This is a genomic window from Anaplasma capra (genome assembly GCF_025628805.1).
GTDB classification, from domain to species: Bacteria; Pseudomonadota; Alphaproteobacteria; order Rickettsiales; family Anaplasmataceae; genus Anaplasma; species Anaplasma capra.
The window spans coordinates 86798-144468 of sequence record NZ_JAOTBG010000001.1 but is presented as its reverse complement, the minus strand read 5'-3'; the positions used below and the strand labels follow the sequence as shown (position 1 = coordinate 144468).

General features: G+C 48.0%; 40 protein-coding genes, 2 tRNA genes and 1 other RNA gene (2 of these 43 running past the window's edge). 37 read left to right on the top strand and 6 right to left on the bottom strand.

Features of this window, described 5'->3' with window-relative positions:
• Together OC187_RS00530 and OC187_RS00525 are read left to right on the top strand one after the other, a co-directional pair.
• A protein-coding gene (locus OC187_RS00530) for a replicative DNA helicase (protein ID WP_262997985.1) crosses the window boundary here: on the top strand, nucleotides 1-58 show its 3' portion. Its footprint begins 1391 nt before the window's first position; 58 of the gene's 1449 nt are visible here — the last part of the coding sequence; its start codon lies beyond the left edge, outside the window; the stop codon is at nucleotides 56-58.
• A gap of 126 nt (nucleotides 59-184) precedes the next feature.
• Nucleotides 185-1264, top strand: coding sequence for an FAD-dependent oxidoreductase (locus OC187_RS00525; protein WP_262997891.1), 1080 nt, complete (start codon nucleotides 185-187; stop codon nucleotides 1262-1264).
• A gap of 38 nt (nucleotides 1265-1302) precedes the next feature.
• Here the strand turns inward: OC187_RS00525 and OC187_RS00520 are convergent, their stop codons facing one another.
• Entirely contained in the window at nucleotides 1303-2235 is a 933-nt protein-coding gene (locus OC187_RS00520; RefSeq protein ID WP_263008483.1) for an FKBP-type peptidyl-prolyl cis-trans isomerase, read from the bottom strand.
• Nucleotides 2232-3092, bottom strand: coding sequence for a polyprenyl synthetase family protein (locus OC187_RS00515; protein WP_263008482.1), 861 nt, complete (start codon nucleotides 3090-3092; stop codon nucleotides 2232-2234). Before OC187_RS00515 ends, OC187_RS00520 begins: the two co-directional genes overlap by 4 nt.
• A gap of 329 nt (nucleotides 3093-3421) precedes the next feature.
• Between OC187_RS00515 and OC187_RS00510 the strand changes: the two genes are divergently transcribed.
• The 3 genes from OC187_RS00510 (at nucleotide 3422) to ruvX (ending at nucleotide 6003) form a co-directional block, all read left to right on the top strand.
• Nucleotides 3422-3494: transfer RNA gene (locus OC187_RS00510), tRNA-Glu, on the top strand.
• 222 nt (nucleotides 3495-3716) lie between these two features.
• Complete coding sequence (locus OC187_RS00505) at nucleotides 3717-5504, top strand: ribonucleoside-diphosphate reductase subunit alpha (RefSeq protein WP_262997894.1); 1788 nt, start codon at nucleotides 3717-3719, stop codon at nucleotides 5502-5504.
• A 28-nt stretch (nucleotides 5505-5532) separates the two neighbouring features.
• Nucleotides 5533-6003: a Holliday junction resolvase RuvX gene (gene ruvX, locus OC187_RS00500; protein ID WP_263008481.1), complete on the top strand. Its 471-nt coding sequence runs from the start codon at nucleotides 5533-5535 to the stop codon at nucleotides 6001-6003.
• A 102-nt stretch (nucleotides 6004-6105) separates the two neighbouring features.
• Here ruvX and OC187_RS00495 read toward each other — a convergent pair whose 3' ends face one another.
• On the bottom strand, nucleotides 6106-7410 hold the full coding sequence (locus OC187_RS00495; protein ID WP_262997896.1) for an adenylosuccinate synthase: 1305 nt from the start codon (nucleotides 7408-7410) through the stop codon (nucleotides 6106-6108).
• A 322-nt stretch (nucleotides 7411-7732) separates the two neighbouring features.
• Nucleotides 7733-8374 (bottom strand): OmpA family protein, encoded by a 642-nt coding sequence (locus tag OC187_RS00490; RefSeq protein ID WP_263008480.1) that lies wholly within the window; start codon nucleotides 8372-8374, stop codon nucleotides 7733-7735.
• A gap of 297 nt (nucleotides 8375-8671) precedes the next feature.
• Here OC187_RS00490 and OC187_RS00485 point away from each other — a divergent pair, with 297 nt between their 5' ends.
• The 20 genes from OC187_RS00485 to rpmB all read left to right on the top strand — a co-directional run bounded on the left by OC187_RS00485 (nucleotide 8672) and on the right by rpmB (nucleotide 31159).
• A complete protein-coding gene (locus OC187_RS00485; protein WP_262997986.1) occupies nucleotides 8672-10159 on the top strand; it encodes a gluzincin family metallopeptidase in 1488 nt (495 codons plus the stop codon).
• Nucleotides 10160-10177: 18 nt separating this feature from the next.
• Nucleotides 10178-12160: a transketolase gene (gene tkt / locus OC187_RS00480; RefSeq protein ID WP_262997898.1), complete on the top strand. Its 1983-nt coding sequence runs from the start codon at nucleotides 10178-10180 to the stop codon at nucleotides 12158-12160.
• A 19-nt stretch (nucleotides 12161-12179) separates the two neighbouring features.
• Nucleotides 12180-12434 carry a monovalent cation/H+ antiporter complex subunit F gene (locus OC187_RS00475; RefSeq protein ID WP_262997899.1) on the top strand — a complete coding sequence of 85 codons (255 nt, stop codon included), beginning with the start codon at nucleotides 12180-12182 and terminating at the stop codon, nucleotides 12432-12434.
• 7 nt (nucleotides 12435-12441) lie between these two features.
• Nucleotides 12442-12741 (top strand): monovalent cation/H(+) antiporter subunit G, encoded by a 300-nt coding sequence (locus tag OC187_RS00470; RefSeq protein WP_262997900.1) that lies wholly within the window; start codon nucleotides 12442-12444, stop codon nucleotides 12739-12741.
• On the top strand, nucleotides 12742-13743 hold the full coding sequence (locus OC187_RS00465) for a Na(+)/H(+) antiporter subunit B (protein WP_262997901.1): 1002 nt from the start codon (nucleotides 12742-12744) through the stop codon (nucleotides 13741-13743).
• Between the two features lie 78 nt (nucleotides 13744-13821).
• Nucleotides 13822-14148: a cation:proton antiporter subunit C gene (locus OC187_RS00460; RefSeq protein WP_262997902.1), complete on the top strand. Its 327-nt coding sequence runs from the start codon at nucleotides 13822-13824 to the stop codon at nucleotides 14146-14148.
• A gap of 98 nt (nucleotides 14149-14246) precedes the next feature.
• Nucleotides 14247-16103 (top strand): Rne/Rng family ribonuclease, encoded by a 1857-nt coding sequence (locus OC187_RS00455; protein WP_262997903.1) that lies wholly within the window; start codon nucleotides 14247-14249, stop codon nucleotides 16101-16103.
• 222 nt (nucleotides 16104-16325) lie between these two features.
• The gene (dnaK, locus tag OC187_RS00450; RefSeq protein ID WP_262997988.1) at nucleotides 16326-18257 is read left to right on the top strand and encodes a molecular chaperone DnaK; all 1932 of its coding nucleotides are present in this window, start codon (nucleotides 16326-16328) and stop codon (nucleotides 18255-18257) included.
• A gap of 47 nt (nucleotides 18258-18304) precedes the next feature.
• Nucleotides 18305-18461, top strand: a non-coding RNA gene (ssrS, locus tag OC187_RS00445) — 6S RNA.
• Between the two features lie 8 nt (nucleotides 18462-18469).
• Nucleotides 18470-18946: a type II toxin-antitoxin system RatA family toxin gene (locus OC187_RS00440; RefSeq protein ID WP_262997904.1), complete on the top strand. Its 477-nt coding sequence runs from the start codon at nucleotides 18470-18472 to the stop codon at nucleotides 18944-18946.
• A gap of 85 nt (nucleotides 18947-19031) precedes the next feature.
• Complete coding sequence (locus OC187_RS00435) at nucleotides 19032-20603, top strand: proton-conducting transporter transmembrane domain-containing protein (protein WP_263008479.1); 1572 nt, start codon at nucleotides 19032-19034, stop codon at nucleotides 20601-20603.
• Complete coding sequence (gene ffh / locus OC187_RS00430) at nucleotides 20596-21951, top strand: signal recognition particle protein (protein WP_263008478.1); 1356 nt, start codon at nucleotides 20596-20598, stop codon at nucleotides 21949-21951. Before OC187_RS00435 ends, ffh begins: the two co-directional genes overlap by 8 nt.
• A 99-nt stretch (nucleotides 21952-22050) precedes the next feature.
• Nucleotides 22051-22938 (top strand): GTPase Era, encoded by an 888-nt coding sequence (gene era, locus OC187_RS00425; protein ID WP_262997907.1) that lies wholly within the window; start codon nucleotides 22051-22053, stop codon nucleotides 22936-22938.
• Nucleotides 22938-23789 (top strand): 3'-5' exonuclease, encoded by an 852-nt coding sequence (locus tag OC187_RS00420; RefSeq protein ID WP_262997989.1) that lies wholly within the window; start codon nucleotides 22938-22940, stop codon nucleotides 23787-23789. The genes era and OC187_RS00420 overlap by 1 nt, the downstream gene beginning before the upstream one ends.
• Nucleotides 23790-24218: 429 nt before the next feature.
• Complete coding sequence (locus OC187_RS00415; protein WP_262997908.1) at nucleotides 24219-24725, top strand: retropepsin-like aspartic protease family protein; 507 nt, start codon at nucleotides 24219-24221, stop codon at nucleotides 24723-24725.
• 103 nt (nucleotides 24726-24828) lie between these two features.
• Nucleotides 24829-26538, top strand: a complete 1710-nt coding sequence (locus tag OC187_RS00410; protein ID WP_262997909.1) for an aminopeptidase P family protein — start codon at nucleotides 24829-24831, stop codon at nucleotides 26536-26538.
• 56 nt (nucleotides 26539-26594) lie between these two features.
• The gene (locus tag OC187_RS00405; protein ID WP_263008477.1) at nucleotides 26595-27431 is read left to right on the top strand and encodes a uroporphyrinogen-III synthase; all 837 of its coding nucleotides are present in this window, start codon (nucleotides 26595-26597) and stop codon (nucleotides 27429-27431) included.
• Nucleotides 27432-27679: 248 nt separating this feature from the next.
• The gene (locus OC187_RS00400; protein WP_262997911.1) at nucleotides 27680-28486 is read left to right on the top strand and encodes a gamma-glutamyl-gamma-aminobutyrate hydrolase family protein; all 807 of its coding nucleotides are present in this window, start codon (nucleotides 27680-27682) and stop codon (nucleotides 28484-28486) included.
• 175 nt (nucleotides 28487-28661) lie between these two features.
• The gene (gene priA, locus OC187_RS00395) at nucleotides 28662-30641 is read left to right on the top strand and encodes a replication restart helicase PriA (protein WP_263008486.1); all 1980 of its coding nucleotides are present in this window, start codon (nucleotides 28662-28664) and stop codon (nucleotides 30639-30641) included.
• 206 nt (nucleotides 30642-30847) lie between these two features.
• A complete protein-coding gene (gene rpmB, locus OC187_RS00390) occupies nucleotides 30848-31159 on the top strand; it encodes a 50S ribosomal protein L28 (RefSeq protein WP_262997912.1) in 312 nt (103 codons plus the stop codon).
• 13 nt (nucleotides 31160-31172) lie between these two features.
• Here rpmB and OC187_RS00385 read toward each other — a convergent pair whose 3' ends face one another.
• Complete coding sequence (locus OC187_RS00385; protein WP_262997913.1) at nucleotides 31173-32150, bottom strand: RluA family pseudouridine synthase; 978 nt, start codon at nucleotides 32148-32150, stop codon at nucleotides 31173-31175.
• Nucleotides 32151-32540: 390 nt separating this feature from the next.
• On the opposite strand from OC187_RS00385, the gene OC187_RS00380 reads away from it, so the two are divergent.
• From OC187_RS00380 to OC187_RS00360, 5 genes are all read left to right on the top strand, one after another.
• A complete protein-coding gene (locus OC187_RS00380; protein ID WP_263008476.1) occupies nucleotides 32541-34517 on the top strand; it encodes an acetyl/propionyl/methylcrotonyl-CoA carboxylase subunit alpha in 1977 nt (658 codons plus the stop codon).
• Between the two features lie 101 nt (nucleotides 34518-34618).
• A complete protein-coding gene (locus tag OC187_RS00375; protein WP_263008475.1) occupies nucleotides 34619-38761 on the top strand; it encodes a hypothetical protein in 4143 nt (1380 codons plus the stop codon).
• Nucleotides 38762-38970: 209 nt separating this feature from the next.
• Entirely contained in the window at nucleotides 38971-40413 is a 1443-nt protein-coding gene (locus OC187_RS00370) for a hypothetical protein (RefSeq protein ID WP_262997916.1), read from the top strand.
• A gap of 221 nt (nucleotides 40414-40634) precedes the next feature.
• On the top strand, nucleotides 40635-41522 hold the full coding sequence (lipA, locus tag OC187_RS00365) for a lipoyl synthase (protein WP_263008474.1): 888 nt from the start codon (nucleotides 40635-40637) through the stop codon (nucleotides 41520-41522).
• 9 nt (nucleotides 41523-41531) lie between these two features.
• A tRNA-Arg gene (locus OC187_RS00360) sits at nucleotides 41532-41606 on the top strand.
• Between the two features lie 178 nt (nucleotides 41607-41784).
• Here the strand turns inward: OC187_RS00360 and pstA are convergent.
• The gene (gene pstA / locus OC187_RS00355) at nucleotides 41785-43032 is read right to left on the bottom strand and encodes a phosphate ABC transporter permease PstA (RefSeq protein WP_262997919.1); all 1248 of its coding nucleotides are present in this window, start codon (nucleotides 43030-43032) and stop codon (nucleotides 41785-41787) included.
• 460 nt (nucleotides 43033-43492) lie between these two features.
• On the opposite strand from pstA, the gene OC187_RS00350 reads away from it, so the two are divergent.
• The 7 genes from OC187_RS00350 to OC187_RS00320 all read left to right on the top strand — a co-directional run.
• Nucleotides 43493-44107, top strand: coding sequence for a superoxide dismutase (locus OC187_RS00350; protein ID WP_262997991.1), 615 nt, complete (start codon nucleotides 43493-43495; stop codon nucleotides 44105-44107).
• 93 nt (nucleotides 44108-44200) lie between these two features.
• On the top strand, nucleotides 44201-44497 hold the full coding sequence (locus OC187_RS00345) for a type IV secretion system protein VirB3 (protein WP_262997920.1): 297 nt from the start codon (nucleotides 44201-44203) through the stop codon (nucleotides 44495-44497).
• 3 nt (nucleotides 44498-44500) lie between these two features.
• A complete protein-coding gene (locus OC187_RS00340) occupies nucleotides 44501-46906 on the top strand; it encodes a VirB4 family type IV secretion/conjugal transfer ATPase (protein ID WP_262997921.1) in 2406 nt (801 codons plus the stop codon).
• On the top strand, nucleotides 46899-49493 hold the full coding sequence (locus OC187_RS00335; protein ID WP_396124678.1) for a TrbL/VirB6 family protein: 2595 nt from the start codon (nucleotides 46899-46901) through the stop codon (nucleotides 49491-49493). The genes OC187_RS00340 and OC187_RS00335 overlap by 8 nt, the downstream gene beginning before the upstream one ends.
• Before the next feature lie 186 nt (nucleotides 49494-49679).
• Complete coding sequence (locus OC187_RS00330) at nucleotides 49680-52538, top strand: TrbL/VirB6 family protein (RefSeq protein WP_263008472.1); 2859 nt, start codon at nucleotides 49680-49682, stop codon at nucleotides 52536-52538.
• Nucleotides 52539-52547: 9 nt separating this feature from the next.
• Nucleotides 52548-56474 (top strand): type IV secretion system protein, encoded by a 3927-nt coding sequence (locus tag OC187_RS00325; RefSeq protein ID WP_263008471.1) that lies wholly within the window; start codon nucleotides 52548-52550, stop codon nucleotides 56472-56474.
• Between the two features lie 43 nt (nucleotides 56475-56517).
• Nucleotides 56518-57671: the beginning of a type IV secretion system protein gene (locus OC187_RS00320; protein ID WP_263008470.1), read on the top strand. 3601 nt of this gene lie beyond the right edge of the window; the window shows 1154 of its 4755 coding nt (coding positions 1-1154); the start codon lies at nucleotides 56518-56520; its stop codon lies beyond the right edge, outside the window.

Genomic DNA, 57671 nt, shown 5'->3' with positions numbered 1-57671 from the left:
AAAGGGAAAGTTCAGAGATTATACAGCGCGCTACTGTGGCGTTTATGGGGAGGGCTAGTACGGCTATGCGGTGAGCCTCGCCTATTCTAGTTCTAGTAAAGTTAGCCTTGGTTACTGGTAGTCTAGGGCGCAACTGCGCTTGTGATCGTTTCTTATTGTTAAGCTCGAATTCGAGAGTGATGTTATGGTAAAAACTGCGGGAATAGCGGGTGCCGGACTAATGGGCAGGCTATTGGCCCTAGGGTTGCTGAAAGACGGGTGGGCAGTATCGATTTTTGATCGGGATGACAGGCGTGGCAGGCGGAGTTGCGGGTTCATTGCAGGTGGTATGCTGTCTTTATACTCAGAGGCGGAGACCATAGGGGATTTGACTATACAGTTAGGCCATAGATCCATGGAATTATGGCCCGAAATTCTTCATTCTGTGGGTGCGAGTGAGTGCTTAAAAGTTTTAGGGAGCGTAATTGTTGCTCATTCTGGTGATTTGCAGGAACTGGAGAGAATTCGCGATATTATCAGGCGAAAATTCCCCGATATTTTCGGTAATTTAAGCATTACAGATGAAGTGCATGTGTTAGAACGAGGTCTGTCGGTCAAACATGGTGTGTACATTCAGGGTGAGGGGTGCATCGATAGCATGCAGCTTTTTTCTCGTCTAGAGGCTGCCATTACCCGTATGGGAGCGCGGTGGTTTGCTGATACAAGCGCAGATGCAGTTGTATCTAGGGTGATATTGGCAAATGGACAAAAGCATGTTTTCGATGTTGTGTTTGACTGCAGAGGCATTGGCGCCAGAAGAGATATTCCCGGCTTGAGAGGAGTTAGAGGTGAAGGTATGCTACTCTACGCTCCGGAGGTTGTTATCAGTCGCCCGGTTCGCATGGTGCATCCAAGGTACAGTGTGTATATAGTACCCAGGCTTGGGGGCAAGTTCATGATTGGTGCGACAGAAATTGAAAGCTGCGATTTTTCCGAGGTATCAGTTAAATCTGCGCTTGAATTGCTATCAGCTGTGTACTCAGTTCACAAAGGTTTTGCAGAGGCTAGAGTGCTCGGTATGGCATCCGCGTGTAGACCGGCATTTTCTGATAATCTTCCGAGAATTATGGCTGAGGATGGGATGGTAAGAATTAACGGCCTGTACAGGCACGGATACCTAAGCGCCCCCGCAATAGTGGAAGAAGTGGTAAGAATGCTACGATGCGGCGACGCGCGCTACCCAAAGCTCCATATTGGATGCACTGCAGGTAGCGCTGGTTTGTAGAACAACCAGTCGGCGGTGGCGCCCGTGCTGTGTATAACTCAATTGCCCGTGGCGGGGGCTTTGTGTGTAACCTGCGCATCTATTATTTTGACGCCGTGCTTGTCCACACTTCCGTCAAAATCGGATAAGAGCTCTGGCGGCACTATAATCGACCTGCGATTATCCGACCTTAGGCCTATTATCCCCAGCTCCAGCACAATCGGCACACTCCTGGATCCTATGGTAAAGTCAACCACACGATCCTGAACTAACACTTCCCCTCGCACGTCCTTTACTGTGTATGTAACCGACACCTTATCTCCGCAGCGAGCCACAGCGACAGTGCCTCCCCCATAGTTGGGGTCTTCCTTGTCAAACAGCATCAAATTCCTTATGCTTCTCGCTTCGGGCACTTCGTCATCTACGGATGTGAGTTGCACATAATAGCTTCCGGAGTTCCTCCCCGACGTCACCGTTACTACCCTACTACCGTTGTGCCTCATACCGGTCAGGGCGTAGTTCAGCTCCCCAATCTCATGCGACCCGAGCTTAAAACTTATGGGTCTTATGTTACCGCCAATTTTCCTTGCGGCCTGTAGCGGGTCTGCCATCTCCTCGTCTTCCATAGGGAAATGAAAAACCATGGCCGAAACGCTTTGTCCACATAGCACTTCGCGCCCCTCGCCCTCTTCGATATCAAGTAAACGAAAATTCTCCCTCAGCGGTGCCGCGGATGCAACATCACGCAAGTACTTTTCTAACCCTTGCTCACTTATGTATCGGTCAATTCTGGCTTCTATTATTGGCCGCAGTATAAGAGCCCCTATCTTGTATGCGGGGCTGTCACTGTCAATGACTGAAATTGTGTAGGGCTTTTTCCCCTTTTGTTCGGTAGAGTTAAGGACAATACCCGTGGACAATGCCTTAACAAGCAACCCAAGCACAGAAAAAACCGCCAGCACACACAACATGCGATATGCTATACTCTTCATACGCCTAAGTTTTCTACGAATACAACAAGATCACTCAGCACGGTAACGTCGCCTGGTAGCTTTTCCAAATGTTTTTCACACCTGCGCAGCAAGCCATCCACATAATCCAGAGTTCCCGCCGTTCCAAGGACATGTGCCACGCTTCCAAAGGAGCACGCACGGTCCTCTTCAGCATCACTCAGATCATCCTTCGCTTGGAACGCACAACCCAGCGCGGTCCCGTATTCTGCCAACGCTGCCCTCTCCTCCGGGGAGGCTCCCCCCAAGACTGCTCCAGCCTCACAGGCGGCAGAAAACAGCCTCGCGGTTTTTAACTCATGTATCCTCCTAATCTTCTCAAACGACATCGAGGAACGCGCTTCTATGTCAAGCATCTGCCCGGCGACCATGCCACAGCACCCGCACGCTTTGGAGAGCAGCTCTATGATTTCGCACCTCACAACACACCTCTCATTCATGGCCGACAATAGCTCAAAGGTAAGCGTAAGTAAAGCATCTCCCGTCAACACAGCAACTGCCTCCCCAAATTTTGTGTGGCAGCTCTCCCTTCCGCGTCTGGTGGGGGAGTTATCCATAGAGGGCAGATCGTCATGTGTCAGTGAGTATGTGTGCACAACTTCAATAGCAGCACCTAGTGGCAGCGTCCTCTCCGTGCTGACGCCGAAAATTTGTGCAGATATGCTGGCCAGAAAAGAGCGTATGCACTTCCCCGGATTTGATATTGTATAGCTCAAAGCACTGCACAAGACCGACGAAGGGCAATCAGTTTCTGTGGGCGTCAGGCGCACAAGTTCTTTTTGCACGAGCAGAGAAAAATCTTTTACTCGTTGTTGTATGTAGTCACGACTGTGGCGCATTACTTAGTGCGTATAACCCCGACCTTTCCGCCATATATACAGGAGTTTGCTTTCACTTCCCAGGTTTTTTACTTGAGCGCATTTACCACTTTATGGAACTCGTTCATGTTGCGTGTTTCGCAACTTATAGTATTTCCGTGGTGGGTAATATGTGCCTGGCCCTGTGTATGGACTAACTATTTTTTACGTAGAATTTGTGCTTTACAGATCTACTTATAGGTGTAAATTGCGACTTGTTTTGCAAGTTTTTGGTGTTGTTTATGGAGCTAGCTATCGTAGGAATTTTGTTTGACTGCTACGGTGTCGATGATTATATATGGGTCTGCTGTGACTCCCTCGTCTAGTGGTCCAGGACCCCACCCTTTCACGGTGGTAACGCGGGTTCGACTCCCGTGGGAGTCGCTTGTACACCAGATGTGGCACGGGTGTTTCTAGGGTTTTGTGGTTAGGTCCACAGGGTTTCTTTAACGATTGGTTACCGGGGCGGGCTTTTGCCCTTTTTATTAACCATGGGCACTATGCATAGTACCGTATTTGTTGATATAGGTACTATATGTGTTTTAAGGCGGAGTTTTTGCCGCTTTTCGGAGTTTGGATGTTAACTAATTGTAGGAGGTAGACAAGGTGTCACCGATTGTTGTCGACTGTACCAGAGATAACAACCTAACTAGCTTTGGCAAGGCGGTGCTGTCTGATAGGTATCTGCTGGATAATGAGAACTATCAGCAGCTTTTTGTGCGAGTTGCACAGTGTTATTCCGATAATGACGAGCACGCTCAGCGGCTTTACGATTACATGAGCAAGTTGTGGTTTATGCCAGCTACTCCGATACTTAGTAATGGGGGAACTAGCAGAGGGTTGCCGATCTCGTGTTTTCTTAATGAGACCGAAGATAGCCTCGTTGGTATAGTGAATTTATGGAATGAGAATGTGTGGCTGGCGTCCCGTGGTGGCGGCATAGGAAGTTATTGGGGTAATCTTCGCTCTATTGGGGAAAAGGTTAGAAGTAGTGGTAAGACTTCGGGTATTATTCCCTTCATAGTCGTGCAAAACGCGTTGACTTTAGCCATAAGTCAAGGTTCTTTGCGCAGGGGTAGCTCTGCTGTGTACTTACCTGTTGGCCATCCGGAAATAGAGGAGTTTTTGGATATTAGAAAGCCCACGGGCGGTGATCCGAATAGGAAGGCACTGAACATCCATCATGGGGTTCTGCTGACCGATGGGTTTATGAGGGCTGTAGAGCGGGATGAACCCTGGGATCTGGTTAGCCCCAAGGACAAATGCGTTGTCTCCACTGTGAGGGCGAGGGACCTGTGGGTCAAAATTTTAACCACTAGGGTTGAGACGGGAGAGCCGTACATGGTGTTTGTGGATACTGTAAATAGGCACAAACCAGACATATATAAGGAGCTTGGGTTAGAGGTGAAGATGTCTAACCTGTGCACCGAGATTACTCTTGCCACGGGGGAGGATCACCTGGGGAAATCTAGAACCGCGATTTGCTGCCTTGCGTCCCTGAACCTGGAGTACTATGACGTGTGGAGCACGGAGCCCCTCTTCGTAGAAGACGTTATGAGGTTTTTGGACAATGTGCTGGCGGATTTCATCAACAAGGCTCCGAAGGAGATTGAGCGCGCAAGATATGCTGCGATGCGGGAGCGTAGTATTGGAGTAGGGGTTATGGGATTCCACTCATTCCTGCAAAGCAAGATGGTGCCGTTTGAGTCATTCGCTGCTTCGGTGTGGAATAAGAAGATTTTTGCACATTTAAAAGCTCAGGCGGATGAGGTTTCCCGTAAGCTAGCACTCGAAAAGGGGGCGTGTCCTGATGCGGTGGATGCAAACAAAATGGAGCGGTTTGTACACAAACTTTCCGTTGCTCCTACGGCTTCCATCTCCATCATTTCGGGCAGTACCTCCCCCGGGATAGAGCCGTATGCTGCGAATGTGTTCACTCACAAGACTCTTACCGGCTCTTTTGTAGTGCGCAACAAATTTTTGCGGCGGCTGCTGGAGTCTAAGGGTCTAGATAACGATCAGGTTTGGTCTTCCATTTCCACCAACGAAGGTTCCGTGCAGCATTTAGACTTTCTTACCGAGCAAGAAAAGCTTGTCTTCAGGACTGCTTATGAGATGGACCAGCGCTGGATTGTTGAGCACAGTAGTGACAGGGCCCCGTATATATGCCAAGCCCAGTCGGTCAATATATTTCTTCCTGCTGGTGTGCACAAGCGGTACTTACACAAGATACACTTTTTGGCCTGGAAGAAGGGTGTGAAAAGCCTGTACTATCTGAGGTCAAAATCGGTGCAGAAGGCTGATAAGGTGTCTCATGTTCACGTTGGGCAGGCAGTTTCTCCGCAACGGCAGATTACAAACTTTGACTATGACGAGTGCCTGGCGTGCCAGTAGTGCCTGGTGGAGCGGAGCTAAATAGACGGTGTTGTGCGTGGATGTTGAGAGTTTTTTCAGGATACTGGGCGGGGATAGAAAGATTCTAGGACTAGATTTCGGTGAAAGAACGCTCGGCATTGCTGTAAGTGATTGCACTGGGACTATTGCGATGCCGCACAGCGTGTATATTAGGAGAAATATTAGGCAGGACCTGGGGGAGCTGAACGCTATTCTAAAGAGAGAGGGTATCCGCGCAGTGGTTGCTGGTTTGCCGCTGCAGCTTGATGGCACAGAGGGGGAGATGTGTGCCGCGGTTAGGGTCTTCGTTCAAAAGCTCATAAAGAAGTCCGGAGTTTATGTGTATTTACGTGATGAGAGGTACACGACTGCGATGGCCAGCAGAGCAACTGAGAGCCTTGGATTACGTAGGAGAGCATCTCAAAAGATAGACGATAAGATAGCTGCTACTCTCATCTTACAGCAGGTACTGGATATGGCAAAGTGGTTAGGAATATAAGAATCACGCGGTAGGTTCGGGTCTCGCCGTCGTGCCTATTGCAGCGGCCGTTGCTCCAAACATGGTGAGACCGTGTATTTTCTCCACATAGCTTGTAAAGTGTTACACGGTACGTGCGCTGTGCGAGGATGGGCTCATCTGCACTATGTGATCTCTATCCGGCCCCGTGGACACCAGGCTTACTGGCACCCCCACCAGCTCTTCCAGCCTGCTTATGTACGACATGGCATTATCTGGTAAATCACTGCGGGAAACAGCGCCCAACGTGCTTGTGCGCCATCCCGGCATAACCTCGTACACCGGTTCCAACTTACTCTGTATGTGGGAAGCTGCGGGTAGGTAGCTGTATGAGCGCTCACCGCACTTGTACCCGACGCACACCTTTATCTCGCCTATCGTGTCTAGGACATCGAGTTTTGTCAGTACCATTTCCGAAGCTCCAGAAGACAGGGCGGCTTGCCGTACAGATACCGCATCGAACCACCCACACCTTCTCCTTCTATTGCTCACAGTTCCTACTTCCCTTCCCAGCTCAAACATTATGTCACCAACTGCTCCGGTTTGTTCCGTGGCAAAGGGGCCGTTACCGACCCTAGTGGTGTACGCTTTTGCAAGTCCGAGTACTCGCACGTTTCCCAGGAGACCTACCCCACATCCTATGTGTACATAACTCGCCATTGTATTACTAGATGTGACGTAGGGATATGTTCCGTGGTCAACATCAAGCAATGCACCTTGTGCTCCCTCAAACAGCACGGTCTTACCCTGCTTTATCAGGTTGCTGATTATTTCTTGCACAGGTTTCATGAAAGGTAAAACCTCTGGCGCTATATTCATCAGCTCGCTCATGATCTCGTTCGGAGAGATCTCTGGCCGATTCGTAGCCTTTCTGAGCAAATTGTGGTGGGATAGTAGGCACAGTACTTTGTTATACAGCGATCCCTCGTCCAGTAAGTCACACAGCCTTATGGCCCTGCGGCCGACTTTGTCTTCGTAACACGGGCCAATCCCCATACAGGTTGTGCCTATGGCCTCATCCCCTCGCATTTCCTCCATTATAGAATCCGTTGCCCTGTGTACGCTAAGGACGAGCGGGCATGATTCCGACAAAGACAGGTTGTCCGGGTTTAGATCTATGTTACTCGCTCTCAAGCTTCCTATCTCCCGAACGAACGCGTAGGGGTCTAGGGCGACTCCACTTCCGATTATAGATAACTTATTCTTCCTAAGAACTGAGGACGGTAGGAGGTTCAACTTGTATACCTTCCCATCCGTGACTATAGTATGTCCAGCATTGTTTCCTCCCTGAAATCTAACTACCGCGTCTGCGTCTACAGAGAGCCAGTCTGCAATTTTGCCCTTGCCTTCATCCCCCCACTGCAGCCCGACTACTACTATGCTTGCCATCTATTGCCCGCGAAAATCCCTGGTCAAGCTAGCAAAATACAGAAACGGTGTCAACACTGTTAAGGCACACAACGCCCCTGTGCTGGATCACAAGAGGCACGCAACTCCTAAAGCCTGTAACCCTGCGCCCGCCCCGTGGGGGCTGTGCGGGAGACGGAGCGCGAGGCTCCGTACAGCGGCCCAGCAGGGCAGCACACCTTTCCCACGCAAGCTCCAGCCCCTTTCGTCTCAGATAACTGCCAACTGTTCTAACTGCCTACCCACTATTTCCTGCAGCAGAAGAACCGCTACATCTGGGTAGGCCCAAAGCTTTTTTATTTCTCTACAGTACAGTGTTGTCGTCCTGCTCTTCTCCAGGACTTTCCTCTACTTGCTCGTCAGCAGGTGCCTGGGCACCTTCGGAACTGCTGTTGTCAGCGGTTGATTCCTCGCCCGGCGAGCTCTTCCCGCTTCCAAAGCTGAAGGGCCACCTGGTTGTTTTCCTTAGAGGTGCCTCCTGGTGCTCCATAACGAGCACGACCCTACGGTTTTGCGCGTGCGCCTTCTCGGCCTCTTTGAAGTCGCTTGAGTATACGAGAATCTCCGGCTCCGCCTTACCCCTGGACTGAGTGAATATTCTGGGGGACAAAGACCTGTCGCACCCTACCAAGAACTCCTTGACAGCGTTCGCCCTTCTCTCGCCGAGTGCAAGATTGTACTCTTCAGTGCCTCTCGAGTCGGTATGGCCAACGATCAGCAGAGTAGACCCCTTATCCGCCTTCATCCGCTCCACTAGGCTCAGCAATACCTTCTTACCCGAACCTCTTATTTCGTATTTATTAAAGTCAAAATAAACCTTTTCTACTCCCCCTGCGCTGAAGGACACTCCGCCGACGTCTATACCTACCTTCTCTTTGCTAAAAAGGTGGCAACCAGTCACTGTGAGCAACGCCAAAAAGCACAAAGGCAACCAACGATGCGGCATAGCAAAACCTCCCCTACACTTGAATTCAGCTGCGATGGCCGCTGACTGAAAAATCCCACTGCGTCAAATCATTGCCTAAAACCACATCAAGTCAAGAAAAATAATTTATCCAATTTAGTTGATTTATTATGGCTTTCGCTGCGATGTATGCTAAATTTAACGCGTGTCCGCCCACTATGTGTATGGTGCTCCCGACTTGTTTTTTGAAGTATGTTTGTGGGTAGATGTCTCAGTCGTTGTCGTTCTGGTGCTACGTGCTCTGATGGCGGCTGGGGGTGAGTTTCGGTTATTGTGGTTATGAGACATTATAGATTCTTGGAGCAAGTGTTTGCCAAGGTGCGCCACTTGAGTGATGCGACCAGGGTCCTCTACTTTGACGACTCAGACTTTGACGACAGGGTGAGTAGGGTGTGCACCCTGAGAGAGGTTGTGCAGGAAATCGTCGATAGCGAAATGGTTTCGGAAGCTATTAATTCCGCGCTCGCGAACAAAGGGCAGCTTGGGGACTGGGAAGTCGCCAACCTGCACTGCATGCATAGGATGTACAAGCATTTTAAGGGGCTGCCGGTGGATCTCATGTGTAGCTTGACTAGGGCTACGGCTGCTTGTAGGGCGAAGTGGATGCTGTTCTACCGAGGTGATGAGCCTGCGCGTAGCGTGCTTGAGTGCCTTTCTGACGTTGTGAAGCTATCTTCGGATGTGGCTGCCATAAGAGCTGGAAATTTAGGGGCTGCGAGTAAGTATGATGTCATGCTTGGTGCTTACGATGGGGATCTTACTACAAAGAAGATGGATGAGGTTTTCACCGATATGGGGGCGTTTTTCCGTCAGTTTGCGGGAGAAGTCATGGATAAGCAAAGCAACAATGAGCCTTATCCCCTAAAAGTTGTCGCCGTTGACAAGCAGGTGGCTTTGCATAGGCATATAGCCGATGCTATGGGAGGAGGGCTCCCCGAGGTTGTGTGCTCACGCATGCAAATGGGTGTGCTGAGCGAGGAAGGAGTTGTGTGCAGCGTGCAGCAGGGGGACGTCGACGATTGTGGGGAGTGCGACTACAGATTTGCCTTGAGAGATGCATTGGAAAATGCTGGGAAGTTCTTGTACTGTTCAAATTTGCCCCAGAAGTGGAAACACCAGCCGGTGGGTGGCTGTTCTGGGAGTGTGATGTACGAAGCCCAGGGGGCTCTGATGTCCTACCACATATTCAGGGATAGGGGGTTCATTGCATTTATGCTTCCAGCTATGAAGAAGCTCTTCTCCCTCAGAGGCAAGGCTGCTGATGTTGATAATATTTATTCATACTTTACCGAAGTTCGGCCGAGTATGCTACTTGGGAAGTCTGATGAAGTAAGCTCTCTTGCGCACATTATGCTGCGCTATGCACTGGAAAAAGAGATAATAAATGACAATCTAAAGGTTAGTGATTTACCGGATGCATGGGCACAGGGAATGAGATACTATTTTGACTCCGTGCCCTCTGACGACAGGGAAGGGTTTATGCAGGATGATTTCTGGGTAAGCGGGATTTTTGGTTACATGCCATGCAAAGTAATGGCGTCTATTGCTGCGGCTCAAATTTTTTCTGCAATTAAAAACAACAAGGTCGATGTTTGTAGCGGGCTAGAACACGGCGATTTTTCCGGGATTATTGCCTGGCTCAACAAGCATATATACTCTCATGGGGGGAGGTATAGTAGCACTACACTGCTGAAGAAGATTACTGGGAAACGAGTCGATGTGGATGCATACAAGAATTATCTCATCGGCAGGTACCTAAGTATGTGAGCTGTCTGGTAACCCACGATGGAACACAACTCATACCGAGTTATGGCAAACGCAGTCAGACTTCTGTCTGTAGATGCTATACAGAGTGCTGCCTCTGGACATCCTGGAATGCCCTTGGGTATGGCTGACGTGGCGACCGTGTTGTTTGCGAAATTTTTGCGATTCAGCGTTGATCATCCTTCCTGGTTTGACAGAGATAGGCTTGTTCTTTCCAATGGGCACGGCTCTATGCTCATGTATTCGATAATGCACCTACTTGGGTATATCAGCATCGATGATATAAAAAACTTTAGGCAGCTGCATTCCGTAACTCCCGGCCACCCAGAATACGGGTGTACTGTGGGAGTTGATGTGACCACAGGCCCCTTGGGACAGGGTCTCGGGTGTTCAGTGGGTCTTGCTATTGCTGAACGCATGTTCTCGCAGCGGTTTGGCGCAGATTTTATCAATCACTATACGTATGCCATGGTCGGTGATGGGTGCCTTATGGAGGGGATTAGTCACGAAGCTGCGTCTTTGGCAGGCCATCTGGGCCTGGACCACCTGATTGTATTGTTTGATGATAACGGGATTTCGATAGACGGTAGCACCAGCCTGTCAACTTCCGATGACATACGCGCCAGATTTTCTTCTTATGGTTGGGGCGTTTGGGAGGTTGATGGACATGACTTTGGTGAAATCGAATGTGCCATTAAAGCTGCCAGGGAGTCGGAAGGCAAGCCATCCATAATTTGCTGCAAAACGGTAATAGGGAAGTTCATGCCCTCTAAGGAGAATACATCCGCTGCACACAGCTGGCCGTTTTCTCCAGAGGATGCCCAAGCGTTCCGAGATGCCATTGGGTGGAAGGGTGAAAGATTTGAAGTTTCTGAAGAGGCCCGGGTTTTGTGGGGCGAGGTAAGGTTGAAAGCTGAACGAGAGTACAGCCTGTGGATTGAGAAGTTTGCGGATTGTGAGGGGTACAAAACGCTTAATGAGATGCTCTCGGATGACATACCGAATGGCGTGATGGATGCGCTAGACGCGCTCAAGAGCTCCTTTTGTGAAATGCGTCCTTCGGAAGCGACCAGAAAGTCTTTTGGTAGGATTCTGGAACTCTTGGTGGCAAGAATGCAAAAGCTCGTCGGTGGATCATCCGACCTTACCTCTTCCAATAATACAAAGGTATCCTCCATGAAGGTGATAAGCGCCGCAAATTTTAATGCGTCCTATGTGCACTACGGGGTGAGGGAGCATGCGATGGCAGCATGTATGAATGGAATGGCACTTCACGGTGGTGTAATACCCTATGGAGGGACGTTTTTAGTTTTTTCTGATTATTGTAGACCTGCAATAAGATTGTCTGCGCTTATGGGGGTACAGGTTATATATGTCATGACTCATGACTCTATAGGTGTTGGGGAAGATGGCCCAACGCATCAGCCTATAGAGCACCTTGCCTCTTTACGCGCCATACCTAACTTGTATGTTTTCAGGCCTGCGGATGCAGTTGAGGTGTTGGAATGTTGGGAGATTGCACTCGGGCTCACTAAATCCCCCTCGTTGTTCGCATTGTCAAGGCAGAGTGTGAACTTTAACCGCGCCAGCTATTCCCGAGAGAACCTGTCCAGTAGGGGTGCATACATTGTGAGAGAGCATGATGGGAGCCTGGATGTGACCATTTTTGCAACGGGTTCCGAAGTAGATGTGGCACTGGGTGCAAGGGAAATTCTGCAGGGTAGGGGAGTTGGTGTAAGGGTGATTTCCATGCCCTGCTGGCGCATATTTGATGAGCAAGATTCAGGGTATATTTTAAGTTTGTTAGATAACAAAAGCTTGAAGGTGGCTGTGGAAGCCGCGTGCTCTCTAGGGTGGCACAAGTATCTTGGTGAGGGTGGCATATTCATAGGGCTTGACAGGTTCGGTGCATCCGGTAAGTGTGAGGACCTGTATAGGTATTTTGGGGTGACTAAGGAGAATGTAGCTGACACGGTCTTGGCAAGGTTGCATTACGAAGTATAACTGGGGGTGGAGGTCGGCTTTGCTTGTTTTTTCAATTTTTGTGCTGATCGCGTGTATGTCGGCGATGCTGTACAGGGTTGTTGTGGCGGAAAATGTGTGCGATAAGGCAATCTCGGCCAGCGTGTTCAATGCTTGTGGAACGGCGCTTATTATGGCTTTGGGTGTTTTAATGGATGCACAGCTGTTTTTCATAGATGTGTCTTTGGTATATGCGTGTGTAGGGCTTGTGTCTGCTGTGGGGCTTGCCAGGTTTATTATGTCTGACCGGAGGTAAAAGGCTAATGATTCCGCTACTGGGACTGGCGACTCTGAGTGCTGGGATTTTTTTCATGATTATATCGACTGTAGGAGTAATTAAGCTTCCAGATTTTTGTTCCAGAGTTCATGCTGCGGGGATTGCTGACTCTGTGGGTGTTGCGCTTGTGTTGCTTGGTCTAGCCATGCAGTGCGAGTTGTCCGTATTTACGATAAAGGTTTTGGTGCTGATTTTGCTTTCGTGGATCACGTCTACAACCGCGTGCAACGCCGTTGTATACGCATTTGACTTCATAGCAAATGCTGATAATAGGAACGGTGATTAGATGTTCTTCGATACGGCAGTAGCAGTAAACTGGATACTTTTGCTTTTTCTGGCTATATCGGCGACTTCGGTTGCACTGTGCGAAAATCTGTTGACGAACACTATTGTCATGTGTGTTTTTAGTCTGACAATGGCAACCTCTCATCTAGTTATGTCAGCTCCGGATGTTGCCATAACTGAGGCCGCCGTGGGAGCTGGGTTGAGCACCCTAATAACTTTTATCGTGCTCTCTCGCCTGGGGTGTGGTGTCAGCGCCAAGTTAGAGGGTGTGTGGGGCAGCTGTGGCATAATTAGGCTGCTACTAGCGATATCAGCCTCGCTATTTATGTTTTCTATGTTAGTGTATGCTGCTCTGGATTTACCCGAATTTGGTAATCAAATTTCTCCGGCAAACTCCCAAGCAGCTGTCTACCTAAAGAACACTAATAGTTACGTGGGAATTCCAAATGTGGTCACAGCGATTCTAGCAAGTTTCCGTGGGTACGATACCATGTGTGAGACGTTAGTCGTGTTCACAGCCGCCATGTGCGTATCTTTGTTGCTTGATAAGGGTAAAGTCACAATGGTGGAGAAAAAGGTTCATGTACTAGGTGAAAATCCTGCGTTACGCTACGCGGTGACCGTAATGTTTCCTGTGATTATGCTGTACGGTCTGTACGTGCAAATTCACGGTGACTACAGCCCCGGGGGCGGATTTCAGGGTGGAGTTATAGTTGCATCTGCGTTAATTCTTTACTCAATTGTGTTTGGCAACGCTGCCGTCGCAAGGGTTGTACCGGTCTCTCTTCTAAAGATTATGGCAGCTGTTGGGTTGCTGCTGTACTTTGCTACGGGAGCAGCTTCCATGTTTCTTGGAAAAAACTTCCTGTCTTACTTTTTTGCAATTTTTGATTCAGTCTCCGAACAGAAGCTTGGCATATTTGTTGTTGAGCTAGGTGTTGGGTTAGTGGTATGCGGCTCTATGGTCAGCATTTATTTTGATTTTGCATCGCAGGAAAAATAGATATACACTGGCTAGTCCGTGGCTTGTATGTTGTCCGGCGTACGGTCGTCGTTGGGTATGCAACACAGGGGGAGCTGAGTGTTCTTCTTTTTATCGCATTTGAACTATGTTGCGTTCGCCCTTTTGATGGCAGTTGGCCTGTTTACTGTTGTTGTGACTAGTAGCCGTGTGAAAAAGTTGATGGGCTTGGGTGTTTTTCAAACCTCCGTTTTGCTGTTTTATATTTCTTTGGGATATGTGGGGGGCGCAAAGGCGCCCATACTATCAGGGCAGGAGGGTGATGTGTTGTATAGTAATCCGCTGCCCAGTGTTTTGATGCTCACCGCTATAGTGGTGGGCATGGCTACTATGGCGGTTGGCTTTGCTATGATTGTGAGAGTGGAGGGAAAGGCCACCGAGGTTTAAACCTGGTCTGTTGCCTCTTTGTCGGTGGTAGTGCAATGCGCGCCGTTCTATGCCGCGGGTTGAATGATTTCGGGTGTTATTGAGTGTTGTGAGGTTCTGTGTCTAATGATAATAGTGGAAAAAGAATATTGGTTGATGCCGCGTGTGTTGATGAGGTAAGGGTTGCGGTACTCGACGGAGGTAGGGTGGTCGAGTTTGACCAAGAGTTAAGAGATAAAAAGCAGCTCCGCGGCAACATTTATTATGCGGTGGTGAAGCGTATAGAGCCGTCCCTCCAGGCTGTGTTTATAGAGTATGGGATAAGTAAGCACGGGTTTCTGCCGTTTTCGGAAATCTCTGTCGATCACTATCAGCTTCCTGCGGAAGAGAAAGACGCCCTTCTACAGAGTATGTACGGTGACGGCCAGGATGATGAGCTGATTGAGGATGCTGCGTCACCAGATGAGGAAGGGGCTCCTGGCGCTGCCTGCAAGCCCGCTTCTGATGATCGCCCCAGCAGGAAGGATTCCGCTTCCAAGGCTGGCAGGTCCAAGTCTTCCTTGCACAAGATGTATAAAGTGCAGGACGTGATCAAGGTGGATCAGAAGCTTATGGTCCAGATCATTAAGGAAGAGCGCGGGAACAAATGTGCGACCTTTTCCACCTACATAGCGCTTGTAGGGAGGTATTGTATCTTCATGCCGAATGCGGGGAATAAGAACAGCGGAATATCGCGGCGCATAGAAGACTGTGATGATAGGAAGAATTTGAAGGAAGTGCTAAATTCCATCAAGCTTCCGAAGGAATCTGGCGTCATCATAAGAACTGCTGGCAGCAATAGAAGCCAAAAAGAGATAGAGCAGGATTTGTCTTACCTGCAATCTATTTGGCAGGAGATAAGCGATAACTGTGCGAATATTGAACCGCCCGTGCTGTTATACGTGGAAGCCAACATAATAAAGAGGATGCTGAGGGACTTTTGTGATGAGACGACACATGATGTAGTAGTCGCTGGTAATCGGGCATTCAGCTTGGTGAAAGAATATGCGAAGTCCATGTTCAGAAACAAGCTCCGGATCCGGATGTACAAGGGAAGTGTGCCGATTTTTACACACTATAGAGTTGACTCCCAGGTACTTGAGTTATACAGCGACAAGATCTGCCTTCCATCTGGGGGGTATCTTGTTATCACACCGACTGAGGCGTTGATTTCTATAGATGTGAACTCAGGTAAAATGACTGGTGAAGATAGTATAGAGGAGACTGCTTACAAAACCAATATGGAAGCGGTTCAGGAGATTGCCCGCCAGGTAAATCTTCGGGGGCTGTCTGGCCTTATAGTCATTGACTTCATAGACATGCTCAGGTACAGGTACTGCAGAGCTGTTGAGGCTGAGGTTAGGGAAGCGTTTAAAAACGATAAGGCTAAGATTCAGTTTGGATACATAAGTGCTTTTGGTCTGATGGAGATATCCAGACAGCGGATCAAGCAAAGTATACTTGACACAAGTACAGTTCAGTGTGCGCACTGTAAAGGGGTTGGTAGGGTCAGATCACCGGAGTCTATTGCTGCAGATATACTAAGAAGTGTACGATACTTTGCCCATAAGAACCGCGAGAAAATAATTTCCATTTCGACCGGGCATGGGGTCCTGGCGTACCTGTTTAACCACAAACGTAAACATGTCTGCGACATAGAGACTGAGTTTAAAGTTCTTATAAAACTCAGCGTAGATGAAACCCTTGGCTCAAGCTTCAATATACATGCTGAGAAGGGCTACAATGCGATTCTGAGTGAGGAGCTCATGGAGCCGCCAGCAGCGGCTGACTTACCAGAGGTTGCTGAGAGCAGAGCGAAGGGATGCGAAATCTCGAGTGCGAGGGAGGGAGTGCAGGCAACATCCTCCGCTCCTGAGCAGTCTGGCAGTACGTGGGTAAAGAAGTGGTTGTCTCGCATGTTTGTAGATATACCTTAGACATTGCTTCACAACCTATTTCCTGCCAGTTTCACTGGCCGCCATCGTAGAAATTCTCGGGTTATATGTCGTATCTTCCCGTGTTACCCGCCTCCTTCAAGTAAAACAGTGTTGCTCTTCATATATTTTTTGGCTTGTTGGAGAGGAGGGGTTGTAATTTGAAGCTTTGGTGATTATATCTACCGTATCTGAATTTTAGGTTTTGTTCGTGTGGGGGTAGTCATGGCGGCTGAGCGCATTATAGGTATAGATCTGGGTACTACAAATTCTTGTGTTGCTGTTATGGAGGCAGGTACCGCAAAGGTTATCGAAAATAGTGAGGGCTCAAGAACTACTCCATCGGTTGTTGCCTTTGCTGAGAACGAAAGGCTGGTAGGGGAGCTTGCTAAACGTCAGGCAAACATCAACGCTCAGAACACGATATATGCTAGTAAAAGAATAATAGGTCGTAGATACGACGATATGCGGGATGTGAAGTGCTCTTACGAGATATTTCCGGCGAAGAATGGAGATGCGTGGATAAGGGCTAGGGGTGAGGGTTACTCCCCGGTGCAAATTGGCGCGTTTGTTTTGGAGAAGATCAAGGAAACGGCGGAAAGATATTTTGGGGCTCCGGTGAAAAAGGCCGTTATCACGGTTCCCGCATACTTCAACGACGCGCAGCGTCAAGCTACAAAGGATGCTGGGACGATTGCTGGTCTCGACGTTGTTAGGATCATTAATGAACCGACTGCTGCGGCTTTGGCTTATGGCTTGGATAAGGGCGACAAGCAGAGGACAATAGTTGTGTACGACCTAGGTGGGGGAACTTTTGATGTTTCAATCCTGGAAATAGCCGAAGGTGTATTTGAAGTAAAGGCTACCAATGGTGACACAAAGCTGGGTGGTGAAGACTTCGATAACGCGGTTATGGAACACATGATGGAAAGTTTCAAGAAGGAGACCGGCATCGATCTTCACAATGACCCCATGGCGGTTCAGAGGATAAAGGAGGCTGCGGAAAAGGCAAAGATAGAGCTCTCCAGTAGGCTAGAGACGGATATAACTCTACCTTTCATATCTAGTGATAGCACCGGTGCTAAGCACTTGAGCCTGAAGCTCACCAGAGCCAAATTTGAGGGGTTGGTGAGCGAGCTTATTGAGCGGACCATAGGGCCATGTAAAAAGGCTTTGGAGGATGCTGGTATTAAGGATAGCAGCAAGATTGATGAAGTGGTACTAGTCGGTGGGATGACTAGAATGCCCAAAGTGATTCAGAGGGTGAAGGATTTCTTTGGAGGGAAAGAACCTTGTAAAGGTGTGAATCCTGATGAAGTTGTGGCTGTCGGTGCGGCGATACAGGGTGGTATACTCACAGGGGATGTGAGAGATGTTCTACTGTTGGATGTTGCGCCTCTGTCCTTAGGTATAGAAACTTTGGGTGGGGTTTTCACCCCTCTGATTGAGCGTAATACCACAATTCCTACCAAGAAATCTCAAGTGTTTTCCACTGCTGAGGATGGGCAAACTGCTGTTACCATCAAGGTTTATCAAGGTGAGAGGAAGATGGCTGCAGACAATAAGCTGCTTGGTCAGTTCAGCCTGGAGGGGATCCCTTCGGCTCCTCGCGGCATTCCTCAAATTGAGGTTACATTTGATATAGATGCTAACGGTATAGTGCACGTTTCTGCGAAGGATAAAGCTTCTGGGAAAGAGCAGACTATCAAGATACAGTCCTCCGGTGGGTTGAGTGAGGATGAGATTAAGAAGATGATCCAGGACGCTCAGGAGAGAGCTGAGGAAGATGAAAAGCGTAAGAAGCATGTGGAGCTTAAAAACAGCGCGGAGTCCCTGATACACTCTACAGAGAAGTCACTCCGGGATTACGGGGATAAAGTTTCTGGTGCAGATAGGTCGAGCATTGAGGATGCGATAAAAGAGCTTAGGGAGTGCTTGAGCAGTGACAATGGCGATAGTGGCGTTGTTCAGCAAAAGTACGATACTCTAATGCAGCTTTCTATGAAGCTGGGAGAAGCGGCGTACTCTGCCCAGAAGGATGCGGGGTCTTCAGCTGATGGCGGTGGTGCCGCAAATGAGACTACTGAAAATCCTGAGGAGAGGGTTGTGGATTCTGAATACCAGGAAATTAAGAAGGATGATGATGACAAGAAGTGAGTATTTAGATATTGATATGTCGTCCACATTCCTCGTATAATCCGCGGGGGGTTCTGCGTTGTGCGTGTAGATTTGAAAGTTCCTCGAGCCCGTTTTGTTTTTGAAGGGAGCCGTCACTGTCGATCCTGAGCGGTTGTTATATGGCGCCCACCTTGGCTTTAGTCTCAGGATACTAAAGAGCATTGCGGCAAAGGCGGATCCCTCCGTTTTCTATGAGTGCATCCAGCGGTACGCCTGTGCGTGGGAATAAGTTTTTCGGAGAGGAGGTCCTGACGTTTCCGGCGGAGGGGCTCTTCTCTATAGTGTTGGATGTGGAACGGTATCCGGAGTTTCTCCCGTGGTGCAAGCGTGTGAAAATAACAGATAGCGGGGATTCTCACCTGGTTGCAGAAGTGGTTGCGGGGGTTTTTTCTCTCAGGGGTGGGTACACCTCTCATGTTTCTTTCCGTTCTCCCGAGGGTGATCGGCCAGGATGGGTCAAAGTTAGATCTGAGGACGGCGTATTTAGGCTCTTGCAGAGCGAATGGAACTTCTTGCCGATGAAAAACGGGGAGACGCTGGTTAAATTTTCTATCGACTTTTCTTTCAAACACAAGATACTTCAAGTTGCTTTTGATGTTGCTGCTGATGCGGCAAAACGCCGCATCATGAGCGCATTTCGTGCAAGAGCACAGGAGTTGTTTGGATGAAGTGGCAATTGGTGTTTATCGCGCACTCAGTCCGGGCTTGTTTGTGCATGTTTGTATGGTAAAGTAGGGTCGGTGCGGGGTTATCATGTGCGACGTTTTATCGGCTGCCACTAAACTATGCGGGGCCTTCGCTGGTTTAGCTGGTTCCGTATTTCCCTCTATATCAAGTGAGGGGCCTTGGCTGTATGGGGCTTGTTACACGGCAATGCCGCTTCTTATGTCGTTTGCTTTCACCTTACTTCTAATACTCTGGAGGGCGTGGGGCGTCATGCGCCCGCGAGAGATGTTGTGCTGTTTGCTGTACTGTGTGAGCAGCTCCTTCACGCTTTTGCTTTCTGATCCAACTTTGGTTGCTATAGGATTTGAGTTTATGGCGCTTGCGGCGATGTTTTTAGTTGCGCAGGGGTGTTCCAAGGGTGTTGATAAGGCTTTTCTTCATTATGCGGCGGCGCACTTTATTGCTGGGGCGCTATTGCTCGTGGGAGCGTGCAGGTTTGCTCAGGTAGGCCAATTTTTTGGCCTATATAAGGCATCATATATGATTGGGCTCCTGATAAACGCTGCGTCGTTTCCCATGTCGTCTTGGGTTTCTCACGCGTACCCAATGTCTTCCAGGTTTGGAATCATGGCGCTGTCTACGTTCACGACCAAGGCTGCCGCTTATACTTTGCTTAGAATATTCCCTGGTGATCCCATGCTGGTATACGCGGGTTCGGCGACTGCTGTATATGGCACAATTTTTGCCTTGCTGGCGCGGGATGTAAGAAAAATGATGTCCTACAATGTCATCGGGCAGATGGGGTTGATATTGATTTCCGTGGGGCTTGGTGGCATTTCTCCGGGGGTGACAGTTGCGCAGATGGCGCTCTCCGTGCTGTACCAGGCTCTTTTGTTTATGGTGGCGGATGTAGTAGTGGTGAACAGCTCTAAGGGTACTAATGGGCCAGGTGGTGCCACTTATCCGCTACTGGTAGGAGTTCTGTGCTGCTTGGTTGCCGTCTTTAATATGGGCGCCTTTCCCGGTAGTGCAGGTTTTGTGGTGAAATCACTGATACTACATGGTGCATGGGCAGACGGGCTCATAGGCGCAATATCAAAGCAGGTATTTTTGGTTTGTAGCGTGTCGCTATTTGCAGGTGTTGGGTTGAGGCTAGTTTGGTCTTCTGTAGCTCAGTTTCATGCCAGCCGCTCAGTGTCATCAGGCATGAGTGGATATCTTTCCGGAATTCCCATGTTGTTATTAGCCCTGGTATTGTTGATTCTGGGCGTGTTTCACAGGCAGATGCTCTCCTTTACTGGGGAGCAATTTATCTATACGCTCAAAGATGTGGCCTCCCAGACCGCAATTCTTGCGATCGCAGCTTTGTGTTTTATCGTATCATTGCGTAACAAACTGCTTGGTCGGTATGAGTTTGCGGTGGATGTCGACTGGGTTTATAGATGCTTGCTTCCCAGTATGACTTCTAAGTTTTGTAATTTTGTGATACACCTGTATGGTGTGTTTTCCAATTTCTCAAGGGTCTGCAGCTCTGGGTCTGGTGGTGAAGGGGGTTGTGCCTGGGCAATTGCGCTGCGTCACAAGGCGGAGGCGTCCGATTCTGCCCTACTTTTGTGCATGTTGGTCGTTGGGATCGTGTTGGTATTAACTTATGTTTGATTCTTTAGCTAAAGGGATTTCTTCAGCGATACAGAAACTCGGCAGTAAACGCGAGATATCCGGTAAGGATTTTGATTTGGTGTTAGAGGATGTAACTCAGGCATTGCTAGATGCCGACGTCAGCCTCGTGGTTGTCGAGTGGTTTATAGAGAGTGTTAGGAATAAAATAGTTGGGGAAGAGATAGTTAAGGGGGTTCTTCCCGGGCAGATGATCATCAAACTGATGGAAGAATGCCTGATAGAAATTCTGGGGAATGAAAGAAGCGCGCTCGATCTCAGTAGTAAGCCTCCAGTTGTTATTATGATGGTTGGGTTGCAAGGTGTGGGTAAAACCACTAGCACAGCAAAGATTGCTTTCAGGCTAAAAAAAGGGGGAAAAAAAGTCCTTGTTGCATCCCTAGATGTGTACAGGCCAGCGGCCCAAGAACAACTTGAGATTTTGGCGCATGGTGTCGGTGTTGACAGCCTTCCGATAGTTGGGGGTGAGTTGCCAATCGAGATATCCAAAAGGGCGCTTAGAGAGGCGAAATTAGGTGGATATGATGTCGTGATCGTTGATACAGCAGGTAGGCTGCACATAGATCAGGAAATGATGGAGGAGCTGCAGTCAGTCAAAAAGGAAATCTCGCCTGCTGAGACTATATTGGTCGTAGACTGCATGATGGGACAAGATGCGGTTGAAGTTGTGCGTGAATTCCATGACAAACTTAGCCTCACTGGTACCGTGTTTACCCGTGCCGATGGCGACTCGCGCTGGGGTGCGATACTGTCCATGAAGATGGTGTCCGGGTGTCCAATAAAGTTCATGTCCACGGGGGAAAGACCCGAAGATTTAGACGATTTCTACCCAGATAGAATAGCCCGTAGAATTTTAAACATGGGAGATGTTGCTTCTCTTGTGGAAAAGGCGGTTGAAGCTGTGGGTAAGGAGGCCATTCATGAGTTGCAAGCCAAGGCAAAAGAGGGAAGGTTTGACCTCGACGATTTGGTCATCCAACTGAAAGCCCTGAACAAGATGGGTGGAATTGCGAGTATAATGAAGTTCATTCCAGCGTTTGGGAACGACGTTAGGCGTAAGGTTTCAGGCATTGTTGACGACAGTAAGGTAGACAAGTACATAGCCATAATCAACTCCATGACTAAACGGGAGAGGGCCAATCCCGAGATATTGAACGGTGCGCGCAAAACAAGAATAGCCAAAGGTGCGGGAGTGAAGGTTAGTGCTGTTGACGCGTTGTTGAAGCAGTATAACCAGATGAATACCATGATAAGCAAGTTTAGTAGAATGAAGGCTGGCAAACACAAGGATATGGACGTTATGTCCTTCTTTCAGCGCAAGGGGGTTTAGTGATTAGTGCGTTGCGCCGGGTGTGTGCCAGTCAGCCATGTGCCGCGGTACTGCAGTGTTGCTGAGTATTGTTGGTATGTTGGTTGTTTAGGTTTTGTAGTGGAATATTGTAGTACGGGAAAGTGTTCCCTGATTGCCGTTGTAGGTGCCACAAATGCTGGTAAATCTACGCTTATAAATGGGTTGGTGGGGTTTAAAGCCTCTATAGTCACTCCAAAGGTGCACACAACTAGGGTCCGCATGAATGCGGTGCGCAATGATGGGGACGTTCAGTTGGTATTTACGGACACTCCGGGTATTTTTGTTCCCAAAACTAACCTTGAGAAGTTTCTGGTGAAGAATGCATGGATGTCCATCAAAGGCGCAGATGTTGCGATTTTAGTGTTTGATGCTCGGAACTACACGTGGAACCAGACTGTAAAAGTAGTTACCAGGGTGAAGAACTCGAATATTCCAACTGTGGCTGTGCTAAATAAGACTGATTTGCTGCAGGAATGCCAGATTAGCGAGATTTTGGCGCACATACGGTCTATGCACGCATTTGCTGGGGTTTTTGCAGTATCAGCCTTGTATGGATTAGGAACAGAGGCCTTGCTGGCATACTTGCGTGAGTCCGCGGTTGATTGCCCGTGGTTATATCCTAGCACTCAGCGCACAGACGCCACCGTCGAATTTTTTGTGGCAGAAATTACCCGCGAAAAGTTGTTTTTTGCTCTGCGCCAGGAGCTACCATACTCACTATCTGTGGTTACGGAAAAATTTGAAGAAAAAAGCCGCAGCGTCGTCGTCAAACAGGTTATATACGTGATCAAGGAGAGCCAAAAGGCAATTGTTGTGGGAAAGAACGCCACACTTGTGAAAAGTATCAGTACGTCAGCAAGGGCGGAGATGGAGCAGCTCCTAGGCAAGAAGGTGCATCTTTTTTTGTTTGTTAAGGTGCGCAAGTTTTGGCAAGATCACCTGGAAGAATGCGTAGGGTGCGTATAATGTTGGATTCGTTGTTGGTTTTTGATATTGAAACTATACCAGATATAGACAGCTGTGATAACCTCGTGGGTGAGGTAATTGCCGATGACGTTACTGCCAAGCGTGAGGCTATGGCTAACTACCATCTTGAGGTTACTAATGGGCAGAATGCGTTTCTGCGTCAGCCGTTTCACAAAATAGTGGCAATAAGCTTTCTTAGAGCGGATATAAAGCGCGACTCAGGGTATGAACACTTTGTTCTTCGTGAAATACGCTCAGGAGGTAGTGTATCTTCCAGCGAGAAAGAATTGGTGCGTGGGTTTTTGAATTATATCTCTGCAGTTAGGCCCCGCATTGTAACGTTCAATGGACGCACTTTTGACCTACCTGTAATAAAATATAGGGCTATGGTACATGGAGTGCAGGCCGGATACCTGTACAACGCTGGTGACAAGTGGAATAACTATTTTCAAAGATATAGTGCGGATTGGCACTGCGATTTGCTTGATTCTCTTTCAGACTTCGGTACTTCCGCTAGAGTCAAAATGCACGAGGTATGCTCGGTTCTGAATTTCCCCGGTAAAATGGGTACAGATGGTTCGGAAGTCACACGCATGTATGACCTCGGGCAGTTGCCTCAGATTCGTGACTATTGCGAGTCTGATGTACTTAACACTTATCTCATATACCTTAGGCTAATGCATCATCAGGGTAGGATGGCTTCAGATGGCTATAATGAGTGTGTGAGAGACTTGCTTGCATATCTGCAAAGCAGTGGAAATAAACACATGCTGGATTTCATTGCAGAGTGGGAAAAGGTTTGTAATGGCCAGTTTTTCATGCAGAGAGAAGAAATGACGTGCACCGCATAGCGCCGGGCTGGATGCGGTGTAAGCGAGGGTGTATTTACGAACCTCGGGCAATTGTGGTGCATGTTTAACAAAAGTTTATCATAGTCGGGGTATCATACCGCATACCTACTAAATCACTTCGTTGTAGATCGTTGTTGCGGTGCTGTTGACCCGTGTTGTGCTATAATGCTCTTCAGTGGGCTTTTATGCATCACTCTGGTAGACATTAATTTAGTTTTGAGTCAGAATCTTGCGCCGCGGTTAGGCCAAATGTCTGGATCCTGGGTGCTTGTTGGTAAGCATTTGCTTGTGCCCACACGGACTACGCGCCGATTTTCACATAATCTTGCGCTTTTTGTATGGGCTCTTGTGGGGTTCTGTAGGTACTGTAGGTCTTGCTGCAATGCCGTTTGTAGTTTTTGCCGTGATTGTGTATGGGGTGTTTTTGTCATGAGGTCTGCGAAATACATAGCTTTTTGGGTGGGGATTATATCAGTAGTTGCCATCCTATATGATGGGGCACGTAATCTGCCGTTTAGTGGTTTTGGTAAAACAGCAGCTGCCATAAGTGACGTTCCAATCGTTAAAGATGGGGGGGTTGTTTTTCGTAAATCGGGGGATGGGCACTTTTACATACTTGCAGCCATCAATGGAGAGAATATAACGTTTCTTGTAGATACAGGTGCAACAGACGTTGTTCTATCCGAGAAGGATGCTAAGAAAATAGGCGCACATATGAGGCCAGTGCAGCAGTCTAAAACCTACCACACCGCAAATGGAGCCATAAAGGCCACCTACTTTCACATACCAGAGATCAGAATAGGTACTTTGGTGGCACGCAACGTGGGTGCTAGCATTAGCAAATCCGAACTTAGAACCTCCCTGCTGGGCATGAGTTTTCTGAAGCATTTTCACTTTACGATGCGAAACGACGAGCTCCTGCTATCTCCCAGCTGAGATTCTCAAAAGGTATGTTGCGTACACATGGCCGCGGTTCGCAATTGATCTGGTTAAGACGCTCAGGGTTTGTTATAAAGCTCAAAATGCTGCAAGGGTGTGTATGGACACAAAGCTTCGGGAGCTACTACTGCTTATGGAAGAGCAAGGGCTCGATGTTCTTCTACTTCATAACGCTGATGAGTACCAATCTGGATGCATTTGCAGCAGTAGAAGTAGAGTAGAATGGCTGTGTGGCTTTACTGGGTCCAACGCATTCCTGATAGTTTGCAAGAAAGGTAAGAGTCAATTCTTTACCGACAGCAGATACGTCATACAATCTGCCCTGGAAGTGGATCAGACCAGCTACGACATTCACGACTTCAGTGATTTGACTCCCCTTGCATGGCTTGACAAAAACATCGATAAACGTGCCGTAGTTGGCTACGAAGGCGAGTTGTTTACGCCAAGCCAGATAGAGCAGTATGCAAAGTTCCAGCCAAAGCTCATACCTTACATCATGTTGGATAAGCTTTGGAAGCGATCCATGAAAATCAACCAGCGCGTTCAGGAACATCCGGTAGAGTTTACCGGACTATCGAGCCGTGAGAAGCGCCTATCAATCTCCAGCGCCCTGCCCGCAAGGGGAGCCATGTTGATGACTGATGTGGACGCAATATCGTGGCTTTTGAACATACGTAACGTGAAGTTTACCCATACTCCATCCGTTTTATCGCGCGCGATTCTCCATTGTGATGGGAGTGTAGAGCTATTTGTGGATGGGGCGGATGAGGTACGCTTGGACGATGCTGACGTGCGCATTTTCGCGATGGATGAGCTGCACAGTGTTTTGAAAAGTCTGCACAACATTGTGGTCGACGCATCTACTATTCCAATGTCGCTATTCAACATGGTGCGAAGTCGGGTTATTGATGTTAGGGATTGTGATCCATGTACATTGCCCAAAGCCACGAAGAACGAAGCTGAGATACAAGGTATGATCCAAGCTCACGTGAGAGATGGGGCGGCCATGGCAAATTTTCTTTACTGGCTGTATTCGGAATTTGCAAATCACAGAACAGTTACAGAGCTTGAAGCTGCTTCAAAAGTCCGTGAGTTCAGAAGCGCGCACGAGCTGTTTATGGGAGAGAGTTTTGATACAATTTCTGGTTTTGGTAGTAATGGAGCGATCGTTCACTACAGAGCCAGTGAAAAGACGAACCGTGTATTAGAGGAGGGGGGGCTGTACCTGCTAGATTCTGGTGGGCAATACTCGTGCGGGACTACGGACATCACCAGAACCGTAGCGGTCGGTGTTCCAAGTAGAGAACACATTGAACGCTTTACTGATGTACTCAGGGGGCATATTGCCCTTGCAAGAACAGTATTTCCTGCTGGTGTCAGTGGAGGGAACATAGATGTTATGGCACGTCAGTATTTGTGGAGATCAAGACTGGACTATGGGCACGGTACCGGACACGGAGTTGGTAGTTTTCTTTCCGTACATGAGGGCCCGCAGGCAATCTCTCGCAGCAACCGGGTGGAATTGCTGCCAGGTATGGTGCTATCTAACGAGCCTGGCTACTACAAGGCTGGTGAATACGGCATTAGAATCGAAAATCTGATGTACGTTGAAGAATGTGGTGCGGGCTTCCGTAGGTTTCAACAACTGACCCGTGTCCCATTAGATAGGAGCCTAATTGATCCCCAAATGCTTAGCCATGAAGAGATTGAATACGTAAATGACTACCACAGCTTTGTGTACGGCGAAGTTGCACCGCATGTCGGTGAAGGGGTCAGAGCGTGGCTCAAGTTGGCCTGCGCCCAATTGTGAGGCCCGGTCTGTGTACACATTTGTGGTTGCCATGGCCTTGGTTTTCGTATATAGGGATGGGTATTTCCACTTGTGGCCGAGGCCATGGGTTACTTGTCGGTAGGTTGGTAGATGGGGGGGGGGAAGGCTTGCACCATGTTGGCGTCCTTGCTATAGAAGGGTGCTCTTGTGCGTACGTGTTTGTATATATGGTGTTGCTGTTAACCCGCGCTGGCCCAGATTCAGCGAGATCCAAAGCTGCCTTGGAAGGACTTGGGTTCGATGTTTTTGTGGAACCCATGTTTGAAATTGTATATCTACGCACTGAGCCCCTGAATCTTGAGCCCTACGACATGGTCGTGGCCACTAGCCGGAACGGTATTGGTGCAATTGCCAGCCTCACCAAAGAGCGGAACATTCGATTTTTGACTGTAGGAGATAGCACCATGGAGTGCGCGCTCAGCCTGGGGTTTACTGACGTAATATCTGCAGGTGGCACCGTGAGAGATGTGCTATCATACCTGAATTCTAACGCGCGTGGTGCTAAAGTGCTGTATGCAAGGGGGGAAGAAGTTTCTTGTGATCTGCGCGGTGCGGCGGATGATATGGATCTTGTGATGGAGGAGATTGTGCTTTACAGAGCTGCAGCCAGGAGCAGCTTGAGTCCCCAGTGTTGCGACTTACTTGCGAATGGCAAGATATCAGATATAGCGTTTTATTCGGCAAGAACAGCCAAAATCTTTACCAGTTTGTCCAGGCCATACAATGAATTTCTGCGGGACGTTTGCGTGTACTCGATGAGTAGCGGTGCTCTACGTGCGCTGAATACAGGTGATTGGAAGCGCATAATGGTTTCCAAATATCCCACGGAAGAGTCGTTGTTTAAGTTATTATTAGGCGCAGAGGAATCATAAATATTGTTGTTGGTAATAGGATATACAGGGAAAATAGTTGGAAAACCCGTGATTTTTGTTTAGAATTTTGGGATATGTAGCACAGGTTTTGTGCTGACTTTGCATTATATTTATATGGTGGTGGCGTGAGTCTTCATGTGAGTAGGCACTCCAGAGCGTTGTTATACTGCCTTCTAGCGTGTATGTGTGTTTTTAACCATGCGTACGCACACCAGGCAAGCTCGGTTGGGGTATTGTCTACTCGGAGTGTGACTTATCCTAAGGAATACGATACTGCTGTGGGAATCACAGAGTTGTTGTCCGCTCTGGGTGCGGGGAAGGTGACTCTTGTAGATTACAATGAGATAGTAAAGAGTGCTGGTGGTGCCGGTGCTGGTGAGGCAGCAATAAAAGACAGCTTGCGCAGGTTTTTACAGGATCACAACGTAGACAGGATTCTAATACCTGGGAACTACTACAACTTGGTTTCTCAGCCACTGTCCCCTGTTCCCAATAGGCAGTTGGTTACGGATGCTGTGGTTAGCTTGATGAGCGAAGGTGCAGATTTTGCACTTTTAGGTATCTGTGGAGGGTTACAGGGTGTGCTGCACTCGCAGCACGTAAAACTTAACACAGTAGAGAGTATATTGCGTTCCAGCAAAATGGCTGAATCGCACGTTATGGCGGATCCGAACCCAAGACTTCCAGGAATTCCCCTAACACGGGTGAGTGCTTTGCCCCAAACCAAGCTCGCAAGCATAGTGAAAAGAGCTGGTGCAGCGGATGATTTGGTGTTTTACATGCCTGACGCACACAGGGAGGCTGCGGATAATACTGAAGAAAATATGGCGAGACTAAAAGCGTTGGGCTACAAGGTTGCTGCAGTTTCTGATGACGGGATTATAGAAGCACTCGAGGATAGCAGGGGCAACATACTGATACAAATGCACCCCGAATACCTGCTCATGAATGCTGACAAAAAAGCCGGCAAGCACCACGCAGTTGACCTTTCAATTAGGGTGGCACTGGCCATTATAGAGGATTTCCTTGGGAGAAATCCAGCTGCTGGCCCGTAACCACGGGGTGTGTCACTGCTCTCCACCAAAACGAATTGGGGAGAATTTTCGCCGTAAATGGGGCCCGCGTTGTCACAGCAATTGGAAAATTGTGGCATAATGTTCGTGGTCGGTATTTCCTGAACAAGATCATGCTTCGGTGCGCTGGGTTATGCAAGGTGTGACAGAGTTGGCAATGATAGCTAAAGTTGCGTTACCTGTTCCCGTAGATCAGTGTTTTCTCTACTCTGTTCGCGAGGGCATGGAGCTGTCCGTGGGTGATTGTGTACTAGTCCCGTTTAGAAACAGGATGTCTGTGGGCGTCATAACCGATGTTAGGAATGGCACCGAGCCTGGCATGGAACTGAAACACATTAGCGACAAAATTCCGGTGCCTCCAATACAGCGCCCACTCATTGAGTTTATGAAGTGGGTAAGCAGTTATAATGTAATACCAATCGGCATGGTGCTGAAAATGGTGTTCGGCAGCGTTATAACTGAGAGGTCTCGCATGCTTGATATAGGGGATTACAGGCGATGCGTGCCAGGTGACAGCGGTGCCACCACGAAGCGTAAATTTGCTGTACTATCTCAAGAACAGAGCAAGGCCTGTGACCAAATATTAGGGGGGCTTTCTGGGTTCTCGGTAACCGTGCTAGATGGAAAAACTGGCTCCGGAAAAACTGAGGTTTACTGCTCTGTGATAGCTAAATTACTTCAGGATTGCCGAGATGCACAGATTTTAATATTGCTGCCGGAAATAGTCTTGGCTACACAGCTTATGAAAAGGGTGCATAGCTATTTTGCAGGGTGCAATCCTGTGGAGTGGCACTCAGACCTCACAACGAAGAAGCGCAGAGAAAACTGGCTGTCAGTGGCATATGGGGCTTCCTCTATAGTGGTGGGAGCAAGATCCGCTCTGTTTTTGCCGTTTAAGAATTTGAAGATGATAGTTGTGGATGAGGAACATGAATCCTCTTTCAAACAGGGCTGCGGCATTACATACAATGCGCGCGACATGTCTATTGTGTTGGCAAAACAGCTTAGTGCGCCGATCGTTCTGTGTTCAGCAACCCCAGCCCTGGAGACGATGTACAATGTAAACCAGGGTAAGTACCGCCATGTTGTATTGAAAAAAAGATTCGGCGAGGCGGTAATGCCCGATATTACCGTGGTTGATATGCGTAGGGATCAGCTTGTACGGGAGTGGCTTTCGTCTGGGCTGTACCATAAAATAACTGCTGTCCTTTCCAGGGGAAATCAGGCGATGTTGTTTCTGAATCGTCGCGGATATGCCAGGTTGGTACTGTGCAAAAAGTGCGGATACAAAGTTCACTGTCCGCGTTGCTGTACCTGGCTGACTGAGCATAAGAGATTGGATAGCTTGCTATGCCACCACTGCGCATACAGTTGTGCGGTACCCCGGAAATGTCCTGACTGCACAGGGCTTGATACTATGACGCCATATGGGGTCGGGATAGAGAGAGTCGCTGAAGGCATAAAGGAGCTCATCCCTGATGCTAGAGTGGCAATAATAAGTAGTGATATAAGCACGAAGAGTGTCAATCGCGTTATAGAACAGGTTATGGAGGGTGAGGTAAACATTATTGTTGGAACGCAAATTATAGCCAAGGGGCACAACTTCCCTAAATTGACTCTTGTTGGGGTCATCGATGCGGATTTGGGTATGGGCAATAGCGACTTAAGAGCGACGGAAAAGACTTATCAACTGTTGCACCAAGTCTCTGGTCGCTCTGGCAGGTTTGAGGAAAAGGGGGAAGTTGTGCTACAGACACACGATCCGGAGAGCCCGGTTATCAAATCGCTGCTGTCCTGCGAGCGTGAGACTTTCTACGATGCGGAGCTGTATTCACGGAAAATTACTGGCATGCCGCCATATGCTAGGCTTGTTGCCATAATAGTGTCGGGCAAGGAAGAGTTGAGGGTTGTGGATGTGTCCAAGAACATTGCTGCGTACTTATCCAAACATGTCACAGTCTGGGGGCCGGCCCCTGCACCCATGAGCATGGTAAACAGTGTTTACAGATATAGAATGCTGATGAAGGTCAGCAACATCATGGCTATAAGAGAGGTCTTGATGAAGTGCAGAGACAGATATAAAAGGCTGGGTAGGGTAAAAGTGGCTATAGATGTTGATCCTATAAACTTCACATAAATTTGATTTCGACCATTGTTGGGGGTAGTCTGATATTCAGTAGAATTGGGAGCAGCATTCTTCTGTAAGACTCTACCGAGGGGGTGGCCCATTGTCCGGTTTTGGCGTAGGCTTTGGATGTCTGTGTCTGGCCATGCTATGGTTGACTATTGTTAACATCTTGATACAATTGCACAGTTTTGTTTCTGCTGCATTCGGAGGTTTAGGTGAGTAGGGTTTGTGATATTACGGGGCTCGCTAAGTCTTTCGGCAACAGGGTTTCTCACTCCAATCGCAAGACCAAGAGGTCGTATATGGTTAATTTGCACAATGTGACTTTGGTCAGCGATGTGCTGGGGAGAAAATTCAGGATGAAGGTTGCTAGCCGCACACTGAGGACCATAGACTACAAGGGTGGCCTGGACCTATATCTGTTGAATACTTCTGCTAGGAAGCTCACTGAAGAGGCTCAGAAGATAAGGCGCAAGATTAAGATCGCCGTTGCGAATGGTAAGTCCTTACAAAGTGATTCGCTCTAGATAGGGGCGCGCTTCATCTGTGATTCGTGGTTAACGCTTCAAGTGTTGCTATTAACTCCTGTATGTCGCGGCTGGGCTTTGAAATAAACTCAACTTGTTGCCCGGTGCGTGGGTGGCGGAAGCCGAGCAAGTGTGCGTGCAGAGCTTGCCTGTGGAAGTTCCACATATCTGGTGCCCCGTGCCTCAAGCATTTTCTGCGGTTCTTTCCATACTTTTGGTCTCCAACTATCGAGTGTCCTATGTGGCTTAGATGTACCCTGATTTGATGCGTCCTTCCGGTATGAAGCATACACCTGACTATGCTTGCGGTTTCTCCAAACTTTTGTTCTACTTTATAATCTGTTTTTGCAGGTTTTCCTCCAAAGTCTGTAACCTCCATCATGGTTATATCAGACCTTTTCACGCGGATATTTGCCTGTATCGTGCCACACTGAGCGCGAGGTACGCCCCAAGCTACTGCCAGGTATTCTTTTCTAAATTCCCCATTGGCAAGTGCCTGAAATAGCCCATAATAAGCGGATTCAGTTTTTGCTGCGACCATAAGCCCGCTAGTGTCCTTATCTAGCCTGTGCACAATTCCCGGTCTGGAACTGCTCCCAACTGAGCTCAAGCCAGCTCCGCAATGCGCAAGCAGCGCGTTTGCTATTGTGTCATTATTATTGGTACCATTGCCGGGATGCACCGCGATGTATGGTTCCTTGTCTATCACTATGATGTCAGAATCTTCATATACTACATTGAGGCCAATGTTTGGGTTGGGTAGTAATGCGCCCTGCTCCCGCACTTCCGCCCTCGAAACCATATACACATCACCTACTTTTACTGTGCGGCTGTTTTCGTTTACTACTAATCCAGAGATTGTAACCCGACCACCCAAGATTAAGCATTGCGCTCTGTGGCGTGAAATGCCAAGCGTGCTTGAAATCAGTCTATCAATTCTTTGATGGCCTTCTTTTGTACCGACTAGTATTTCGTGTGCGCGTTCTTCCATGCTGATTACAGTATTTTCGATGAAATAATAACCCTATAGCCTGCTGAGCGCAATTTATAAGACCATTGCCTACTCAGTTCATGTTACGCTTGTTTAGGTCCCATAGCGGGTGATCCACGGATTTCAGTTTTGTAACGGTGGCGTTTTTGCGGGTAGGTGCAGGCGTGGCTATAGAGTCCGCGCAGCTTGGGTGGTATGGCTTTTGAATATGGATGTGCCTACTTTCTCCGTGATATACAGCCAGGCGCTTGATGTGCGTACCGTAGTATAGGTGCGTTGCAGAAAATATTTTGTTGCAGTGCAGTGTTGCGAATGGCAAATTTGTTGCCACGTTGGGCTGTTTGTGTGAGCTTGTGCGGCCCTTGAGTTTTTCAGGTTGTTGTGGACCGCATGATACGGAAGATACTAATTGCAAATAGGGGGGAGATAGCCTGTAGGATAGTGCGTACTGCTCACAAAATGGGTATAAAATGTGTGTGTGTGTACTCCGAGGCGGACTACGGTGCCCCGCACACTCTATGTGCAGACGAGGCTGTGTGCATAGGCCCTGCTCCGGCCGGCCAGAGCTATTTGGACATAGGTAAAATTTGCGATGTGGCCAAAGAAACTGGGGTTGATGCGGTGCACCCAGGTTACGGATTTCTCTCTGAGAATGCAGAATTTCCGGACAAACTGTCCGAGTGTGGCATAGGGTTTATAGGTCCAGCGCCATCTTCAATGCGCATGATGTCTGACAAGGTAGTGTCAAAAAGAGTTGCGCAGGATGCGGGTGTTGCTGTAGTGCCTGGATACATGGGTGTTGTTGAGTCTTCTGCTGATGCAAGGGACATTGCGGAGTCTATAGGGTTCCCCGTCATGATAAAAGCTGCTGCTGGTGGTGGCGGTAAGGGCATGAGAGTTGTGAAGTCTGCCAAAGAGATGGAAAGAGCTTTTTCATCCGCTACTAACGAAGCGTCAAAGAGCTTTGGCGACGGTAGAATTTTCATTGAAAAATACGTGGAATTTCCTAGGCACATAGAAGTGCAGATAATAGCTGATAAACACGGAAACGTGGTGTGCTTGGGAGAAAGGGAATGCTCAATACAGCGCAACAATCAGAAAATAATAGAGGAGACACCGAGCCCGTTTCTGAATGAGAGCACCAGGGAAAGTATGTACGCACAATGTGTCAGCCTGGCAAAGAAGGTACACTACTTTTCTGTTGGTACAGTGGAGTTCGTTGTTGATGCAGAGCAAAGGTTCTACTTTCTGGAAATGAACACAAGATTGCAGGTGGAGCACCCAGTTACAGAGCTTGTGACTCGCATTGATCTTGTGGAAGAGATGATCAAAGTTGCTGATAACAAACAGCTCAGCTTCATGCAGAGCGATATACAGTTTTCTGGATCAGCCATAGAGGCCAGAGTATATGCTGAAGATCCACAAAAAGGCTTTCTGCCATCTAGCGGACGCATAACATACTATTCCGAGCCCCCAGCCAGCGCAAATCTGCGTATAGATAGCGGGGTTACTGAGGGCACCACCGTCAGCATGTTCTATGACCCAATGATTGCCAAGGTTTCGTCTCACGGGAAAACGAGGAAAGAGGCCATTGAGATCATGAAGGAATCTCTGAATCAATTCTACATTGAAGGCGTTGCCAACAATCTTGATTTTTTACTTTCAGTGTTTTGCAATACCCATTTTGTTTCTGGGAATATAAACACAGGGTTTGTTTCGCAGTTTTACAGATCTGGGTTCAAGGGTGATCAGCTAACCCGGGAGATCGCAGAAATTTTAACCTTTGCATTGCTGTATATACACTTGGAGGATGAATCCAGAAACTACGGCACGATGCCGGAGAGCGAGGAGTTTTTTGTTTACGTGGGTGGACGCAAATGCAAGTTGCACGTACGGTGTACTGAAGGAAAAATTTTTGCGGCGCTGGACGGCAAAAAAGGACGTATCGAGTTGTCTGGCGCGTGGCACGGAAACTACAAGATGCTTGAGACGCGTGTAAATAATAAGTCTTACTGGGTAAAGGTGAGGGCAAGTTCCAGTAGGTACGTATTAAAGTACATGGCGGTTGAGGCTCTGTGCTCTATACACAAAGCAGGTGAGGATAGTTTGCTACAATTCATGCCCGAAACTGCTGAAGAAGAGGCATCTGCCGACATTGTCATTTCTCCAATAGCCGGGATGATAGCGGATATTTATGTTAAACCAGGCGATGAAGTAAGTGTAGGGCAGCCGCTGTTTGTAATTGAAGCCATGAAGATGGAAAACTTGATATGCTCAGAAGTGCAGGCTGAGGTTGCAGAAGTTTTGTGCACCGTTGGCGGAAGCGTTGCATCTGGTGATGTCATAATGCGATTTGTCGTCAAATAGTGGCTTCTTGCTACCCAAAATTGCCCAGTTTACAAATCCCCATCAGCACCGTGTTCGATTGCTTGTGTTTGTTTTACGCTAATCATTTTGGGTAGCTTGTAGTGTTGATAGGAAATGTTAAGGACAGAGGCGTTGGAGACTTTCTAGCAAAAGCTACAGTCAGGGTTGCGGTGAGTCCTCCGGTGCGCTGCGATGCTTTTCACTTCAAAGTAGATTGTAGGAGTGACAGGCTTTTTGCGCTTCTTTCCATGTTTCCGGGCACGATCTGCTCAAGCACGCCTGGCACGCATTGCGTGAAAATTAAAAGCTCAGACATTGTGCGGTTTAGAGCGGCTATACGCAACCCCATCCGGGCATCTGCATCTGGTGATGAGTACCACACCCGGCTAGTAACTTATTTATTGCTGGAATCCACCAGTCTCTTTCAAAAGTATGGGGAGAACCTGTACTCGTACATACACAATAACTACATTCACGATATGCGTGCTGGAGGGGGGAAATTTCAGCAGTGCATAAACTATATCAAGGGCACATATCCGGGTAGATTGCCCGATGCCGCGTTCACGGGCTCGAACATCCGACTTTGCTTTCCAAATCCAGCGTTGCTTCAGAAGCACTTTCGTTTTTTGGATGACGGGTGGTGTTATGTGCTTAGTATGAGGGACACGGAAGCAGGGGAGCAGAGCCTGCTGCTTGAAGCTGTATCCATGAGATTGCAAGTGCTGGATAGAGACGAATCCAGACCTAATCGTGAGTTTGCCGCAGAGTGTCTTAGGAAGTTTTTAGAATCAGCAACTGGTGGAACGGGTGCCGGGGAACAAGGCTCTGTCAGAGAGATAAGAATTCCTTGCGAGGATTTCTTTGTCATCATTCGGGAGGTTATAAGTGACAGCTCGGTAAAGTCTCGCATTGAGTCCCAGCTTCACGCGCGGCAAGGAGCGCGTATAACACACGGGTTGAAGAAGCGTTTTGGCCGTGTTCGGCGCTATTGCGGACGTCTTCGGAATGCTAATACAGGTATAAGCAATGGGGCTGCAGGAATACGGAAGGCTGTTATAAGCTTGAGGAAGGCGCAGTTACTGGTGAAAAACCAAGTCTTTTTTGAAAGATTAAATCCATTGGGTGTGCTTCAAGCGCAGCAATATTTCAGAGGGATGAACGCAATCATTGAATCAATGATAAGCTGCCTTAAGGAAAATGAGCGAGTGTGGACTGAAGAGGAATTGACGTTTTTCCTAAGGGAGACTCACGGGAGTATTGTTAGAGATATCGACTGCCTTCTGTCTATTCACGACTTTTTCGTTATTGGGAGAACCGTTCACAGGGATGCGATAATAAAATTTACGTTTGGGGAGGTTTCAGAAATATCAACGCATATAGGTCAGTGGATATCGTTGTTTAATAGGATTCACCGTGGGCTTGTAAATGGTGAGTATGGTTCGTTGGATGAGGTTACCGGGCACACATCGGTCACCAATAACGCGTTCTGTTGTGGTGATGTGCATAATATTGAGTCTTTACTTGGCTTAAACACGCTGTCACAACTATTTGAGAGATTGAATGATGGCTCATGGAGGGCGAATGTTCAAGTCAGAAATAAGCTGCTTTTTCGGCATGTAAAATCTCACAGGCTGTGCGACTTCTTGTGTGATTTTGAGTACAAAAGTGATCATAGGGAGTGTGATGAGCTTCTCGGAGAAATGTTCAGTAGTGGGTGCACCCGAGATAGGACGCTACTGCTTTTGAGGAAAATAGTACAGAACTATGGGCATGAATGGATTAGGGACGTTGATTACAGCATAGGCTTGAGTGTTGCGCAGTCCGCGTATAAAGTGTCGCGCTGGGTCCCCTTTCACTCTCTCTGGTTGCCGTGGGTCAACCCAGCCAGGTATAGAACGTCTTCAGGTTATAGGGGAAGGGGGATCAAAGGCAGGCTTTGCGCCAAAAATATGATGATTCCACTTACGGAATTTTCCCGTGTAATCCGCAGTGGTCTTCGTCTTACAGATATGGAATCCAGATTTGTTGAGGGTGACTACGAGGCAGAAATGCTTGGTGCGTCTTTCAGAATTGAGCACAACATTCCGGGATTTTTGGAGCGGGCTACATTTTTCCTTAGGAAGAACAAATGGGTTTGGTATCCAGTGCTGGGGTTTTTTATGGTACTGTGCTCTGCTGTTGCAGTGATTGGCAGAGTGCTCGACCATTTTGGGATTATACCTGGCGTTGTTGTCAAGGGGGCCCTGGATATTTTCCGTTCAATATTCGATAGCGTAGTGGTTGTAGCTGGGTTGGACACTGCGGTAGAGAAGATGATTTCTCTTATTGTTAGTATTGCTGGAATTATTGTTAGGACACTGGACTTCATCCTGTTTTATGGGCTTTTATCCAAGGTCACTCGGTTCATTTTTAGAAAATTTCATGACGTATGCGACTACCTTTTTAATGCACTCATTAGCGCCTGTGAACATGTCAGATTGTACGGATTTAAAAATGCCTGTTTGCTATTGCTGGAGAAGCTGTTGTGTACGGATGGAGGAGAGTGTCCTAGCACTCCCGATTTACTTGTTACGGATGATCAGGAATTGGGGGAAGAAGCGCATTGCAACAGTACCGGCACGGCGGCCACACAGGATGTATGTATCCAAACATTGGTGGAAAAGCTATATGCTGAGTGCCAAAGTTTACCTAATGCGCTCGGATCACTTTCCCGTGATATTGCGGAAGAGTTGTATGGGTGTAAGCCGGATGTGAGGAGTCTTCTTTGTGAATTTCGAGGGACGCTTAGCCTGCCGCAATGTACGGTTTTTGAAGAGAATTATTCAAGGCTTCGAGGGGAATTTTTCTTCTTGATCAACAACTACCATGAGGGGCTTAGTGTTGGGACAGGAAACAGTTCTCGCAACGCGAATATATTTAATTCATATGCAGCTAGAAGGGAGGTCTATGACAGAGTAACCGCGGTGAATTTGCAAACATTACAGCTTACTGCATGTGGTGCCAGCAGCAGTGGGGATTCCCGCACTGTGCGAAACATAATAGACCATGAAGACGTGAAAGTTATTATAAATGCGGCGCGTAGTCACGGGCAATCGATCACGCTATCGGAAGTAGGCGAAAGAATCGCAGCTCTGCGTTGGGCGCTTTCAATGTTCGATTTGTATGATTCCACTGGAATTGTGATGCGTCATGAAGCGGTTATTTCAGGCACTGGGATCGAGAGGAGTTGTGCGCTGTCCCTAATGGATTGTGTGTTAACCCTGCAAAGTTGGAGGGAAACTCTGTTGGGCGGTGGAAGAGTGAGCAGAGACTTTGCGCTATGCGACTTGCGCAGCAATTTCTCCCCGTATTTGAGGGATACATGTTGCATTCTTGATGCGATGGATAGAAGCGTTTCTGGGAGACGCGATACCGTAAGCTACCGAAGGTTTCTCAATATAATGTGCCCGGATTTTCTTTTGTTAGAAACTCCGTCGCTTATGGCAAGAAATGTATCCAACTTTGTGGGATTAAGCCTGGGTGCCAGGTCTTACCTTGCTGAGCTCAAAGATGGGCTTGTGAGCTTTGCAAACGGCTTTCGCGAGTTAAAACTTATGCTGGCATCTCTTGCGGTGTATCAAGTGACCGCACTATCGGGTGCCGAGGAATTTCAGCGCTTTTTTGATCACTATTCGAAGTTTTCTAATTATGCTACGCAGCCCATAGGTGTTATAGACGTGTATGACTTCTTCATCAGCACGCACTATAGTGAACAATTCTTGTCTTTTTTTTGGAGAAGCATTTTCCTTCGAGATGTAATCGCACTGTTGGGGGAATTTTTTCAGTCAATAACACCATTTCCCGACATTGCTGAAGTGCCTACCATGTTTTCTGCGATGGACCACCGTATTTATCGTTCATCATTTTTTTATGGGGATCGTGCACTTAGGGAGGTGAAGTCTTCGATAAACGCTGTTGGGGATCTGATTTGTACCATTTTTCAGGTGCACCAGATAAGAGCAATCCTAAGAAGCGCCAGGTCCGTGGGCCGGATTCACGGCAATATGGAGTACTTTGTTCAACTTGAAGAGGCTTATACGGCGCGCCGTGACAGCAGACAAGTGCAATTTGCGTGGTGTGGGGGAAGTGCATCTTCTAGTTCTTGTGTGGATAGTGTTGTGCGGTGCAATGAGATTACTAACGTGTCTTGTTGTGAAATAGGCGGTGAATACGAGCCCTTAGGGCAAAACTTTCTAGTGCGGTGAGTGAGATACTTAGTTGCGTTTCCGATCCCAAATGTTAATGCGTTTGTGTTATTATATGCGTATTTTCTGTGTTGCTGTGTGGTGATCTAGCGCCAGGTGTTTTGTGTGCCTACCTGTGGTTGGGAAGCGGATAGCTGATACAGTGATTTTTTACTGCGTGGGCTTACAATCCTGCCTTCGCTGGTTTTGATGGGTTGCCAAGGGATCTTATGCTTGATGACGTATACGCCGCTCAAGGAAGACGCGATGATGACGGGGATAGTCTCAGAGCATGGGGAAAAATCAGGTTGGAAGACCTGAGCGCAGAAGAGTATGTACAGGAGCTCACGAAGAAGTTTAAAGAGTTTGCGCAAAACGCTCAGAAACTCAAGGAGCAACAGGAACAGGAAAAAGGTTCCGAGGAGGGCATGAAGGCCGAGGTGGCTGATCATAATCAATTGTCCGAAGACGTTTTTCTGCCGGGCAATGGCTTTGAAGTTCGTGGATCACTCTTTGGGCTTCTACTCGCATTTGTTGAGGAATTTTACGAAACGTTTCTTTATCACGATCCGGAGGCCAAATCGCAGATCCACAATTTGAATTTGCGGGGCAGGCGCAACAAAAGGGCGCTCACAGAGGCGCTTATGGCCTTTCTCAGAAAAATAACTGATAGAAAAATCGTAAACTTAAGGTACTTGCTGGAGCGACAGATCATTGAACTCAGAGAGGCATTGGAAAAGGAACTAGATCCTAAAATGCGGCAGATACTACAGGAGAGACTGCTGCTCTTAACTCAGCTCAGGATGCAGTTGCAGATTATGGACAGGCGACAAGGTGCTGACCATCACATACTTTTTATGATGCTAGTTGCGCATACTCTCGCTGGAGCGTCCCTGGATCTTTGTCGGGACCCATCTCCGATACGTGCCGAGGAGGGATATATTGCCTTGAGTAGAAAGCTAGGTCGCCTCTTCGATGTGGACAACATAGCACATGACGGGATAAAAAGAGAAATCGCTCACGCGGCTGCAGAATTCTCCCTGAAGCATAATGTTCCTTACGCATGCGTTCTAGATCACCGCTCGGCTGATGCCCTATCGATGGGACGCACAAATTTCAAAGAATTAGGCATTTCTGCTGACAGGGGACTTTTTATCTTTGCTGGTCCAAATTTGGGCACTCACGGGCACACGTACGGTGCCGCGCAGGAAAGCGGGATATTTGCCCGCCTTGCTCTACTTGTGGGTGCTGTGCTGCACAATATCGCCATGGGGCTCGTTGTGGCTGCGCGTGATGTCTTTGGCAGAACCCTTGACGGCACCGCACATGGTTTAAGTGCACTTGGAACTAATGCCCACGTTCGTAACGTGACCCATGAACATGCATCCAGAGAGGCCAGCGCGCCACGGGTCCACGCCTCCCGTGACCGAGTAGAAAGTGGGGTCTCACGCGGCATAACTGGAGAGGGGTCCTCATATTGTTCTGGTTTGGAGTTTGTTCGTGGATCTCACCACGAAACTCAACACTCCCCGTACAACTCACGCAGCATCAGTTGCGCATTTGAATTTACTGCAGCAAGTATTAAGCCCCTTACGAGAGGTGGAGCAGTGCTTGAGGATGTAACGGTGCAAAGGGCTATTGTTGTGGAGCAGCAAGTTCAAGTTCATAGGTAGTGGAATAACTTTGGAGTGGGTGCGCCTTAATCCTCAGTTCCCTTGTTGTCGCACCAGTAAGCGTGGGTTGTTTATCCGGGTAACTGCTCTAGTGTTATCCCCCGCTTCTGCTTCGAAATCGCGTAAATTTTTCCTTTAGATGGCCGCATGTCTTCTGGGCTGATAAGTTGACAAGTGTCGCAGTTTTTACTACGCTCTTGGGTAGTCTGTTGTTGATCAGTATGGAAAATAAGCCCGATTGGCTCAGAGTGAAGATGCCGGGCGGTGAAGTCTTTGGGGAAGTCGCCGAGCTTGTGCGCCACTATGGGCTCAACACGGTTTGTGAGGAGGCTGCGTGCCCCAACATAGGGGAGTGCTGGAATAAGCGGCATGCCACCATCATGATCATGGGTTCTGTGTGTACAAGGGCGTGCGCGTTTTGTAATGTTAGTGTCGGCGTACCCAATGCTTTGGATCCTGATGAACCTGAGAGGGTGGGTGCTGCCATTGGTAAGCTTGGCTTGAAGCATGTTGTCATCACTTCTGTGGATAGGGATGACCTACCGGATGGTGGCGCGAGCCACTTTGCTAAATGTGTAAGAGAGATAAGAAGGCGTGATGACTCGGTTACCATAGAAATTCTTACTCCAGACTTTCTCGGCAAGCCATGCGCCATAGACGTTATTGCTTCTGCACGTCCGGATGTGTACAACCATAATTTGGAGACTGTGCCCAGGCTTTATTCCAGGGTGCGGCCGAAGGCTAAGTATTTTAACTCCCTGAACTTACTTAAAGAGATCAAGGACAAAAGTCCGGGGGTGTTTACAAAGTCCGGGCTGATGCTTGGGCTGGGTGAGTCCAAAGAGGAAGTACATCAAGTTATGGATGACTTGAGATGTGCTGGGGTGGACTTCATAGTTATGGGGCAATATTTGCAGCCAACGAAGAATAACATCGCAGTGCATCGTTATGTTCCTCCGTCGGAGTTTGAACAGTACAAGCTTGTGGCATACGCCAAGGGGTTTTCCATGGTCGCGGCGAGTCCACTTGCCAGGTCTTCTTATCATGCTGAGGATGATTTCCAAAAACTAAAGGAAATGCGACTGGCGCGTTCCGGGATGAACGGGTAGGGTTATTGTGCATTCGTAGCTCAGTCAGGATAGAGCGCTACCCTCCGGAGGTAGAGGTCGCAGGTTCGAGTCCTGCCGAGTGCGTTATGTGTTTTTCAGCAGGCTTCCTGTCTTTTGTGGATTACTTTTGATTTGCGTCTGCATGGGCGAGGCCATGTTTTGGAAGTGAGCTTCAGTTCCGTATGTGTTGGATACAGAAAATTAAGAATGAAAGCGGTCGCTTTGTGCACCGACCTTCCCGGCCAGCTTCGCATCCGGGTTGCTAGAACGAGAAATTGTCAAACCGTTTCTTTATCAGGTCGGCTATCATGTTGAGTATTAGGAGTATGATGAGCAGCGCCAGTATCGCGATTGCAGATATTTTTGTGAACTCAACATTGGAATTGTTCGCCCAGATATATATTTGCACTGGCAGAACGCTGGCGGGATCAAGGAAGGTTTTGGGTAGATCAACGACAAATGCAACCATGCCTATCATGATAAGCGGAGAAGACTCGCCTATTATCCTGGCTACGCTCACTATAACGCCCTGCACCACGGCTGGTAGCGCTATTGGAAATGAGTGATGCATTATAACCTGCATCTCCGACGCTCCCAAGGCAAAAGCTGCCTGCTTCACTGACTCTGGCACTGCAGCAAAGGCCTGTCTGGTGCTTATAATCAGATTGGGCAGTATCATGATGGATAAAGTTAGGCCCCCGGCCAGCGCTGACGATCTCGGAACCCCGAAGATATTGAGGTATACTATCAGTCCGAGCACCCCGAAGATGATTGAGGGGACTGAAGATAAATTGTTTATGCTTACCTCGATCATAGAAGCCAATTTTCCCCTTTTCAGCAGCTCTTGCATACAGATTCCGCTCATGACTCCCACCGGTATTGCAACGGCTAGGCAGACCGTTATTGTTAGCAAAGAGCCGATGAGGGCTCCGATTATGCCCGCACTTTCTGGGACTTTCGAATGTGAGTTGGTAAATAGAGAATAATTAAAGAAGCTCCTGATCCTACCCTCGTCAATGAGCCTTTGCATTATTGCGTCGTATATTTCACTGCTTCCGCGCGGGCTACCGGTAAAATCACTCGAAGCGTTGAACCAGAGGCTAGCACCGCTCAATTTAGCGTTCTTTTTGATGAGCCTTGCAAGATCGTAGTGGGCAGTTTCGCTGATTACACTGTGCGCAATCCTTTTTGTTGTGTGGTCGCTTAGGTCAACTGAATTCTGAATAATCTTCTCCAGCGCGCTTTGTATGTGTTGCATACACACAATTCTGAATCTGCTGTCACCCGGATCTACGCTTTCAATCTCATCAAAGGAGAGTAAGATCTTTGTGGTGGTCAACGCCTTGTATCCATCATTGACTATGCTACATAGCACGAAAATCAGCATGCCAACTGAAATACCCAGTGCGCCCAGGGATATCACTGAAAGAAGTCTATCTTTCTTGCTTCTGAGGAATATCCGGACACTCTTGCGATGGTGTTTGAGCAGTTTTGTTGGATCTTTTTCCATAAGGACGTTAGCAAAGGTAGTGATGCAGCCATCTAGGACAAAGCGTGCTGCCAAGAGGGCGCACCAATGCTACATTCTTTACAACATCATTACAAAGGATTTTAACGGAATGCTGGTCCGTGAACACCGAGAGTTTATGCTCCCGCGTCCATTGCACGGTGTATGAGGCGAAGAATACTTGTGTGTGGTATGATCTATACTTAAGCCCCGCGATTTTGATAACAATATTCCTGGAATCAATCTCGAACAATATCACGCCTCGAACAGTAGGCAATGTGCGAATGGTTTTTTGTGGAGCTGCACCAGTACATTTGTGTTCAGGGACTATGCATTTTATGTGGTCAAATCTTTGAGTTTGCGAAATTGCTGTGTTGCGACGCATTCGTTGTTGGCTTAGGTGTTGAAGTTTTGTTGTGTAGTTGGTATACATGACGGGATTTGTCTTAAAATGATTGCAAGAATGTTTGAACTATCTAGCCTCCCGTATCAAAGCTTGGAGCCACACATCTCAGATAAGCTGCTGGACCGCCACTACAACGGGCACCACAAAGCTTATGTCGACGCGTTGAACAGACTCGTAGTTGGTACCGAGTTTGAAGGAATGGGTAATGGTGATCTCGAGAAGATAATTACTAAGGCGCACGGTTCTAGTAATACTAGGGCGATATTTAACAATGCTGCTCAGGTGTGGAACCATGATTTTTACTGGAAATCTATGAAGAGGGGTGGAGGGGGCAACCCTCCGGAAAGGCTAGCTAAGATGCTGAGTGATAATTTTGGGGGCGTGAAGGAGTTCATGGATGCTTTCGCTGCCAGCGGCGTTGGGCATTTTGGTAGTGGGTGGACGTGGCTGCTTTATGACAAGAACTCTGGCAGCTTGAAGATTGTGAGCACTCCAAATGCGGACTCCCCTTTATTAACTCCAGGGCACCACCCCGTGTTAGCTATGGATGTGTGGGAGCATGCTTATTATCTAGATTACCTAAACGTTCGCAAGAAGTATGTGGATGTTTTTCTTGAGCACCTAATAGACTGGGATTTCGCGTTGAAGGGGCTTGAGGCTGCGGGTGTATAACGGGGACAGGGCCTTTTGTGCTGGTTAATCTTTTGATAATTTTTTGTTGCTAGAGTCTGTGAAAAGTCGCGTGTTCCCGTTTTCGGTGGGGTGATGTCGTCCGGTAGCGTTAAGACAGATCAGCTGTTTAAAGGTCTGACTAGGCCCACCATGCTCTTCGGTGTGAGCTATACGTTCGCGATACTAAATTTCATGATTTCAATCATGATCTTCATGTATAGCAATGACTTCAGGGTGCTTCTGATTTTGGGCCCGGGCATACACGCTATAGGTTTTGCTGCCTCTTCCAAGGATCCCCTGTTCATGGATCTGTTTGTCATTAGGATGCAGAAGTGCAGCAAATGTCTGAATCGTTTTTATCACAATGCCAATTCTTACGACGTGATGTAGCAGATGTTGGGGCTAGGGAGAGCAGCAACTACTAAAAAAAGAAAAGTTGTTGAGAGAGAGTGCCACGCGGCTCATTTTCTACCCTACCTTGAGCACTGGAACAGCACGACGCTAGTTACCAAAGACGGTTGTATGCTCAAGGTTATTCAGCTGTCTGGGTATGCGTTCGAAACGGCCGATGATGAGGACCTATCGATACAAAACTCGATCAGGAACCAAACGTTGCGGAGCATGTCCTCCTCTTCGTTTGGCCTTTACTTTCACATTATAAGACGAAGAAAAGATGCGTTCTCTCATGGCTTTGCCAGCGGCAAGTTGTCAAATGCCTTTGCTGATGCTGTAAATGTGCAGTGGCGCGAGAAGCACGCGACAAAGCAATCATTCACGAATGAGCTGTACATAACTATTGTTAGGGATGGGGGTAAAAAGAGCACCGAGTTTTTCGTCAATCTGATGAAAAAATTCAATAAGAAGGTTACCAGTGAGGCCTGGAAAAACGACATGCGCGCCATTTACGAGGACCTAGAGGAGGTAGCGAGTAGGGCGGTAACCAGCCTTCGTAGCTATGCGCCCAGAGAGCTCGGCATCAGGCAAACGCCTCAGGGGAGTTTTTCGGAAATCATGGAGTTCCTGCTTAAAATTGTGAATTGTGGCACTGTGCACAATGTTGCTGTGCATCTGGGAGATATTTCTCGTCACTTACCCATGCACAGACTATATTTTGGCCGCAAGGTTGTGCAGGTTGTTGGGCACTATGAATCCAAGTATGCGGGACTCATAAGCTTAAAGGAATACGGTCAGACTACTTCCGCCGGGATGCTGGATGCGTTTCTGCAATTACCGTATGAGTTCATTATCACTCAGTCCTTTAAGTTCACAAATAGGCAGGCTGCAATAACTAAAATGCAGATTCAGCAGAATCGCATGATCCAATCTGCGGACAAGGCGGTCTCTCAGATATACGAAATATCGAAGGCATTGGATGATGCCACAAGTGGTAAGATCGCATTTGGGCTTCATCACCTCACAGTTTTGTGTATAGAAAAAACTCCGAAAAATCTTGAAAATGCACTTTCTTTGGTTGAAGCAGAGCTCTCGAACTGTGGGGTGTATCCCGTTAGGGAGAAGGTAAATTTGGAGCCTGCGTTCTGGGCTCAACTTCCGGGTAATTTTTCCTACGTGGTACGAAAGGCAGTTATCAGCACGCTCAATATGGCTGGTTTTGCGTCTCAGCACAATTACCCAATTGGTAAAAAGTTTGATAATCACTGGGGGGAAGCAGTAACGGTTTTTGATACCACGTCTGGTACTCCATTCTTCTTCAGTTTCCACATACGCGATGTCGGGCACACAGCAATCATAGGTCCGACTGGGGGTGGTAAGACCGTGCTCATGAATTTTTTGTGTGTTCAGGCAATGAAATTTTCCCCAAGGGTTTTCTTTTTCGATAAAGACCATGGTGCGGAAATTTTTATAAGAGCGCTAAATGGAGTCTACTCAGTGGTGGAACCGAGAGGGGATACAGGATTGAACCCGCTGCATCTGGATGACACTACCGACAACAGAACCTTTCTCATGGAATGGATGAAAGTATTGGCCACTACACTTTCTGATAATCTAACTCCAGATGATATATTGCGCATTAATGACGCCATTGAAGGGAATTTTAAGTTAAAGAAAGAAGATAGAATGTTGCGCAATCTGGTTCCCTTTTTGGGAATAGGGGGCGCTGATACTTTGGCAGGACGCATGTCCATGTGGCATTCCGAGGGTTCCCACGCAGCCCTCTTTGACAACAAGGAAGATTTGTTGGACTTCACCAAATCTCGGGTATTCGGGTTCGAGATGGGAAATCTTCTCAAAGACCCATCGGCCCTTGCACCCACTTTGTTGTATTTATTTCACAAGATCAGTATCTCGCTTGATGGCACGCCATCCATAATAATTTTGGATGAGGCATGGGCATTGATCGACAATCCCGTATTTGCTCCCAGGATAAAAGACTGGTTGAAGGTACTTAGGAAGCTGAACACTTTCGTGATATTCGCTACACAAAGCGTTGAAGATGCAAGTAAAAGTCAGATAAGTGACACTCTCGTACAACAAACAGCAACACAAATATTTTTACCTAACCTTAAGGCTACTAGTGCATACAGGGACGTGTTCATGTTAACCGAAAGGGAGTACTCCTTGATAAAGTACACAGATCCGGGGAGTAGATTTTTTCTTGTCAAACAGGGTGTTAGTGCAGTGGTTGCCAGGATAGACCTTAGAGGCCTTGAAGACACTATAAATGTTTTGTCAGGAAGGGCGGAAACGGTGCTGATATTGCATGAGATCATGGCAGAGGTTGGACGCGACCCGAACGTATGGCTGCCCATTTTTTGCCAGAGGGTTAGGAATGCGTAGCATGGCCAAAGTGCTAGCGCTTGTTGTTTTGATTGCTGGGTTTCCTGTATCTCTGTCTTACGCCGGTAGCGGCCCTGGTGGCGCCAAGGAGGAGGAGAGTGACCGCTTGGTCACCTACAGATATGCCGAGGCAACCAATCCGCGTTGTGGTGCTGCAGCCACAGTAGCTGAGATAGGGGGAAAGGCCATAGGTCCCGCATTGGGTATTATGATAACAGGCGCGATTTTAGTAAAGATACCTGTGGGCTGGACTACCAAGTGGGGCGTTGCAATGATGACCGTGGGTGTGTCCACGGTGGCCGCGGCAGTGGGTGTGTCATCAGCATACTTTGTGTGTAATTGGAGTTTTGTGCGCCACCCCGTTCTACGCTTCGAAGAAGGAGATGTTGTTCAGGGTAGGGACAGTGCGGAAGTGCTAAGTGCCTCCAGTAGCTCCAGTAGTAATATAGGTAAGTATAAGGAATGTGAGGACCCGTACTCGCCCGATGCAACCGTGGGGAATGCGTGGAAAAGTAGTGGCGATTGCACCAAGGAATTTGCGGACCTAAATAGCTATTTCGCGTGTATCGCAAAGGATAAAAGTTTAGAGGCAGCGAGAATGCTTGAGCCTGTATGTAAAAGCAGGAAGTTTAAGACAATTGAAAAATATGCGTGGCCCAAGAACCGGGTTTCCAGCTCTCGCTACATAGAAGTTTGTTATAGGAAGCCTCTTGCCACGCTGTTTTCTGCTCCTTACAGGGCTCTCAGGAATTCTACTAAATCTGCATCCTATACTGAGCAGATAATGGAAGGTGCATACCCGCGTGAGGGTACCTACGGCGATAAGGGAATGCATAAGACCAAGCTCGCCATTTCTGGTGCCGGGGATGATAATGAAAATAGTGGATATGTAAAGTGCGAAGTACTCAAAGCAGGGGAGACAAAAAAAGTACATGATGCTTCATTCCGGGCAGTTGAGAGGGGCGATAAGCTCTGTGTTGATGCGATAAATGTTAGTGGGTTGCCGCTGCTTCCTAGGCCGGAAATAGGCTGTCATATGCGCCCAAATTCTCCTCCGGTTCCCATGTGTGAGAAGTCAGAACCGATAGTGAAGAGCGGCGCAGAGGGTGCGAAGGTTGTCGGGTATAACAACGAAAAATGCTACAGCTGCTATGTTGACCAGGCATGCCAAGGTGTTGCTTCGCTACACACGAAGTCTCCATTTCCCGTGACCTCGGTGCTGGTGAACTGTATTGTGGGCTCACTTAAGAACGTATTGGATCCCACCGCTGGTGGCCAGAACAACAAGTGTGCCAACAAGACTGTAGGTGGCGGCGCCAATCCTGGGTTCCTGAAGGTGGCCCAGAGCAAGCTCAAGAAAGCTGTTATGGCTACGTTGATACTTGCGCTTATTCTATTCTCCATAAAGGCCATGCTAGGTGGGGTGCAGAATGCATCCGAACTCTATATGACGGTAATAAAGTTTGCTTTGGTCATCTACTTTACCCAGGGTGATGCAATGTATAAGGCGCATGACTACTTAAGCAAACTTTCGATTAGTCTTTCGGACATTGTGCTATCTGCTGCCAATGGAGGGCAGAATATTTGTGACTACAAAGCTGAGGACTACAGCAACAAGGACTTCCTGTATCTCATGCCATGGGACAGGCTAGATTGTAGAATGATGTTTTATTTAGGAAGTCAGCTTAACGGAGGGACGGGATCCGGTGTTTTGATGACGGTCTTCCTGTGTGCAGGTTTGTTGATACCCGCAATTCTAATCAATGCTAAGGTGATAATATGCGTGGTCGCGTTCTTCGCAGTGATGATGCTGATATTTACTGTGATATGGTGCGTGTACGTGTTCCTATTGTCACTTATTGCGCTTACGGTTCTAACCATCATATCTCCTCTAATGATACCAATGTGCCTTTTCCAGGTTACCAAAGGGTTCTTTGACGGGTGGACTAGGCAGTTAATGGTGTACTCTCTGTATCCAGTGATACTGTTTGCATTCTTGTCTCTGATGTTTACCGTCTTCGATAACATATACTTTGGTGAGCTGCAGTTTGTGCGGGATGAAATCACAGTGGGTTCCTCTAAAAGAATCAACTTCAAACTTGCGAATGAGAAGATTTGTGATGATCCCAAAATGGACAGCAATTTGGCATGTATGTTCAGTACGGTGACGTTCCACACAAAGCCATTGGTGCTCGGATTATCGGTTACTAGTCCGGAGTTTAAGAACACGACCGCTGCTATTTGGACCAAGCTTGGGGTGTTTGTGTTAGTAGGGTTTTTGTTCTACCACTTCCTGTCTTCTATATCTTACATTGCTGGGGAACTTGCGGGAGATCCGAGGGCTGGTGTTATAGGTGCGGGTAGCTTTAATCCCAGGGCGCTTGCAAGTGGAGCTATGGGTGCTGCCTCTAAAGCTGGTAGCTACGCAGCAGGTAAGATGTCTGATTTAGGAAGTAAGGCCATGAACCAGATGAAATCTGGTGGATCCTCCTCGGGTTCTGATTCAGCTTCAGGGGGTAGTACTCCTAGAAAAGGTGGTGCCGGTGGCACCGATTCCGTGTCTGGGGGGTCATCATCTGGTGGATAGGGATGGCTTAGGTGTGCTGTGTTCTGTAGCGGCGTGCCTTGATTAGTGTGTTGATTGTTTTATAACTTTTCTGCGCTACTACGGGAGCGCGTCCGTCTGGTGGTAAAGTGGGGAATTTGTGTCGTGCTGAGGATTATCCCAGTAGTGTTTCTCTTGCTCCTGTCAGGATGTGGCTATCATGGCTGTATGTCCCAGCAAGATGTGATGAATGACACAATAAGAAGCGTAGTATACACAAACCCGAAACAGTCGAGCGATGGTTCTAGGCGGACGTGGGTGAAGGTCGATTTTCCCATGAGTGGTAATATCCGCCTGAATGTTGAGTACTACAACGTGAACTTCTGTAGCGATGCTGAGGTGTCTGAGCTGAAATTAGAAGCATCTCCAGGGGATGCGCTCACTAGTGGGAGGACCAAACTATTCCCTGTAGATTTTCCAGTGCGCATAATGCCCAAGGAGAAGGTAAAGTTTTCGCTTATTCCTGTGAGAAGTTTCACGGTGGATGACGCCATATGCAGAAATCAGGACGACGATATATACACGGTAGATGCAGAGGAGTGTAGAAAGAGAGACATCGGGCAGCAGCGAACGATAAACTTTAGCCGTAAGTTGGTTGATAAGTACGGTTTTATGAATTCTTGGTACGAGGTGCCAAAAGATAGCATGTCCTCCCCATTCATTGAGGGTTTTTATCCTCATGTAATTCCTGGAAATGAAGCCGAGGTCAGCAGAGGCGGAGCTCTTTCTAGCCTGAACGAGCGTGATGAGGCAAAATATTTATGCTACAGCGATTACGACATAGAACTTGAAGCAAAGGGCGGTTCTGCCAGTAATGCCGTAGCAGGAGAGATAGACTATGCCTCCAAACCCAAGAGGTGCACGGTTAAGTGCCAACCCTTTGGTAGGTATGGTTATCGTCCTGGCAGCCGCGAATTGCCAACAGGTTGCTACAAAGCGTGTGTGCACTATAGTAGCCAGCAGTCCTCATCATCCGGTGGCGGTGGTGGTGATAGGCTGCATGCAGTTAGGGAGAAAGTACGTAGCATCCAGGACAAGTATAAGCGAGCTATGGATGAGTTTGCCATAAACGGGTATTGTGGCGTCCTTAAAACTGTAGGAGAGTACGCTCCGGAGGGGAGTTCTTCAGGTGGCACCAAAAAAAATCACCACGCTTACCATCTGCTTTCCTACAGCAAGAATACTAATCAAGTGGCAACAGTTCTACCGTTTGTTAAGTTTGACGGGGGTAGCTCGTCCCGCCACCACGGTAAACTTGTGCCCGCCGCACTGCAATACGAGAGTGGTAGCAGCATTATGGCTCCTAGTGAGTCTGGGAGTGAGCAAGGTGGTATTCCACTAGTTAAGTTATCGGCTGGGAAAGGCGATGCGATCAAGGCGTTCCCAGATATTGATGATTACCTGGAGCTTGAGCGCGACTATGAGATCGGGAGTAGTACTGCGGAAGTGCATGGGTTTACTCTGAAGCTGGAGCCGCCAAGCTCAATGGGCGACAACAAAATGCTCGTGGGTAGCTATAGGCTCAAAGTGAAGAAGGATTGCAGCGCTCACTTGCAGGATAGCCTGTACTACACCTTTTCTGAGGATTACCCCGGGTATGAGCCAGGTGCTGGTGGTAGTCACAAGATAGATTTCATGGATAAGGAAGAAATATTTATTAAGGATCTGGGTAACGGGGGGGATCTGTACTATGGCGTGAAAGACAATGGTGATGGAGCGGACAATAATACTGGGTATTTTGAGATTAAAGCCGTCGTTGCCAAAGTTCCCCCTAAATTCTTTTCTCATATTGTGAAGTGGACGGAAGGCAGGGTGCGCTCTGCTCTATACGGCAACAAAGACGGTGGGCAGGATAGCGTTATAGCTAAGATGTACAGGCACATCAGTAGGGATGGGCAGTTTCTCAGATTAGTAAATGCGATTCTGATTCTGTACGTTATGATCAGCGCACTGTACTTCTTTTTGGGATTTTCCAGGGCATCTATTTTCCAGCTATTTGTCATTTTTGCGAAGGTTATTATCGTAGTATATGTAATACGCCCGGATAGCTGGACCTTTTTCAACGATCATCTATTCAAATTGTTTACGAATGCTCCGAAGGAATTCATTTCCATTATGACTGGAGGCGTTGGGCATTCTGATGATTTTGGATTCATGGACGGCATACTGTATAGGTTTACGGTCTCACAGACTTGGATTCAATTACTGGCACTTTTATTTGCTGGCCCCGTGGGGTGGCTTACAGTGGTACTCATTTTTTGGGGACTGTTTCTTTTAGTGGAGTGCATGTTTGACGCTGTAGTGATATATCTTATATCGATGATGCTAATAGCGCTACTGTTGTGTTTGGCGCCCTTTTTCCTCATCTGCGTGTTGTTCAAACGTACCAAGGCGATTTTTGATGCGTGGATTAAGGTGCTATTGCAAACCGCTATGCAGCCAGTCTTGATCTTTTCTTGCATTGCCCTGATGGTGCAGGTGGTGAACAACGTGATATATGCAATGCTCAATTTCCAAGTATGTGATGCGTGCGTTCTATCCATTGATATAAAAATTGCCACTTTGTGCGTATTGAACTTTCTCCTGCCAGTGGGAATAGTGCCAGCTGCACCAGTCGGTGATGTTGTGAGGGAGTTGTACAATACCGGGAATATGGTTTTGATAGGAATTCCTGGTTCGATTTTCAATGTACTCATATTCATTGCCATAGCTAATGCCACTAGGGACTTTGTAATAAATAGCGGTGAGATGTGTAGTATTATGTTTGGTGCATTCACCAACTTGTCTGACGTTGGTGCAGGTGCAGCGCAGGCGATGCTGAGCGTTGTGGGTATGGACAAGATGACAGGGCAGATGGTTGAGCAGCAGAAGCATCAGCTTGCTCTCTTCAGCAGAGGGGCAGGCGCTGGGCGTGAGGAGAGCTTTGCGTCCAGGCTCATGCCTACTGCTCCTCGTGGTGGGCATGCTGGTGAGGCTGCTAAACGTAAACCCATCGTCCACCCTGTTGATCCTCCAGCTAGCTTTTAGGTGGTGCGTATGTCCAGATTGCTGCCGCTCATTGTGTTGACGCTACTAATTTCCGGATGTGGAGGCGTGTGTATAGAGCCTGGGAAGGGTGTTAGCAGCAACTCTGTTGTAGTACAAGTTCCTGTGCAGCCTGCAGGTTCTTCTAGGCAGAATCCAGCAACATATTGGGTAAATTCAGGCCATAGTGTTGAGGCAGGCCGCGAACTGAAGCTTACAGTTGAGAACACCATAAACCTTTGCCCCAAGGATGCCAGTACAATCGCTACAGTGAGGATGTTCCCCGAAAATTTTGCATATGCTGACCGTCCCGAACACGAGTTCTACGACACCTTGCTTGATGTTGTCAAAGGTGACCGGGTGACTTTTTCTCCATTTCTTTACGACCTAGAGCTTCCATCTTGTGAAAAGATAGGAAATGAGGAAAGCTTCATTATCTATTACGGCAACAGCGATTTTTATCGGGACAGCGGCTGTAAGCGCGGTATAGATGCCAAGGATATCTGTTCTTCTGGGGCTTATGGTGGCTCTGCGTCGCTTTATCGCAAGTCAGATGGGGGGAGATGCGAAGAGATTCCACAAGGTATAGAGTTGCCTAAGTTTGGTGATAGCGCGATAAAGATTTCGCGCCTGGCATTCCCCTTGGGTTATATGTCACGCATTGGCAAGGAGCCCACCAGGAGTGTACTGACATCTGACTCACAGTACATGGTGGCCACTGGACGGATTCATGATGGTCGGACAATCAAGATTGGCGATCAAGAGATAACAGATGATGTTTGTAGAAAGCTCAAGGAGTCTGGGTTCATTACCAGGGAGATAGAAGGAAGGAATCTGGCCGAGCTTAAACGAAGCACAAAACCGGGGTATAAGAAGAGGCAACAGCATGGCGGACAAAACAACTCTGCAGAGGATGCTAAGTATGATGCCATACTTAGGGGGTACACGGAGTATGACATAAACTGTCGCTGCGGCCTTATATGCACACCTTCGCAGCAGGTAAATGAGCCAAATTGTACGCGGTCTATTGTGCATGTTATAGGTGACAAAATAATGTGCCCCACTCCGAAACTTAAGAAAAATCCCCCCTCAGGATCGGGGTCCACGTCCTCAGGTGAACTCAAACTTGAGGAGTATCTAGATTTTTCGCTACCTAATGATGACAGCGCAAAAATATCTGACAGTGCATACGAAATGGCCGAGGGTGCCATTGCGGTAATAAGAACTGGTACAGCTAGCGCAGGTACGACTAACACTGGCACAGCTGCTGATATTACCAAAAGTGGTTGCGGCAGTGGTACCTCCTGTAAGTTTCTTCCCGAGGGTGTTCACGGCGTTTCAGCTGGGGGGACTTTTAAGGAGCGCAGCTTGAAGATGCACACAAGCTACGAAGTCCCAGACAGTGGCCGGCTATTTCTCTCATATCTCAAGGATATAAGGATAGGTGGTTCCGGTAAACAAGTACAAAGTAGCGATGCCAAAATGCAGGGCTTTTACACCTTAAATGTTCACAGGACCTGCTACGCAACTTCCGGCAAGAAGCTGTACATGTACATCGGAAAAGAAGCGCCCAAGTTTCTACCTGGCAGTGGTACGGGAAAGGGTGAAATAGAGCTTGATCTGGAGCAGGATAATTCTTCCACAGGGATTTACATCATCAACAAAGAAGGGGGTTCATCCACAGATAAGTCGTCAGGCAATTTGTACTTTGGAATAGAAGTTGATGAAAAATACGATAGCCAGCTCAAAGATGGCAACTATCCAGATAACTATTATGCGGTGCGACTTTGGATTCCAACTTGGGAGCCAATAATTTCCAAGTTTTTTGCGCTGTTGCAGGGTATTCTCCTCAATGTGCTGTATGGTACTGCGATACCTGGCAGCGATGACGCTGTAGCAGACATATCATCCGCGGTTGGGAAGTCTTTTGAAAAGGCACTGGATAACAGGAAGTCAGATGGGGCACTGCAACAGATATTTAATAACCAAGTTTCGTCGAAGCCCTTTTGGATGCTTGTGCAGGGGGTGCTGACCCTATTTTTGATGTTCTCAGCGATCGGATACGTCATGGGTGTAATTAAGATTACCAAGTACGACCTGGTTATAAGAATCGCAAAAATAGTATTATTAATCTCTTTATTCTCTCCCGGTAGTTGGAAGTTTTTCAATGAGCACTGCTTTGGCATATTCATTGGTGGCGTTTCTGAAATAATCACCGCATTTAACGGATACTTGGATGGTGACACCTCATTCAAATTTCTGGACGCGACTCTAGGGTTGCTTTTGACTTCTGAGCTTTGGATCAGGCTTTTCGCTCTCGTGGCTGCAGGACCCGTGGGCTGGCTTGTGTTTATCGGAGTGATTTGGGGGCTGATAGCTTTCTTTCTGGCAATGATTGAGGTCATGATCAAGTATTTGTTCTTGATTCTGGCTGTGGCGTTTCTGATAACTCTGGCGCCAATATTCCTTTCCTTCATATTATTTCAAAGAACTAAAAACCTGTTCGATGGATGGTTAAAACTCCTAATGAACTTCTCGCTGCAGCCGATAGTTATTTTTACCTCAATTGCATTCTTGAACCAGATGATTCTCAGCAGCTTGCACTCGGTTACTGACTTTACCGCCTGTGAAAGCTGTGCAATAGGTATTAACATACCTTCTGATGATCCAGGGACTCCTAACAGACCTGACATATGCCTGTTGCCTGTTATGTTGCCCATAGGCTTTTCTAACGAGCTTTCTGTAAATGATCGGCATAGGGAGGGCCTTGCCAGAGAGGATGTGGGATTCATGGGCCTCCCGTTCGGGCTTGCTGTTGCCATGATGCTCATATTCTGTTGTAAAGCTATTCGAGAATTTGTGAGTATTTCGGAAGCTATGGTCCTCTCAATATCTGGTAGCGTTGCAGGGATAACGGCAAGTGCTGTTGGTGCTACCCAGAGTATGCTTGGGATTGTAGGTCTGGATGCCGCGTCTCAACAGCGTATTTCCGCAGCTGCGGGGATGACGCCTCCCGGTGAGGATAGAGTGCAGTTTGAGAATAGGGATGGGGTGCGACCAATGCAAGAAGGTGCCGATGGGTCAGAACCCTCAGGAGCTGGTAGTGGAGGTGATGCCGCCGCGGTTGCTCCTCGCACGGCGATGCAGGATGTGGGCAATGTTGGGGCTGGGAGCGCATCTGAAGCGTCTGCGTCTGGGGGTACTCAGGCTGGGAGTGATAGCGTAAGTGGCAGTAGAGAGCCACGGGCAGAAACATCGCCTGCATTTGGCGCTAGTGAGTCGTTACTTGGGGATGAGCAATTAAGCGGCGCGACCAGTGCCGCAGTTTCTGATGGTGATGGGGGAATAAGTCGACCAGATGGCCTGGCAAATGCTGTGGAAGCGGGTGCGGATTCTCATGCGGAATATGGAGATAGTAGCAACACCGGTGATGCGCATGTGGAGGATGTACTGAGCGGTGCGGACGATGCTGTTGCACGATCTGAGCCATCTCCTCAAGAGGTAGAGCGCTTTGAGGAAGGTAGTGGACAGGGGCAGCCCGTAGAAGAAGCTACTGCTACTTCCGCGGAGGAAGAAGAGTATGCGCACAGGGCGTCAGTTTCTGAAACTAGTACAGGTTTGGAGCCTGATGAAGCGCAGCATCAACATATAGGGGAGGAGCCGACGGGAAAAGATCCTGGATACGGCGTACAAACTCCTCATGATTCTGATGATGCCGCAAGTGGAGGTGGTGCTCAGGCAGAACAGCGACCACAAGTAGCCAAGTTTGTTGATCATCTAAGTGATGTGGAAGATGACGAAATCGGCCACGGTGCTGATAAGGAAGGTTCTACAAGAGGTGTTGCGGGCGGTATTAGCAACCGTGACGACCCCGATGGGGAGCCCATTGAGGAAAAGTTAAATAAGAGCCCGGATAATGACACTCCAGCGGAGGAGTGAATTAGGACTGGAGAAGTAGGTAGGTCATATCGGTCTGAGGTGCATGTTTACAATTGCGAGGTCAGCTGCGAACAATTTTCTGAGGTCGCTACTGTTGTGCTTGCTTGTTACGTCATGCGGAAACGAAGTGCCATTTCCACGATGTGTGTCTGCGGACAATTTCAACAGCAGTACCACCGCGTCTGTGTCTGCTTATTACGGTCCAGGGAATGTTGAGGCATTTAAAGCTGGTGATGGCCAGATAGGTAACGCAAGCATGCCTGGGGCCAACAAGCATATAGTGCGTTGGAAAGACACCGGGTTTGTTACTGACGGGGAGGAGATTGTAATCAGTATAGAAGGGGCGTGGGTTCCCTGGGCTAAAAACGGAGAAAAGCACAGCTCACAACTGGCTGTCAACACTGGTATATCAAGGCCGGTGGATCCTAATGATGAGTTTTATGACTCAGTTGTTGACGTGGAAAGGGTCTGTGGCCCTTATGAGAAGCGTGAGCGTACCGTAGGTGGATGCAAACTTAGCTGCCAGTATATACCCGAGACCGATGCTGAAGACAAGGGGCAATACGGAAGACCGTGCTGGTTGGAAAAAGGATATGGTGCATATTTGCTATTCAAGCGTCCAGAAGATCCTGATCCCAACGCTACCCTTGATCTAATTGAGTACCCTGCATCTCCAACAACACACCTCGGATACGAGGCAGTAGATACGGCTGGGAAGGCCTCTTATCACTCTGACGGGAAGATCTTCAATAGTGAGTGCCAAAATATAAAGCCAGAAAGGGGGTGGAAGGTATACGTTAAGATACTGGATAACTACTATTACGACAATGCCGGCGGTTACAGCTTGGAATTCAAAAAAGGTGTGATTAACGGGGACGGTGTTAAGGTCTTTGAATACGTAAGAAGGCTTGTCAGGAATGAGCTTGATAAAGCAGGGAAACAAATATTCACAAACATTGCACAAAACACGGGATTTAGAAATTTCGCCTTTGCGGTCATGACCCTATTTTTGGTCACCTCTGCGCTGGCGTACCTACTTGGAATGGTGCAGTCGCCTTTTGTGGATGTAATAGTCAGAATACTGAAGATCATTCTGGTTATAATGCTGGTGTCTCCAGGTAGTTGGGACTTCTTTCACAATCATCTTCTGGGTCTGTTTACGGGTGGTGTTGACCAAATTATAGCTCTGGTTAACGG

Coding starts and splice junctions, on each gene's coding strand:
- OC187_RS00385 (WP_262997913.1), bottom strand. CDS start 32,150: ATGGAAGAACGCGCACACGAAATACTAGTCGGTACAAAAGAAGGCCAT.
- ffh (WP_263008478.1), top strand. CDS start 20,596: ATGTTTGATTCTTTAGCTAAAGGGATTTCTTCAGCGATACAGAAACTC.
- OC187_RS00330 (WP_263008472.1), top strand. CDS start 49,680: ATGTCCCAGCAAGATGTGATGAATGACACAATAAGAAGCGTAGTATAC.
- OC187_RS00470 (WP_262997900.1), top strand. CDS start 12,442: ATGATTCCGCTACTGGGACTGGCGACTCTGAGTGCTGGGATTTTTTTC.
- OC187_RS00345 (WP_262997920.1), top strand. CDS start 44,201: ATGTCGTCCGGTAGCGTTAAGACAGATCAGCTGTTTAAAGGTCTGACT.
- OC187_RS00440 (WP_262997904.1), top strand. CDS start 18,470: ATGAGTGCATCCAGCGGTACGCCTGTGCGTGGGAATAAGTTTTTCGGA.
- OC187_RS00515 (WP_263008482.1), bottom strand. CDS start 3,092: ATGCGCCACAGTCGTGACTACATACAACAACGAGTAAAAGATTTTTCT.
- OC187_RS00335 (WP_396124678.1), top strand. CDS start 46,899: ATGCGTAGCATGGCCAAAGTGCTAGCGCTTGTTGTTTTGATTGCTGGG.
- priA (WP_263008486.1), top strand. CDS start 28,662: ATGATAGCTAAAGTTGCGTTACCTGTTCCCGTAGATCAGTGTTTTCTC.
- OC187_RS00520 (WP_263008483.1), bottom strand. CDS start 2,235: ATGAAGAGTATAGCATATCGCATGTTGTGTGTGCTGGCGGTTTTTTCT.
- OC187_RS00495 (WP_262997896.1), bottom strand. CDS start 7,410: ATGGCAAGCATAGTAGTAGTCGGGCTGCAGTGGGGGGATGAAGGCAAG.
- OC187_RS00405 (WP_263008477.1), top strand. CDS start 26,595: ATGGGTATTTCCACTTGTGGCCGAGGCCATGGGTTACTTGTCGGTAGG.
- OC187_RS00350 (WP_262997991.1), top strand. CDS start 43,493: ATGTTTGAACTATCTAGCCTCCCGTATCAAAGCTTGGAGCCACACATC.
- pstA (WP_262997919.1), bottom strand. CDS start 43,032: ATGGAAAAAGATCCAACAAAACTGCTCAAACACCATCGCAAGAGTGTC.
- OC187_RS00485 (WP_262997986.1), top strand. CDS start 8,672: ATGAGACATTATAGATTCTTGGAGCAAGTGTTTGCCAAGGTGCGCCAC.
- OC187_RS00465 (WP_262997901.1), top strand. CDS start 12,742: ATGTTCTTCGATACGGCAGTAGCAGTAAACTGGATACTTTTGCTTTTT.
- OC187_RS00525 (WP_262997891.1), top strand. CDS start 185: ATGGTAAAAACTGCGGGAATAGCGGGTGCCGGACTAATGGGCAGGCTA.
- OC187_RS00490 (WP_263008480.1), bottom strand. CDS start 8,374: ATGCCGCATCGTTGGTTGCCTTTGTGCTTTTTGGCGTTGCTCACAGTG.
- OC187_RS00410 (WP_262997909.1), top strand. CDS start 24,829: ATGGACACAAAGCTTCGGGAGCTACTACTGCTTATGGAAGAGCAAGGG.
- OC187_RS00340 (WP_262997921.1), top strand. CDS start 44,501: ATGTTGGGGCTAGGGAGAGCAGCAACTACTAAAAAAAGAAAAGTTGTT.
- OC187_RS00380 (WP_263008476.1), top strand. CDS start 32,541: ATGATACGGAAGATACTAATTGCAAATAGGGGGGAGATAGCCTGTAGG.
- lipA (WP_263008474.1), top strand. CDS start 40,635: ATGGAAAATAAGCCCGATTGGCTCAGAGTGAAGATGCCGGGCGGTGAA.
- tkt (WP_262997898.1), top strand. CDS start 10,178: ATGGAACACAACTCATACCGAGTTATGGCAAACGCAGTCAGACTTCTG.
- OC187_RS00415 (WP_262997908.1), top strand. CDS start 24,219: ATGAGGTCTGCGAAATACATAGCTTTTTGGGTGGGGATTATATCAGTA.
- OC187_RS00435 (WP_263008479.1), top strand. CDS start 19,032: ATGTGCGACGTTTTATCGGCTGCCACTAAACTATGCGGGGCCTTCGCT.
- OC187_RS00420 (WP_262997989.1), top strand. CDS start 22,938: ATGTTGGATTCGTTGTTGGTTTTTGATATTGAAACTATACCAGATATA.
- OC187_RS00325 (WP_263008471.1), top strand. CDS start 52,548: ATGTCCAGATTGCTGCCGCTCATTGTGTTGACGCTACTAATTTCCGGA.
- dnaK (WP_262997988.1), top strand. CDS start 16,326: ATGGCGGCTGAGCGCATTATAGGTATAGATCTGGGTACTACAAATTCT.
- OC187_RS00370 (WP_262997916.1), top strand. CDS start 38,971: ATGCTTGATGACGTATACGCCGCTCAAGGAAGACGCGATGATGACGGG.